Annotated in this window: 55 protein-coding genes and 1 tRNA gene (2 of these 56 running past the window's edge); 28 read left to right on the forward strand and 28 right to left on the reverse strand. The window is 60.5% G+C overall.

What is annotated here, in order from left to right; all coding sequences use genetic code 11:
- Positions 1-1551: the 3' portion of a M23 family metallopeptidase gene (locus KQ933_RS17605; protein ID WP_216756059.1), read on the forward strand. It extends 393 nt beyond the left edge of the window; 1551 of the gene's 1944 nt are visible here — the last part of the coding sequence; the start codon falls outside the window, past its left edge; its stop codon occupies positions 1549-1551.
- Between the two features lie 69 nt (positions 1552-1620).
- Here KQ933_RS17605 and clpB read toward each other — a convergent pair whose 3' ends face one another.
- The 6 genes from clpB to KQ933_RS17635 all read right to left on the reverse strand — a co-directional run bounded on the left by clpB (position 1621) and on the right by KQ933_RS17635 (position 11271).
- Positions 1621-4224 (reverse strand): ATP-dependent chaperone ClpB, encoded by a 2604-nt coding sequence (gene clpB / locus KQ933_RS17610; protein WP_216756060.1) that lies wholly within the window; start codon positions 4222-4224, stop codon positions 1621-1623.
- A gap of 398 nt (positions 4225-4622) precedes the next feature.
- Positions 4623-5318, reverse strand: a complete 696-nt coding sequence (locus KQ933_RS17615) for a DUF4167 domain-containing protein (RefSeq protein ID WP_216756061.1) — start codon at positions 5316-5318, stop codon at positions 4623-4625.
- A gap of 346 nt (positions 5319-5664) precedes the next feature.
- Positions 5665-6534 carry a peptide chain release factor N(5)-glutamine methyltransferase gene (prmC, locus tag KQ933_RS17620; RefSeq protein WP_216756062.1) on the reverse strand — a complete coding sequence of 290 codons (870 nt, stop codon included), beginning with the start codon at positions 6532-6534 and terminating at the stop codon, positions 5665-5667.
- On the reverse strand, positions 6531-7610 hold the full coding sequence (prfA, locus tag KQ933_RS17625) for a peptide chain release factor 1 (RefSeq protein WP_216756063.1): 1080 nt from the start codon (positions 7608-7610) through the stop codon (positions 6531-6533). Before prfA ends, prmC begins: the two co-directional genes overlap by 4 nt.
- 28 nt (positions 7611-7638) lie before the next feature.
- Positions 7639-9906, reverse strand: a complete 2268-nt coding sequence (gene ptsP, locus KQ933_RS17630) for a phosphoenolpyruvate--protein phosphotransferase (protein WP_216756064.1) — start codon at positions 9904-9906, stop codon at positions 7639-7641.
- Between the two features lie 90 nt (positions 9907-9996).
- Complete coding sequence (locus tag KQ933_RS17635; RefSeq protein WP_216756065.1) at positions 9997-11271, reverse strand: aspartate kinase; 1275 nt, start codon at positions 11269-11271, stop codon at positions 9997-9999.
- Between the two features lie 412 nt (positions 11272-11683).
- Between KQ933_RS17635 and KQ933_RS17640 the strand changes: the two genes are divergently transcribed.
- Together KQ933_RS17640 and ubiG are read left to right on the forward strand one after the other, a co-directional pair.
- Positions 11684-12172, forward strand: coding sequence for a BA14K family protein (locus KQ933_RS17640; RefSeq protein WP_216756066.1), 489 nt, complete (start codon positions 11684-11686; stop codon positions 12170-12172).
- Positions 12173-12336: 164 nt separating this feature from the next.
- Positions 12337-13083, forward strand: a complete 747-nt coding sequence (ubiG, locus tag KQ933_RS17645) for a bifunctional 2-polyprenyl-6-hydroxyphenol methylase/3-demethylubiquinol 3-O-methyltransferase UbiG (protein WP_216756067.1) — start codon at positions 12337-12339, stop codon at positions 13081-13083.
- 46 nt (positions 13084-13129) lie between these two features.
- On the opposite strand, the gene KQ933_RS17650 is transcribed toward ubiG, so the two are convergent.
- The 4 genes from KQ933_RS17650 to KQ933_RS17665 are packed head-to-tail and all read right to left on the reverse strand — an operon-like array spanning position 13130 to position 15489.
- Positions 13130-13558 carry a DUF1178 family protein gene (locus tag KQ933_RS17650; protein WP_216756068.1) on the reverse strand — a complete coding sequence of 143 codons (429 nt, stop codon included), beginning with the start codon at positions 13556-13558 and terminating at the stop codon, positions 13130-13132.
- The gene (locus KQ933_RS17655) at positions 13555-14412 is read right to left on the reverse strand and encodes a carbon-nitrogen hydrolase family protein (RefSeq protein ID WP_216756069.1); all 858 of its coding nucleotides are present in this window, start codon (positions 14410-14412) and stop codon (positions 13555-13557) included. Before KQ933_RS17655 ends, KQ933_RS17650 begins: the two co-directional genes overlap by 4 nt.
- 9 nt (positions 14413-14421) lie before the next feature.
- Positions 14422-14679, reverse strand: a complete 258-nt coding sequence (gene grxC / locus KQ933_RS17660) for a glutaredoxin 3 (RefSeq protein WP_216756070.1) — start codon at positions 14677-14679, stop codon at positions 14422-14424.
- A gap of 33 nt (positions 14680-14712) precedes the next feature.
- Positions 14713-15489 carry a ComF family protein gene (locus KQ933_RS17665; RefSeq protein ID WP_216756071.1) on the reverse strand — a complete coding sequence of 259 codons (777 nt, stop codon included), beginning with the start codon at positions 15487-15489 and terminating at the stop codon, positions 14713-14715.
- Positions 15490-15566: 77 nt separating this feature from the next.
- On the opposite strand from KQ933_RS17665, the gene KQ933_RS17670 reads away from it, so the two are divergent.
- Positions 15567-16451, forward strand: coding sequence for a methyltransferase domain-containing protein (locus tag KQ933_RS17670; RefSeq protein WP_216758942.1), 885 nt, complete (start codon positions 15567-15569; stop codon positions 16449-16451).
- 14 nt (positions 16452-16465) lie between these two features.
- Here the strand turns inward: KQ933_RS17670 and KQ933_RS17675 are convergent, their stop codons facing one another.
- From KQ933_RS17675 to KQ933_RS17700, 6 genes are all read right to left on the reverse strand, one after another.
- Positions 16466-16633 (reverse strand): Flp family type IVb pilin, encoded by a 168-nt coding sequence (locus KQ933_RS17675; RefSeq protein ID WP_183734245.1) that lies wholly within the window; start codon positions 16631-16633, stop codon positions 16466-16468.
- Positions 16634-16702: 69 nt separating this feature from the next.
- On the reverse strand, positions 16703-17041 hold the full coding sequence (locus tag KQ933_RS17680) for a hypothetical protein (RefSeq protein WP_007825505.1): 339 nt from the start codon (positions 17039-17041) through the stop codon (positions 16703-16705).
- A gap of 123 nt (positions 17042-17164) precedes the next feature.
- Complete coding sequence (gene mutT / locus KQ933_RS17685; RefSeq protein ID WP_183805984.1) at positions 17165-17578, reverse strand: 8-oxo-dGTP diphosphatase MutT; 414 nt, start codon at positions 17576-17578, stop codon at positions 17165-17167.
- Positions 17575-18381, reverse strand: coding sequence for an N-acetyltransferase (locus KQ933_RS17690; protein WP_183734250.1), 807 nt, complete (start codon positions 18379-18381; stop codon positions 17575-17577). Before KQ933_RS17690 ends, mutT begins: the two co-directional genes overlap by 4 nt.
- Positions 18362-19603, reverse strand: a complete 1242-nt coding sequence (argJ, locus tag KQ933_RS17695) for a bifunctional glutamate N-acetyltransferase/amino-acid acetyltransferase ArgJ (protein WP_216756072.1) — start codon at positions 19601-19603, stop codon at positions 18362-18364. Before argJ ends, KQ933_RS17690 begins: the two co-directional genes overlap by 20 nt.
- A 116-nt stretch (positions 19604-19719) precedes the next feature.
- The gene (locus KQ933_RS17700; protein ID WP_216756073.1) at positions 19720-20604 is read right to left on the reverse strand and encodes a peptidylprolyl isomerase; all 885 of its coding nucleotides are present in this window, start codon (positions 20602-20604) and stop codon (positions 19720-19722) included.
- Positions 20605-20852: 248 nt separating this feature from the next.
- Between KQ933_RS17700 and secA the strand changes: the two genes are divergently transcribed.
- The 3 genes from secA (at position 20853) to KQ933_RS17715 (ending at position 26420) form a co-directional block, all read left to right on the forward strand.
- Positions 20853-23570, forward strand: a complete 2718-nt coding sequence (gene secA / locus KQ933_RS17705) for a preprotein translocase subunit SecA (RefSeq protein WP_216756074.1) — start codon at positions 20853-20855, stop codon at positions 23568-23570.
- A gap of 156 nt (positions 23571-23726) precedes the next feature.
- Complete coding sequence (locus tag KQ933_RS17710; RefSeq protein ID WP_216756075.1) at positions 23727-25142, forward strand: oligosaccharide flippase family protein; 1416 nt, start codon at positions 23727-23729, stop codon at positions 25140-25142.
- Complete coding sequence (locus KQ933_RS17715; RefSeq protein WP_216756076.1) at positions 25143-26420, forward strand: GNAT family N-acetyltransferase; 1278 nt, start codon at positions 25143-25145, stop codon at positions 26418-26420.
- Here the strand turns inward: KQ933_RS17715 and KQ933_RS17720 are convergent.
- Positions 26417-28054, reverse strand: coding sequence for an AMP-binding protein (locus KQ933_RS17720; RefSeq protein ID WP_216756077.1), 1638 nt, complete (start codon positions 28052-28054; stop codon positions 26417-26419). The genes KQ933_RS17715 and KQ933_RS17720 overlap by 4 nt on opposite strands.
- Before the next feature lie 224 nt (positions 28055-28278).
- Between KQ933_RS17720 and KQ933_RS17725 the strand changes: the two genes are divergently transcribed.
- Entirely contained in the window at positions 28279-29259 is a 981-nt protein-coding gene (locus tag KQ933_RS17725) for an aldo/keto reductase (protein ID WP_216756078.1), read from the forward strand.
- A 117-nt stretch (positions 29260-29376) separates the two neighbouring features.
- Here KQ933_RS17725 and KQ933_RS17730 read toward each other — a convergent pair whose 3' ends face one another.
- Entirely contained in the window at positions 29377-29955 is a 579-nt protein-coding gene (locus tag KQ933_RS17730; RefSeq protein WP_216756079.1) for a TetR/AcrR family transcriptional regulator, read from the reverse strand.
- Between the two features lie 124 nt (positions 29956-30079).
- On the opposite strand from KQ933_RS17730, the gene KQ933_RS17735 reads away from it, so the two are divergent.
- Both KQ933_RS17735 and KQ933_RS17740 read left to right on the forward strand, forming a co-directional pair.
- Entirely contained in the window at positions 30080-31375 is a 1296-nt protein-coding gene (locus KQ933_RS17735; RefSeq protein ID WP_216756080.1) for an MFS transporter, read from the forward strand.
- An 85-nt stretch (positions 31376-31460) separates the two neighbouring features.
- Positions 31461-31545: transfer RNA gene (locus KQ933_RS17740), tRNA-Leu, on the forward strand.
- 115 nt (positions 31546-31660) lie between these two features.
- Here the strand turns inward: KQ933_RS17740 and KQ933_RS17745 are convergent.
- On the reverse strand, positions 31661-31957 hold the full coding sequence (locus tag KQ933_RS17745; protein ID WP_216756081.1) for a hypothetical protein: 297 nt from the start codon (positions 31955-31957) through the stop codon (positions 31661-31663).
- Between the two features lie 157 nt (positions 31958-32114).
- Here KQ933_RS17745 and KQ933_RS17750 point away from each other — a divergent pair, with 157 nt between their 5' ends.
- Complete coding sequence (locus KQ933_RS17750) at positions 32115-33860, forward strand: cation:proton antiporter (RefSeq protein ID WP_216756082.1); 1746 nt, start codon at positions 32115-32117, stop codon at positions 33858-33860.
- A gap of 130 nt (positions 33861-33990) precedes the next feature.
- Here KQ933_RS17750 and KQ933_RS17755 read toward each other — a convergent pair whose 3' ends face one another.
- Complete coding sequence (locus KQ933_RS17755) at positions 33991-34293, reverse strand: hypothetical protein (protein ID WP_216756083.1); 303 nt, start codon at positions 34291-34293, stop codon at positions 33991-33993.
- A 198-nt stretch (positions 34294-34491) separates the two neighbouring features.
- On the opposite strand from KQ933_RS17755, the gene KQ933_RS17760 reads away from it, so the two are divergent.
- Positions 34492-35082 (forward strand): YqaA family protein, encoded by a 591-nt coding sequence (locus KQ933_RS17760; RefSeq protein ID WP_216756084.1) that lies wholly within the window; start codon positions 34492-34494, stop codon positions 35080-35082.
- Between the two features lie 22 nt (positions 35083-35104).
- Positions 35105-35620, forward strand: a complete 516-nt coding sequence (locus KQ933_RS17765; RefSeq protein WP_216756085.1) for a disulfide bond formation protein B — start codon at positions 35105-35107, stop codon at positions 35618-35620.
- A 74-nt stretch (positions 35621-35694) separates the two neighbouring features.
- On the opposite strand, the gene KQ933_RS17770 is transcribed toward KQ933_RS17765, so the two are convergent.
- The 3 genes from KQ933_RS17770 to KQ933_RS17775 form a co-directional block, all read right to left on the reverse strand.
- Positions 35695-36252, reverse strand: a complete 558-nt coding sequence (locus KQ933_RS17770) for an HNH endonuclease (RefSeq protein WP_113299070.1) — start codon at positions 36250-36252, stop codon at positions 35695-35697.
- A gap of 127 nt (positions 36253-36379) precedes the next feature.
- Entirely contained in the window at positions 36380-36607 is a 228-nt protein-coding gene (locus KQ933_RS33830) for a hypothetical protein (RefSeq protein WP_367882482.1), read from the reverse strand.
- Positions 36608-36656: 49 nt separating this feature from the next.
- Positions 36657-37343, reverse strand: a complete 687-nt coding sequence (locus KQ933_RS17775; protein WP_216756086.1) for a DNA-3-methyladenine glycosylase — start codon at positions 37341-37343, stop codon at positions 36657-36659.
- Between KQ933_RS17775 and gluQRS the strand changes: the two genes are divergently transcribed.
- Positions 37342-38223 (forward strand): tRNA glutamyl-Q(34) synthetase GluQRS, encoded by an 882-nt coding sequence (gene gluQRS, locus KQ933_RS17780; protein WP_216756087.1) that lies wholly within the window; start codon positions 37342-37344, stop codon positions 38221-38223. The two genes, KQ933_RS17775 and gluQRS, sit on opposite strands and share 2 nt — an antisense overlap.
- On the opposite strand, the gene KQ933_RS17785 is transcribed toward gluQRS, so the two are convergent.
- Complete coding sequence (locus KQ933_RS17785; protein ID WP_216756088.1) at positions 38188-39159, reverse strand: YihY/virulence factor BrkB family protein; 972 nt, start codon at positions 39157-39159, stop codon at positions 38188-38190. The genes gluQRS and KQ933_RS17785 overlap by 36 nt on opposite strands.
- A 68-nt stretch (positions 39160-39227) precedes the next feature.
- On the opposite strand from KQ933_RS17785, the gene KQ933_RS17790 reads away from it, so the two are divergent.
- The 7 genes from KQ933_RS17790 to KQ933_RS17820 all read left to right on the forward strand — a co-directional run bounded on the left by KQ933_RS17790 (position 39228) and on the right by KQ933_RS17820 (position 44612).
- Positions 39228-40061 (forward strand): SDR family oxidoreductase, encoded by an 834-nt coding sequence (locus KQ933_RS17790; RefSeq protein ID WP_216756089.1) that lies wholly within the window; start codon positions 39228-39230, stop codon positions 40059-40061.
- Positions 40062-40079: 18 nt separating this feature from the next.
- A complete protein-coding gene (locus tag KQ933_RS17795) occupies positions 40080-40283 on the forward strand; it encodes a twin transmembrane helix small protein (protein WP_216756090.1) in 204 nt (67 codons plus the stop codon).
- 14 nt (positions 40284-40297) lie between these two features.
- Positions 40298-40876: a cob(I)yrinic acid a,c-diamide adenosyltransferase gene (locus KQ933_RS17800; protein ID WP_216756091.1), complete on the forward strand. Its 579-nt coding sequence runs from the start codon at positions 40298-40300 to the stop codon at positions 40874-40876.
- A 37-nt stretch (positions 40877-40913) separates the two neighbouring features.
- The gene (locus tag KQ933_RS17805) at positions 40914-41699 is read left to right on the forward strand and encodes a rhomboid family intramembrane serine protease (RefSeq protein ID WP_216756092.1); all 786 of its coding nucleotides are present in this window, start codon (positions 40914-40916) and stop codon (positions 41697-41699) included.
- Between the two features lie 183 nt (positions 41700-41882).
- Positions 41883-42632, forward strand: coding sequence for an electron transfer flavoprotein subunit beta/FixA family protein (locus KQ933_RS17810; protein WP_216756093.1), 750 nt, complete (start codon positions 41883-41885; stop codon positions 42630-42632).
- A 22-nt stretch (positions 42633-42654) separates the two neighbouring features.
- Positions 42655-43584 carry an electron transfer flavoprotein subunit alpha/FixB family protein gene (locus tag KQ933_RS17815; protein ID WP_216756094.1) on the forward strand — a complete coding sequence of 310 codons (930 nt, stop codon included), beginning with the start codon at positions 42655-42657 and terminating at the stop codon, positions 43582-43584.
- A gap of 146 nt (positions 43585-43730) precedes the next feature.
- Positions 43731-44612 carry a 3-hydroxybutyryl-CoA dehydrogenase gene (locus KQ933_RS17820; protein ID WP_216756095.1) on the forward strand — a complete coding sequence of 294 codons (882 nt, stop codon included), beginning with the start codon at positions 43731-43733 and terminating at the stop codon, positions 44610-44612.
- Between the two features lie 180 nt (positions 44613-44792).
- Here KQ933_RS17820 and KQ933_RS17825 read toward each other — a convergent pair whose 3' ends face one another.
- Complete coding sequence (locus KQ933_RS17825) at positions 44793-45455, reverse strand: TlpA disulfide reductase family protein (RefSeq protein WP_216756096.1); 663 nt, start codon at positions 45453-45455, stop codon at positions 44793-44795.
- A gap of 26 nt (positions 45456-45481) precedes the next feature.
- On the opposite strand from KQ933_RS17825, the gene argH reads away from it, so the two are divergent.
- The 4 genes from argH to KQ933_RS17845 all read left to right on the forward strand — a co-directional run bounded on the left by argH (position 45482) and on the right by KQ933_RS17845 (position 51294).
- Positions 45482-46885, forward strand: coding sequence for an argininosuccinate lyase (argH, locus tag KQ933_RS17830; RefSeq protein WP_216756097.1), 1404 nt, complete (start codon positions 45482-45484; stop codon positions 46883-46885).
- 134 nt (positions 46886-47019) lie between these two features.
- Positions 47020-47214, forward strand: a complete 195-nt coding sequence (locus KQ933_RS17835; RefSeq protein ID WP_216756098.1) for a lipoprotein — start codon at positions 47020-47022, stop codon at positions 47212-47214.
- Between the two features lie 12 nt (positions 47215-47226).
- Positions 47227-48495 (forward strand): diaminopimelate decarboxylase, encoded by a 1269-nt coding sequence (gene lysA / locus KQ933_RS17840; RefSeq protein ID WP_216756099.1) that lies wholly within the window; start codon positions 47227-47229, stop codon positions 48493-48495.
- Between the two features lie 168 nt (positions 48496-48663).
- Positions 48664-51294 (forward strand): TIGR02302 family protein, encoded by a 2631-nt coding sequence (locus tag KQ933_RS17845; RefSeq protein ID WP_216756100.1) that lies wholly within the window; start codon positions 48664-48666, stop codon positions 51292-51294.
- Between the two features lie 57 nt (positions 51295-51351).
- Here the strand turns inward: KQ933_RS17845 and KQ933_RS17850 are convergent, their stop codons facing one another.
- The 3 genes from KQ933_RS17850 to KQ933_RS17860 form a co-directional block, all read right to left on the reverse strand.
- On the reverse strand, positions 51352-51711 hold the full coding sequence (locus tag KQ933_RS17850) for a response regulator (RefSeq protein ID WP_216756101.1): 360 nt from the start codon (positions 51709-51711) through the stop codon (positions 51352-51354).
- Positions 51712-51830: 119 nt separating this feature from the next.
- The gene (hpt, locus tag KQ933_RS17855) at positions 51831-52373 is read right to left on the reverse strand and encodes a hypoxanthine phosphoribosyltransferase (RefSeq protein WP_007825075.1); all 543 of its coding nucleotides are present in this window, start codon (positions 52371-52373) and stop codon (positions 51831-51833) included.
- A gap of 111 nt (positions 52374-52484) precedes the next feature.
- Entirely contained in the window at positions 52485-53150 is a 666-nt protein-coding gene (locus KQ933_RS17860) for a hypothetical protein (protein ID WP_216756102.1), read from the reverse strand.
- Positions 53151-53355: 205 nt separating this feature from the next.
- Between KQ933_RS17860 and ftsE the strand changes: the two genes are divergently transcribed.
- The 3 genes from ftsE to KQ933_RS17875 form a co-directional block, all read left to right on the forward strand.
- Positions 53356-54015 carry a cell division ATP-binding protein FtsE gene (gene ftsE / locus KQ933_RS17865; RefSeq protein ID WP_007825071.1) on the forward strand — a complete coding sequence of 220 codons (660 nt, stop codon included), beginning with the start codon at positions 53356-53358 and terminating at the stop codon, positions 54013-54015.
- Entirely contained in the window at positions 54008-55027 is a 1020-nt protein-coding gene (locus KQ933_RS17870; protein ID WP_216756103.1) for an ABC transporter permease, read from the forward strand. The genes ftsE and KQ933_RS17870 overlap by 8 nt, the downstream gene beginning before the upstream one ends.
- Before the next feature lie 66 nt (positions 55028-55093).
- Positions 55094-55575, forward strand: partial view of a YdcF family protein gene (locus tag KQ933_RS17875; RefSeq protein ID WP_216756104.1) — the 5' portion only. The gene runs 232 nt beyond the window's last position; only the first 482 of its 714 coding nucleotides appear in the window; its start codon is at positions 55094-55096; the stop codon falls past the right edge of the window.

Below are 55575 nucleotides of genomic sequence, written 5' to 3' on the forward strand. Positions count from 1 at the left end.
GCCAATCACGTCGCGACCGAGGATTATCCGGACTTCGATCCGCTGGCGATCTTCTCAGCCGACGAACCCCAGCCGGCACCGCAAAGCCGCACCGGCGCAATTTACGGCTCCGATGTCGAATCCGAAGTGGCGCTGAAGACCGTTCCCTTCCCGACCAACAAGTCCGACCTGAACATGGCCCCCGGCCTGTCGCTTGACGAAGTCGAGGAAAATGTCCGCTCCAACGGCTCCGTTCTGACGGACGGAAATGCTCAGCTTGCCGCTCTCTATTATGTCGATCCGCGCCGCTTCTCTGCCGAGGACAACGACGTCGACCTGACCGCCGGCCTCGCGGCTCGCGTGCTTGAGCAGAATATGACGGTCTCGGCGCCTGAATCCATCACGCCACAGACCGAGGAATTCGCCGACGACATCCTGCCGGTGCGCCAGGATACGACGATCGCCAAGGCACTCGCCGATTCCGGCTATCCGCAGCCACAGGCAGACGGCATGTCCGGCTACATCGCCCCGCTGCTCGGAACCGATACGCTTTCGAAGGGCGACGTCCTGCGTATCGGCATCATTCAGAAGGGCGAACAGGCGAAGATCATCCGCGCCAGCGTCTATCGCAGCACCCGCCATCTCATCACCGTCGCGCTCGACGACAGGGGCCGTTTCGTTGCCGGCAGCGAGCCGCCGATGCTGGATGCGATAGCCACCGCCTTCGAAGATAATTCCTTCGCTCCTCCTGCTGGCCAAAATCTGCCGCGCGTCTATGACGGCATATACCGCGCATCCCTTTCCTATGGCATGACCAAGGACATGACGGCGCTGATCATCAAGCTGCTCGCCAGCAATGTCGACTTCCAGGCGCAATTGAAACCGTCGGATTACCTCGAAGCCTTCTTCTCCGTCGCCAACAGCAACGGCCAGGCGACCGAGGATTCCGAGCTTCTCTACGTCAACGCCCGCTTCGGCGATACGCTGACCCGTTTCTATCGCTTCCAGGACCCGGAAGACGGCACGATCGATTACTTCGATCAGGACGGAAAGAGCATCCGCCAGTTCCTGCTGCGCAACCCTGTTCCGAACGGCATCTTCAAGTCCGGTTTCGGTATGCGCCGTCACCCGATCCTCGGCTTCGCGCGCATGCACACCGGCGTCGATTGGGCAGCCCCGCGCGGCACGGCGATCATCGCCGCCGGTAACGGTACGGTCGAAAAGGCCGGCTGGGATTCCGGCGGTTACGGCAACCAGACGATCATCCGCCATGCCAACGGCTATGAATCCTCCTACAACCACCAGAGCGCCATCGCCAAGGGCATCGTGCCAGGCGCCAAGGTGCGACAGGGCCAGGTCATCGGCTGGGTAGGAACGACAGGCGAATCCACGGGCCCGCACCTTCACTACGAACTGATCGTCAACGGCACCAAGGTCGACCCCCTGCGTATCCGGCTGCCCGGTGGCAAATCACTGCAGGGTGATGCGCTCGCCAAGTTCGAGGACGAGCGCAAGCGCATCGACACGCTGCTGAACAACCAGCCGGCCTCAGACCAGGTCGCAAGCAAATAATTCTCGCTTACCGCGGAAACAAAAACGGCGGCCCGAGAGCCGCCATTTTCAATTCTCGTCTGTGCAGCCTTACGCTGCTTCACTGACCGGCTGTTTCGTCCGGAACAGCAACCGGTCCGAACCACTGGCGATCTTCACCAGTGATCCATCCGGCACCTGACCCGACAGGATCTGCTCGGCAAGCGGATCCTGGACGAATTTCTGGATCACCCGCTTCAGCGGACGGGCACCATAGACCGGATCATAGCCCTTGTTGGCCAGCCAGTCACGGGCGTCCTCGTCGAGATCGAGCGTGATCTTGCGTTCGGACAGCAGCGACAACAGCCGCTTCAGCTGGATATCGACGATCGCACCCATTTCCTCACGCTTCAGGCGGTGGAAGAGGATGATCTCATCGATACGGTTCAGGAATTCCGGCCGGAAATGACCGCGAACGACATCCATCACCTGTTCGCGAACCGTCTCGCTGTCCTCGCCCTCGCGCAATTGCGTGAGGTATTCGGCACCAAGGTTCGACGTCATGATGATCATCGTGTTGCGGAAGTCGACCGTCCTGCCCTGGCCGTCGGTCAGGCGACCGTCATCAAGCACCTGCAACAGGATGTTGAAGACATCGGGATGCGCCTTCTCGATCTCGTCGAACAGCACGACTTGATAGGGCCGGCGGCGAACAGCCTCCGTCAGCGCACCACCTTCATCGTAACCGACATAGCCGGGAGGGGCACCGATCATCCGGGCCACGGAGTGCTTCTCCATGTACTCTGACATGTCCATGCGCACCATCGCCGTCTCGTCATCGAAGAGGAAGCGGGCGAGCGCCTTGGTGAGCTCCGTCTTGCCGACACCGGTCGGGCCGAGGAAGATGAACGAGCCGATCGGCCTGTTCGGATCCTGAAGACCGGCACGCGCGCGGCGCACGGCGCGGGAGACGGCCTGAACCGCATCGCCCTGGCCGATCACCGATTTCGCCAGTTCGTCTTCCATCCGGAGCAGCTTATCGCGCTCTCCTTCCAGCATCTTGTCAACGGGAATGCCGGTCCAGCGGGAGACGACATGAGCGATATTGTCGGGTGTCACGACCTCCTGCACCATCGCATTGCGGCTGTTGTCTTCCTTGCTTTCGGCGTCGGCCAGCTGCTTTTCGAGACCCGGGATCACACCATAGGCGAGTTCGCCGGCGCGCTGGAATTCACCCTTGCGCTGGGCAATCGCCAGTTCGTTGCGGGCGTCGTCGAGCTGCTTCTTGAGGTCAGCGGCAAGGCCGAGCTTCTGCTTTTCCGCCTGCCAGCGGGCCGTCAGCGCATCAGCCTCTTCCTCGAAAGAAGCAAGCTCACCTTCCAACCGCTTCAGCCGGTCGGCGGATGCCACGTCGGTTTCCTTCTTCAGTGCCTCGCGTTCGATCTTCAGCTGGATGATGCGGCGGTCGAGCTCGTCGAGCTCTTCAGGCTTCGAGTCCACCTGCATGCGCAGGCGGGCAGCGGCCTCATCCATCAGGTCGATTGCCTTATCCGGCAGGAAGCGGTCGGTGATGTAACGGTTCGAAAGCGTCGCAGCGGCAACCAGCGCGGCATCGGCGATGCGCACCTTGTGATGCTGCTCGTACTTTTCCTTCAGACCGCGCAGGATCGAAATCGTATCCTCGACCGTCGGTTCCTCGACCATGACCGGCTGGAAACGGCGGGCAAGGGCTGGATCCTTTTCGACATGTTTGCGGTACTCGTCGAGCGTGGTCGCGCCGACGCAGTGCAGCTCGCCACGGGCAAGGGCAGGCTTCAGCAAGTTGGAGGCGTCCATCGCTCCATCCGCCTTGCCGGCACCGACCAGCGTATGCATTTCATCGATGAAGAGGATGATCTCGCCATTTTCGGACTGAACTTCGTTCAGCACGGCCTTCAGGCGCTCTTCGAATTCGCCACGGAACTTCGCGCCGGCAATCAAGGCACCCATGTCGAGCGCCATCAGCTTCTTGTCCTTCAGGCTTTCCGGCACGTCGCCATTGACGATGCGCAGCGCCAGACCTTCGACGATCGCCGTCTTGCCCACACCCGGCTCACCGATCAGAACGGGATTGTTCTTGGTGCGGCGGGAGAGAACCTGGATCGTCCGGCGGATTTCGTCGTCGCGACCGATGACCGGATCGAGCTTGCCTTCGCGGGCGTCACTCGTCAGGTCGCGCGCATATTTCTTCAGGCTGTCGAAGCCCTGCTCGGCACTTGCCGTATCGGCCGTGCGACCCTTGCGGATGTCGTTGATGACCTGATTGAGCGCCTGCGCGGTCACACCGGCGGTCTTCAACGACTGATAGGTCGAGGCAGAAGTTTCGATCGCCAGCGCCTGCAACAGACGCTCGACCGTCACGAAACTATCGCCAGCCTTCTTTGCAGCCTCTTCGGCAGTGGAGAACACCTTGGCGAGCGGCTGGGCGAGATAGATGTTGCCGTTACCGCCGGAAATCTTCGGCAGCTTGGCAAGAGCGGCATCATTGGCAAGCCGCGCGGCTTTGGCGTCACCGCCGGCGCGCTCGATCAGCGACGCAGCCATGCCCTGATCGTCGTCGAGCAGGACCTTAAGAACATGTTCTGCGGTGAACTGCTGGTGCCCCTGCGCCAGCGCATAGGTCTGGGCAGACTGAACGAAACCGCGCACCCGCTCGGAGTATTTTTCGATATTCATACGTTACCTCCATGAATCGCCCTGCCCTTCATAAGGCACAGACCGATGATTGAGATTGAGCTCCCTCAATAGGCAAGCCCTGTTTGTCGCCATTGAGATTTGCAGCAAACCAAACTGTGCAGGATATGGTGGAGAATCCCAGGACTTTAAAGGGGTGAGACACACGAAAACTGTCGCCCGCGGCTCATCCTTCGCAGCCGCTATTTGCCCATCAACGCAAGGTCCGGCAGCACTCACTTCTTGTCGAAAAATCCTTGGATCGGCTTCCTTGCCCCTGGGTGTTCTCGGTCCGAAATAGAGGTCGATGGAGCCGTCTCGCAGTCGGCCGACGGGACTTCACAAGCGAAAAAGGCCACCTTGTGAGGGCGGCCTTTCAAATTACGCATTCGAAGACGTAGTTATTCGGAAGCGGCTTCTGCCAAAACCGGCGCTTCAGCGGAAGCACCGTCCTCACCGGCTGCCTCACCCTCAGCACCGCGACGCGGACGGCGCGGGCGACTGCCGGCGTTGCGGCGGCGGGGCTGACGCTCGCGCTGTGGCGCAGCTGAGCCTTCCTCTTCCATCACAACTTCAGCCGGAATGCCTTCGATTTCCGGCTGCGGGCCGGTTCCGTCAATTGCTTCCGCCTGCTGCACGGGCGCTGCCGGAGCGGCCTGCTGCTGTTCGCGCTGCTGCTGGCGAGGCGGCTGAACGATGACGACGTCGTCATTATCTGTCGTATCCAGTTCGTCACCATCGCGGTCGGCATTGTCACGATCATTGTAATCGCTGCGGTCATCGCGCTGGAAGCGTTCCTGCATCTGAGCCTGTGCGGCCGCAATGATGCGGTTGTAGTGTTCGGCGTGCTGCAGATAATTCTCAGCTATAACGCGGTCACCGGAGCTCTGTGCGTCACGGGCGAGCTGCGCATATTTTTCAGCTATGTGCTGAGCAGTACCGCGGATTTTTACATCGGGGCCGGAACTGTCGTAGGTCCGGGTCAGCGGGTTTCCACCCTTGCGGTTGAAATTGTTGTTATTGTTGTTTCCACCGCCGCCATTGTTATTGTTATTGCCACGCCCTCGACCGCGCTTGTTCTGCTGTCCTGGCCTCATCGATCGTTCACCTGAATTCTTCTGTTTGTGATTGGATACATGGCACCAATCGCCAAGACCGGTTCATCCGGATCAGGGCCTTCGTGCCGCAAGCATAGTGCGCCTTCGCGCCGACCTGCCGCTTGTCTTCAAGTCAGTTTGACTGATTCACGCATTGGGTCGTGTTCAACCTTTGAAACTCTCGTCTAAAAGAGCAGACCCCCGAGGCTGAGCAAGTACCGAACGAATCTCGTTCATTCCTATGCGCCCAACGCGTAAGGGCAACCTATATTGCTTCCTCAGGAAATCCAAGCCTTTTCTTCGCAATAGCAATAATGTCCAGTTCGATGCTGCAATTTGTCGCCAGTCATGCCGGCGAGAACACGAGCACTCTGTCATTCTGACCATAATCTCTCACGGATTTGAGGCACTTGAAGCCTTGCGCTTCAAAGATCGCCGTCACATCGTGTCGCTGATCGTAGCCGATTTCCAGTCCGACGACTCCATTTGGCCGTACGAACCTCGCCGCATCCTTGGCTATCGCTTTGTAAGCGTCAAGCCCATCCGAGCCACCGTCCAGAGCTGCAGCCGGATCAAATTTCGTCACTTCGGCAGCGAGATCGTGAATGATACTGGAAGCAATATAGGGCGGATTTGAGACAATCGCATGAAACGTCCCGTGAATGTTCTCGAACCAGCTCGATCGAATGGTCGTGAATCGATCCTGCAATCCGTTTCTTTCTGCGTTTGATCTTGCCGTCTCAAGTGCATCGGTCGAAATGTCGCTGCCGATGCCTGATGCTTCCGGACATTCACTGAGGAGCGCAAGGCAAATCGCTCCGGTCCCAGTTCCTACATCGAGGATATGGAGATTGCTCTCCGTCTTTGCAAGATCGCGCAGATAAGGAATGATCGTATCGACGAGAATTTCCGTATCTGGCCGCGGCTCGAGCGTGCCGGCGGAAAGCCAAAGCGGCAGGCCGTAGAACTCCCGCTCTCCAAGAATGCGGTGTACCGGTTCGTGCTTCAATCGCCTTTCGATGGCCCGACCGATACTGCCTGCCTGCTCTTCTGACACCGGCTCGTGGCCGGCTGTCAGCATCTCGGTCGGCGAAAGCTTCAGCAGTCCCGAAATCAGCAGCCGCGCATCGGTCTGCGGATCGTCGATACCCGCTTCCGTGAAGCGGCGCCGGGCCTCGGCAAAGATCTCTGAAACCGTCCGCCCGGATACGATCATTGCTGTTCGCCAAGCTGCGCGAGCTGGCTCGCCTGATAGTCGGCAAGCAGTGCATCCACTACTTCGTCGATCTCGCCGACCATCATTCGGTCGAGCTTGTAGATTGTCAGGTTGATGCGGTGGTCGGTCACGCGCCCCTGCGGAAAGTTATAGGTGCGGATGCGCTCGGAGCGGTCGCCCGAGCCGACCTGGCTCTTGCGGTCGGCAGAACGTTCGCTATCGGCCCTCTGCCGCTCGGCATCGTAAAGTCGCGAACGCAGCACCTGCATGGCCTTGGCGCGGTTCTGGTGCTGCGACTTTTCCGAGCTGGTCACGACGATACCCGTCGGCAGGTGAGTGATGCGCACCGCCGAGTCCGTCGTATTGACGTGCTGGCCGCCCGCACCCGAGGAGCGCATCGTATCGATGCGGATATCCTCTGGCCGTATTTCGATATCGATCTCCTCGGCTTCCGGCAAAACGGCAACTGTCGCCGCCGAGGTATGGATACGTCCGCCCGCTTCCGTCTCCGGCACACGCTGCACGCGGTGCACGCCGGATTCGAACTTCAACTTGGCGAAGACGCCCTTGCCGGTGATCGTCGCGATGATTTCCTTATAGCCTCCGGCTTCCCCATCGCTCGCCGACAACACTTCGACCTTCCAGCCATGTGCGGCCGCGTAACGCTCATACATGCGGAAGAGATCGCCGGCGAAGAGGGCCGCCTCATTGCCGCCGGTGCCGGCGCGAATTTCCAGGATCGCACTTTTCTCGTCGGCCGCATCCTTCGGCAGCAGCAGGATCTGGATTTCGTTCTCCAGTGCCTCGATCCGTTCTTTCACGTCAGGCAGTTCGAGTTCGGCAAGGTCGCGCATTTCGCGATCGACGGACTTGTCCTCGAACAGGATCTCCAGATCGGCAAGCTCGTCCACAGCCTTTTGATAGGCGCGAATCTTGGTCACCACCGGCTGCAGTTCGGAATATTCGGATGCGAGCTTTACATAGACATCGGCCGAGGGGCCGGCCGACATGCGGGCTTCGATCTCGCCGAAGCGGCGCTCAAGCTCGCGCATCTTTTCAATGGGAAGCTTCGCCACCCCTTGCTCCAGTTCTTCTAATATATGTCTAAAGGGGAATATTGTGGCTCTCGGCGAAGCGGGCAAGCACTTCGCGCATCGGCGTCGTTGCATGCCGGTCGTCCAGCGCCTCATTGACCGCCGCCGCCAGCGCCCCGACATCAAGCCCAAGAAGCATCGCCTTGACCGGTCCGATCGAGGCCGGCGACATGGAGATGGAGCGGAAACCGACGCCGAGCAACGCCATAGCCGAGAGCGGCTTGCCGGCCAGCTCACCGCATAGCGTCACCGGCGTCTTGTTGCGGTCCGCACCACGCACGATGTCACGCAGGATGCGCAGGAACGGCCGCTCCAGCGGATCGAAGCGCTCGGAAACCCTCGCATTGCCGCGGTCGACCGCCATCGCGAACTGGAAGAGGTCGTTGGATCCGACAGAGACGAAGTCGACCGCATCCATCAGCTCGTCGAGCTGCCAGAGCAGGGCCGGGACTTCCAGCATCGCGCCGAATTGCAACTTGCGCGGAAGGCCGTGGCCGAAGCGCGACAAATGCTGCACTTCCTTTTGCAGCAGTTCACGCACTTGCCGGAGTTCGGAAACCTCAGTCACCATCGGTACCATCAGCTTCAGCTCAGCGCCGGCAGCGGCCTTCAGCAAAGCGCGCAACTGCGTGCGCAAGAGGCCCGGCCGGTCGAGCGAAAGGCGGATCGCCCGCCAGCCGAGCGCCGGGTTTTCCTCCTCGTGACCGCGGAAATAAGGCACCACCTTGTCGCCGCCGATATCGAGCGTACGGAAAGTTACGACACGACCGCCGGCCTGCTTCAGCACATTGCGGTAGAACATTTCCTGCTCTTCCGCCTTCGGCATGGTGGAAGCGATCATGAACTGCAACTCGGTGCGGAAAAGCCCGATGCCCTCGGCTCCCGATTCTGCCAGCTGCGGCAGGTCGACCAGCAGACCTGCATTCATCTGAAGCTGTATGCGTTGCCCGTCCCGGGTGACCGGTTCGACGGACCGCAAAGCGCGGAACTGCTCCTGCCGCCTTGCACGGAAGCGAACCTTTTCTTCGTAGGAGCGCTGATGCTCCGGCATCGGCCGGATATGCACATGGCCCTCGTCGCCATCGATGATGACGGCATCGCCGTTTTCCGCCAGCGCCACGACACCCGCTGCCTGGCCGATGACCGGAATGCCCATAGCGCGCGCGACGATCACCACATGGCTCGTCACCGCCCCCTCTTCCAGCACCAGACCGCGAACATTGGCACGCGGGTAGTCGAGGAGCTCTGCCGCACCCATGGCGCGCGCCAGGATGATTGCATCGTTCGGGAAGCCCTCGGCGGTCGTGCGGCCGGTATAGCCGGTCAGCACGCGCAGCAGCCGGTTCGCCAGATCCTCGAAATCATGCATCCGCTCGCGCAGATAAGGGTCCGTCAGGCGCATCATGCGCGCCTTGGTGTCGCTCTGGACCTTCTCGACCGCCGCTTCCGCCGTCAGGCCGTTGCGGATCGCCTCTTCCAGCTTGCGCACCCAGCCCTGATCGTGGGCGAACATGCGGTAGGTTTCCAGCACCTCGCGATGTTCGCCTTCCATGGAAACGTCACGCCGCGACAGCATGTCGTCGATGGAGATCCTGAGCGAACCCATGGCTTCCGCCAGCCGCCGGATTTCCTTCTCCGCATCCTCGTTCAACAGATTGGTAACGACGATACGCGGCTCGTGCAGCACGACGTAGCCGAGGCCGATCCCGTCATTATAGGTATCGCCGTCGACCGTGACTGAACGGGTGAGGTCGAGTTCGAGGCCCGGCTTGGCGATCTTCTTGAGTTCGCCGGTGGCGATCATCTCGGCGAGAACCATCGCCGTCGTCTCGAGCGCTTCCAGCTCCTCCTCGCGATAATTGCGGCTCGCCTTGTTCTGCACGACGAGAACGCCGAGCGAGCGGCCCGTGCGCAGGATCGGCACGCCGAGGAAGGAATGATAGATCTCTTCGCCCGTTTCCGGCAGGTAACGGAAGGCTGGGTGCGACTGCGCATCGGAAAGATTGAGCGGCTGGGCCGATGCGGCGATCGTTCCGACGAGGCCCTGTCCCATCTTCAGCTGCGAGAGGTGGACGGCTTCCTTATTGAGACCTTCGGTAGCATAAAGCTCAAGAACGCCATCGGCGCGCAGCACGTAAACGGAGCAGACCTCCGCCACCATGTTGCTGGCGATCTGGCGCACGATCCGGTCGAGTCGCTCCTGCGGCTCCAGCGGCTCCGCCATCAATTCGCGCAGCCGCTTGAGCAGCACGCGCGGACCGCCGGAAAGGTCTCTCATTGCGTCTCAAGCTCCCCGAAATAAACGCTTAATGCGGCCAGAAGGACCAGCCGCATCTTCAACCTGAAGGGGCAGACCGCCCGCTGGGAATCAATTCTTATCCAGACCGTAGCAGGAATGCAAAGTTCTGACAGCGAGTTCTGCATAAGGACCATCGATCAAGATTGAAATCTTGATCTCTGAGGTTGTAATTGCCTTGATGTTGATGCCTTTTTCGGCAAGTGCCCGGAAGGCAGTCGCTGCAACGCCCGCATGACTGCGCATGCCGATGCCGATGACGGAAACCTTCACCAGCCCCGATTCGCTCTGCGCGACATCATAGCCGATCTTCTCCTTATTATCGGAAAGAACCTTGATGGCTTTCTCGACATCACCAGAGGGAACGGTAAAGGTCATATCCGTCTTCGAACCATCCTCAGAGATGTTCTGGACGATCATGTCGACGTTGATGTGGCTTTCAGCGAGCGGACCGAAGATCGCGGCGGAAACGCCCGGCCGGTCAGCAAGACGGCGAAGCGAGATCTGAGCCTCATCCTTGGCGTAGGCGATGCCGGTGACTACTTCCTGTTCCACGATTTCATCCTCGTCACAAATCAGCGTTCCGGGTGGGTTCAAGAGGTCGCCCATGCCCGGAGCATCGGGATCCTCGAAAGACGAACGCACGAAGGTGCGTACCTTGTGCACCATGGCAAGCTCGACGGAGCGCACCTGAAGAACCTTTGCGCCGAGCGACGCCATTTCCAGCATTTCTTCGAAAGCGATCTTCTTGAGGCGCCGTGCCTTGGGTTCGATACGCGGATCAGTCGTATAGACGCCGTCGACATCGGTATAGATATCGCAGCGATCAGCCTTCACAGCAGCCGCAATCGCCACGGCAGACGTATCAGACCCGCCGCGTCCGAGCGTCGAGATGCGGTTGTCAGGGCCGAGACCCTGGAAGCCGGCAACGACGGCGACCTGTCCCTCGCCCATACGCTTGATGATATCGACGCCATCGATTTCCATGATGCGGGCTGCGCCATGTGCATTGTCGGTGCGGATCGGGATCTGCCAGCCCTGCCATGAGCGGGCATTGATGCCCATGCTCTGCAGCGCGATCGCCAAAAGACCTGATGTAACCTGCTCGCCGGAGGCGACAATGGCATCATATTCGCGCGCATCGTAGAAAGGAGAGTTCGCGCCGATCACCTTCGGCGTGTTCTGAACCCAGCCAACCAGCTCGTTGGTCTTGCCGGACATAGCGGAAACGACGACCGCCACTTCATGGCCGGCATCGACTTCGCGTTTTACGTGGCGGGCAACGTTCTTGATGCGGTCCAGATCAGCGACGGAGGTCCCGCCGAATTTCATAACGATGCGTGCCATAAGCCTCTACCACGACCCGAGCGTGATTGCCGGAAAACGGGATTTGCTTCCCCGGCACGCCACGCGCCATTCACAAACCGCCGGGAGTCGCATTGCCGCCCTCCCGGGCATCAGAAAACCCCGGCTGTCAAATGGCCGAAGAGCCCGGAAATACTGGTTTCTGGAACGCCTCTAAAGCCCCGCCAACCAAGGACGAAAGTTGGCGCGTCTCTTAGCGAGTTTGACGGAGGGTGGCAAGGGTGGGGAAAGGGTGAAGTGGAGGCGGCAGGATTTCGTCAGAAGTGATCCCTGCGAGCTGCGGTTAAGCACCCGTTCTCCGTATCCGTCAAACCGGAACATGAAGGCGACTGAACTTAGTGGTCTCAAATGCGTTTAAATCGCATTGGATGCGTCAAGGAAGCTGGTGAACAGAATGAGAAGATTAGCGATAATTGCACTGTCGATAGCGACCGCATTCTCCGGAATGCCCGCCTGGGCAGGGCCAGCCTATACGGCAAACTCGATTCACACGGCAGTGCAGCGGCAGACCACAGGCGGCCAAGCCACCCCCCTTCTTCAGATTGGCTGCAACAACTTCACGAACTGCCCTCGTTATAACCAAGGTTGGGGCAGCAATTACCGCTATTCGAACCGTTATCGCTATGACCGCAGGTGGGACAGGGACCGCCGCTATTATGGCGACCGCCACTACCGCGACCGCTATTATCGCCGCCATGACAATACTGGCGCCATTATCGGTGGCCTGGCCGCCGGCGCGATCATCGGTGGCATCATAGCCTCGCAGCCGCGCGTGAGTGCAGGCAGTTCGCACGCCGAATACTGCTACAGCCGTTATCGCTCGTACCGCGCATATGATAACACATACCAGCCCACGTACGGCCCGCGCCGTCAGTGCCGCTAAATCGGCATCACCTAGGATCCGAAACCCCGCGAAGACGCGGGGTTTTTTACTGCCTTCAGACTTGCTCTTTTTATGGTCCTGCCAAGCCTCCGGTGCGACCTGAGCGCCCTTGACTTATCGCCTCGATCGTCCGACTTCACTGACAGGACATCAAGGAGCGGCAGATGAACGAACCGGCAAAGACTACCATCGACCAGAGCGAAGTCGATCGCTTTTCCGCCATGGCGGCCGAGTGGTGGAGCCCAACGGGCAAGTTTAAGCCGCTGCACAAATTCAATCCTGTTCGCCTGACCTATATCCGCGACAAGGCAGCGGAGAATTTTTCACGCAATCCGAAGACTGCCAAGCCACTTGAAGGCCTGCGTGTGCTCGATATCGGCTGCGGCGGCGGCCTCTTGTCGGAGCCGGTCGCCCGGATGGGCGCTGAAGTCGTCGGCGCCGATCCCTCGGAAAAGAACATCGGCATCGCCTCCACCCACGCCAAGGCATCGGGTGTTGCCGTCGACTATCGCGCCGTCACCGCCGAGCAGCTTGCCGAGGCAGGCGAGACCTTCGATATCGTGCTCAACATGGAAGTGGTGGAGCATGTGGCCGATGTCGAGCTTTTCATGAATACCTGCGCCAGCATGGTCCGACCAGGCGGCCTGATGTTCGTCGCCACGATCAACCGCACGATGAAGGCGGCCGCACTTGCCATTTTCGCTGCCGAAAACGTCCTGCGCTGGCTGCCGCGCGGCACGCATCAATATGAGAAGCTGGTACGCCCGGAAGAACTGGAAAAGCCGCTTGCGGCAAGCGGTCTCGAGATTGTCGACCGCACGGGCGTCTTCTTCAATCCGCTGGCAAACCAGTGGAACCTGTCAAACGATATGGATGTGAATTACATGCTGCTGGCAAAACGTCCAGCCTGATCGCGCCGCATGCAGGCAAAATTATAAAAGACCAGCCGGCCGCATATCAGTTCACGTCTTCGGGCAAGACGGGCAAGGCAGCGATATCAATGCCCTCATCCACCAGCGACTGCGCTTCATCGGGTGTCGCCTGGCCAATAATGCCGCGGGCTTCCGCCTCGCCGTAATGGATCTTGCGTGCCTCCTCGGGAAAGCGGGTTCCGACATCTTCGGAATTCGCCTTGATCGCGGCAACGGCTTCCTTCAGCTTCACAAAGGCTTCGCGGCGGGCCGTATCCATGGCGACGACCTGCATCTCATCCTTCTTGCGTGCGGTCGAAACGGAAGGCGCCATGAGCGACTTGGAGATGGAGCCGGAATTGCAGACAGGACAGGTCAGAAAACCACTCGCGACCTGGCGATCGAAATCGGCACTTTCGGAAAACCAGCCTTCGAACTCGTGGGCATTCTCACAAATAAGGGAATAGCGGATCAAGCTGCTACGCCTCCTGAAACATCCCCCGCAATCTTCTCGATGGAAAACTCCCGGCCGTTCTTAAGGTTCGGAATCTTGTCATGTGCAGCCTTCACAGCGGCCGGATCGATCTCCGTCAGAATGACCGCCTCGCCGAGCGGGCCGGCCGAAGCGAGCACCTTGCCCCAGGGATCGACGATCATCGAATGACCGAATGTCTCACGGCCATCCTCATGCAGGCCGGCCTGTGCTGCGGCGATGATGAAGACGCCGTTTTCGATGGCGCGCGCGCGCAGCAGAATTTCCCAATGTGCCTCGCCGGTCTGCTTCGTGAAAGCGGCCGGAACGGTCATCACTTCTGCGCCGGCAACCGCCTGCGCACGGAAAAGCTGCGGAAAACGCACGTCATAGCAGATGGTGAAACCCATCTCGGCGAAAGGCAGCGACAGCACGCGTGCCTCAGACCCCGGTCGGTAGGCGGCGCTTTCGCGCCAGCTTTCACCATTGTCGAGATCGACATCGAACATGTGGATCTTGTCGTAGCGGTTCCGGATCTTGCCGTCAGGTCCGAAGAGGAAACCGCGATTGGCCATCTTGCCGTCATCGAGTGCAATCGCCGTCGAGCCGACATGCATGTAAATGCCGAGTTCGGCAGCGAGCGCCGAACCGGTCCTGACGATGATGTCATTGCTCTCGTCGCGCAGCACTTCCTTTGCCGCTGCGCGGTTGCGCTGCAGCATGCCGGTCATTTCCGGCGTCTGCACGTAAATCGCACCCTTTGCGGCGGCTTCCCGGACGAGGCGCACCATCGAAGCGGCATTCCGCTCCGGATCGACACCTGAGCACATCTGGATGGCGGCGGCCGTGAAACTCATCGCTTTTCCTCAGGCGGCCAGCAGCGGATCGAGCTTGCCGGCACGATCGAGCGCGTAGAGATCGTCGCACCCCCCGACATGCGTGGCGCCGACGAAAATCTGCGGAAAGGTGGTGCGGCCATTCGACTTGCCGAGCATTTCCTGGCGAAGCTCAGGCGAGAAGGTCGCGTCATGCTCGACATAGTCCACGCCTTTCTCTTCAAGCAGAGATTTGGCGCGTGTACAAAAGCCGCAGAATTGCCGTGTATAGATGGTAACGGGTACCATGAATGGTCTCCAGACGGTGCTGTTTTCTTATTGTCATATAGTTTCTGCAAAGGCCCTTGCAAAGGTCAAAACCGTTATATCGGCAGCACCTGCCTTGCGCAGCACCCGCGTTGCCGCATCGACTGTAGCACCCGTCGTATAGACATCGTCGACGAGGACGATGCGCTTGCCGAAGACATCATTTTCTTTGTCCCTGGCAATCGCAAAGGCGCCTCGAACATTGTCTTCTCGCGCCCGCACACCAAGACCGACCTGCTGGTTGGTGCGCTTGACGCGCAGAAGGGTCGCCGGCAGCAGCGGCTTGTCCGCAAGCCGCGCCAGATGCCGGGCAAGCTCCGCCGCCTGGTTGAACTTGCGCGAGATCATACGCGTGCGATGCAAAGGGATCGGAACGACGGCGTCACAGCACTCGACCATGCAGTCCGAGGCACGCAGCATCCAGCCCGCCATCATCGGCGCGAGATCCGTGCGATCCCGGTATTTGAGGCCATGCACGAGACTGCGCACGGCAGTGTCATGGACGGCTGCCGAACGCAGACGGTCGAAAGGCGGTGGATTGGCGATCGCCTCGGCGCTCAGGATGCCGGCCCCGAGATCATGTGAAAAGGGAATGCCGAGCACCTCGCAATAAGGCCGCTCGATGAAGCGGACGTCGGACCAGCACTTTGGACAGAGCCCACGATGGCCGCCCGTCGAAATACCACAGGCCGCGCAGGCCGGCGGATAGACAAGATCGGCAAGCATGGAGAGAGGCCGCAGAAGCTGCGCCCATATCCGTCCCTTCGCTCTTTCCGTCTCGATCATCCCCATATGAGGGAGACTAGCGTGTCACGAGCCAAAGGAAAATCGCCTTGCCGCCTGTCGGACAGGGGAATATGGACATCGCCATGGATATCATCTTCGACAAGGCGCAGATCGCCGCAAATCGTCACCGCGCGCTCGCAAATAATGATCTGAAGGCAGGTTTCCTGCTCGATATCGCCGCCGAGGAACTGGCAGACCGCCTGGCCGTCGTCGAGCGCACCTTTGAACATGCGGTGGAACTGCATGGCGCAACGGGCGCAGCTGCCCGTGCGGCGATGGCGACCGGCAAGGTAGGCAGCCTCACCCGCGTGGAAAGTGACATCAGCTATGTCACTTCGGGCGAACTCTTTCTCGAAGCGCCGCTCGAAGACGTGCCGCTCGCCCCCCAATCGGCCAATCTGGTAATTGCACCGCTCAACCTGCACCTGACCAACGACACGCCCGGCGTCTTCATCCAGATCCGCCGCGCGTTGAAGCCGGACGGCCTGTTCCTGGCTGCCATTCCGGGCGCCGGTACGCTGCAGGAACTGCGCGAGGTGCTGCTGGCGACTGAGATCGAGATGACCGGCGGCGCAAGTCCGCGCGTCATCCCCTTCGTCGATGTCCGCGATGTCGGCGGTCTGCTTCAGCGCGCGGGCTTTGCCCTGCCCGTCATTGATGCAGAGAATTATATTGTCCGCTATGATTCAATTTTTCCGCTGATGCGTGATCTGAGGGCGATGGGCATGGCCAATCCCCTGGTAGCCCGCAGCCGCAAGCCGCTGACGCGCGCCTTCTTCCTGCGCGCCGCCGAAATCTACGCAGAGCGCTATTCGGACCCCGACGGCCGTATCCGCGCGACATTCTCGTTGATCTACGTGTCGGGCTGGGCACCGCACGAAAGCCAGCAGCAGCCGCTGAGGCCGGGATCGGCCAAGGCACGACTTGCTGACGCTCTCAAAGTGGAAGAGCAGAAGCTCAAGCAGTGAATCCAGTGGACTGCTCAGTTGATCGTCAGGTTATTCTCGACGGTGTTGAATACGCCTAGCAGGCCATTGGTGAACACGCCCAGCCCCCCAATGAGGGCAGCCGCCATCAGCGCTGCGATCAATCCATATTCGATCGCCGTTGCACCACGTCCGTCTGCCAGAAATTTCTTCAGCAAATTCATCAACCCAACCCTTCTGTGCGCAAGACGGCAATGAAATTCACGGCTCCCCGGAACGGGAGCTTCATTTCCTCAGCAGCCGGCGCCGACGCCGTAGCCCTGAACGACACAGACCGACCCAGGCGTATCCTGGAGGACGCTGCGGCGGATCGTATAGCGCTTGCCGTTCTCGCTTTTCGGGCCATTCTCGGTTTTCGGGATGGAGCCGGTGGTGATCGTGTCGAAATCAGCCGGCGCGCTGGCGAGCACGCTCTTCTTGGAAGAATCCGCCAGCATCGGCGTCAGGATGAGGGTGAGCGCCACCACGGCCGTGCCGAAGAGAAGGGCAATATTGAGCGCCCCCGTCCTGCGCGAAGCAGACGAAGAAGCGCGTTCCTTCTCGCGCACAGCTTTCCAGAAATCGTCGTCCATGACGTCAAGCCCTTAAATACACACGCCAGTTGCTTGAGTGAGGCCGATCATTGCCAGAAGGTGCTAAATGATCGATTAATATCCACAGGCGAAATCGACGTTTCGCATTAATAATCAGAAAAGCTAAAGTAAATCCTGCAGCACCGGGATGAGCGGCTCGTCGGCCGGCGGCATCGGGTAATCGCGCAGCGCCTGCGGGCGCACCCATTTGATCGCCTGTCCCTCACGACCGTGTGGAATGCCTTCATAACGGCGGCAGACGTAAAGTGGCATCAGCAGATGGAATGTATCGTAGCTGTGACTGGCGAAGGTCAGCGGCGCAAGACATGGTACCTTGGTCGTGATGCCGAGCTCTTCGTTCAACTCGCGTACCAGCGTCTCCTCCGGTGTCTCGCCGGATTCCACCTTGCCGCCGGGAAACTCCCACAGGCCGGCAAGCGACTTGCCTTCCGGCCGCTGTGCCAGAAGAATACGCCCGTCCGTGTCGATCAGCGCGCAGGCGGCGACCAGAAGCAACCTCTTTCCGGCTTCGCTCATTCGCAGCGCTCCTGCCAGTAGCAGTAATGATAGGCATCACGGAAACCAAGGCGCTCATAGAGTGCAATCGCCGGCGCGTTGGAAAGCTTCACCTGCAGCCAGGCAGTACGGGCGCTGCGCATCCGCGCCCAGCGTAAGGCCGAAGTCAGGATTTCTACGCCGAGACCCCTGCGGCGATGCCCATCGGCAACCGAAAGCGACATGATGCCGGCAAGATCGTTGTCCTGCACGCAGAGAACCGTTGCCAGCGAGCCAAGGATGGCATCCTCGATCATGAAAAGGCCTGATGGCGGCTTGATTGCCGAGATGATCTCGGCAAGCGCCGGCTTCAGCGATACTGGCGCCTGATCGACCGCAAGATTGGCATCGACGAACCGGCCGACATCGTGGGTCGGGAGATGATCGAGCGTATCGGGCAGATCGGCCTGCGAGAGATCGCAGACCATGACCGCCGTCTCATCGAAACGCTCCCATCCCTGCTCCTTGAGCAGGCCGATCAGAACAGGCGAGGCAAGAGGCGTCTCGCGTACGATAGCGGGACGGCCATAGGCCTCGAACTTGCGGCTTGCCTTCTCCAGCCTGATCTCGACATCACGATGGTCGGAAGGATCGAGCGGCACGATGGAGTTCAGGCGGTTGGAAGGATGGCCCGCGGTCAGGCGGACCTGCCAGCTTCCGTCATATTGCACGGATGCAGCCGGCCAGGCACGAAAGCCCACGGCCTCCAGCCGCCGGACCAACGGCAGGTTCTGCTTCGGAAGAGATGCCTGCATCAACGAACGGTCAGCTCCGGTAGTCGCCATTGATCGCAACATATTCCTTGGTGAGGTCGCAGGTCCAGACCGTAGCCTTGCCCGAGCCAAGGCCAATGTCGACTTTGACAGGAATATCCTGCTTCTTCATCACCGCGGAGGCGGCATCTTCGGAGTAGGCAGGATCGCGCTCGCCGTTGACGGCGACGCGCACATCACCGAACCAGATGGCGAGCCGATCGCGGTCGGCCATTTCGCCGGCCTTGCCGACGGCCATGACGATACGGCCCCAATTGGCGTCTTCACCGGCAGCCGCAGTCTTGACCAACGGCGAATTGGCGATGGAGAGAGCGATCGTCTTGGCGGCGGCATCGCTCTCCGCACCGGTCACGGTGATCTCGAGCATCTTCGTGGCGCCCTCGCCGTCGCGGGCGACCTGGATCGCCAGATCCTTGAGGAGTTCGTTGAGGGCTGCGCGGAAAGCGCCGAGCTGCGGATCGTCCGCGCTCACGATGCGCGCCTGTCCGTCAGCTGCCGCTGCACCCGTCGCAAAAAGCATCAGCGTGTCCGAGGTCGAGGTGTCGCTGTCGACGGTCATCGAGTTGAAGCTCGGCTCGACGCCGGCAGACAGCAGCGACTGCAGGGCAGAGGAAGCGATATCGGCATCCGTGACGACGAAAGAAAGCATGGTCGCCATGTCGGGCGCGATCATGCCGGCACCCTTGGCAATGCCGTTGATCGTCACTTTGACGCCGTTGATTTCGGCAGTGCGGGTCGAAACCTTCGGATAGGTGTCGGTGGTCATGATGGCCTTGGCGGCCTCGAACCAGAAGTCACCGGCGGCATCGGCATGCATCTTGTCGAGCACGCCGGTAAATTTGGTGGCGTCGAGCGGTTCGCCGATGACGCCGGTCGACGCGAGAAAGATCTCATTTTCGCTGCAGCCGACGGCTGCAGCGGCCGACTTTGCCGTCAGCTCGGTCGCAGCGCGGCCCTTCATGCCGGTAAAGGCATTGGCATTGCCTGAATTGACGACGACGGCACGCGCCGTGCCATGCGGCAGGTTGGTCCGGCAGAAATCGACCGGTGCGGAGGGGCACTTCGACTTCGTGAAGACGCCGGCAACGGCAGCCGGAGCGTCGAAGACCATCATCAGCACGTCCGTCCGGTTCTTATACTTGATGCCGGCTGAAGCGGTCGCCATGCGCACACCGCGAAGTGCTGGCAGCGAGGCAAAGGTTTTCGGGGCAAGCGGAGAAACGGTAGCGGACATGGGATGTGACCTGCCAATGAGCATTTCCAAGTGAAATAAAACCGGTGCGCCATCCGGAAATGCGACAACAACAATGATAGTGAAGGGTCCGGAAGAACCGGACCCAAATCTAATGATTACTGCTGCGGTGCCGGTGCCGGCGCGGGTTCTGCACCCGGCTCAGGCTGCTTGTTTGCGTCTTCGTAACCCTTGCGGAGCGTTTCGTCCGTGATATCGACCTTGGCCGAAGCTTTCGCCTGGTTCAGGAGCGCAAGATACTTGTCGCGCATGACGAGCTGACGAACCTGATCCTTTACCTGTTCGAACGGCGGCGGCGGAGCGTCGCGCTTATCTTCTACCTTGATGACATGGTAGCCGAAATCGGTCTTCACAGGGGTCTTGGAATAGGTGCCCTTCTCAAGCGCGAAGGCTGCGTCCTCGAATTCCTTGACCATGCGGCCGCGGCTGAAATAACCGAGGTCGCCGCCGTCATCCTTGTTCGGATCGGTGGACTTTTCCTTGGCGAGTTCGGCAAAATCCTTACCGGCGTCGAGCTGCTTGATGACGTCCTTGGCCTCATCCTCGGTCTTGACGAGGATGTGGCGGGCGTGAACTTCTTCCTGCTTCGGCAGCGCGGCGACTTCCTTGTCGTAGCGTGCCTTCACCTCGGCATCGGTCACGGTGTCGACGACATGCTTCTTGAAGTAGGCGTTGTGAAGTTCGCGGTCGGTAAGATACTGCATGCGCTTCTTGAAATCATCAGTCTGGTCGAGCTTCTCGGCAGTAGCGTCGGCAGCAAGCAGCTTCACGTCGATGGCGGCAGAGAGGGCGGCGACCTTCTTCTGGTCGTCGGGGAGCTGCGCGAGCTGCGGATCGAGATTGGCCACAGCCAGATCGAGTTCCGACTGGTGGATTTCCAGATTGCCGACCTTGGCGACGACGGCATCATCGGCATAGGCCGGAGCCTGGAAGGCGACGAAGGCCGTAAACGCCAGCGCAGCAAGTTTGTTGGTGCTCAACATCAAATAACCCTTCACAATTATACCCGCCGGCTTCAGCTTTCGTGAATCCAGCCCGAAAACAGCCTTCAACACCGGAATGTGGCCTTTCTATATCAGCCAAATCCGTTGACATCATTTGCCCCCCCTCTTATCTGTCACGCAACCTCGCGTCCAGAACAGTTTCCGGGCGTTTTCAAGCGTGCGCCTGTTTTTCGGCTGGGTAGCGAATAAGAAACGTCGGGGAAGAATATTCAGAAAGGACCAGTCATATGGTCAGCTTTGGCGGTATTGCCCGCAAGTTATTTGGCTCTGCCAACGATCGTCGCGTGCGGTCCTTCCAGCCGAACGTCGCCGCAATCAACTCTATCGAAGAGAAGACCAAGGCGCTGACGGATGAGCAGCTCGCCGCAAAGACGCTGGAGTTCCGCGCACTCCTCGCAGAAGGCAAGACCTTGGACGACATCCTGATCCCGGCCTTCGCGGTCGTGCGCGAGGCCTCCCGCCGCGTCCTTGGCCTGCGACCTTTTGACGTACAGCTCGTCGGTGGCATGATCCTGCATTCCAATGCCATTGCCGAAATGAAGACCGGCGAAGGCAAGACGCTGGTCGCCACCCTGCCGGTCTATCTGAACGCGCTTGCCGGCAAGGGCGTGCATGTCGTCACTGTCAACGACTACCTGGCTCAGCGTGACGCGGCGACCATGGGCCGTCTCTACGGCTTCCTCGGCCTGACCACCGGCGTCATCGTCCACGGCCTTTCCGATGAAGAACGCCGTGACGCTTACAACTGCGACATCACCTACGCGACAAACAACGAACTCGGCTTCGATTATCTGCGCGATAACATGAAGTACGAGACGAACCAGATGGTCCAGCGCGGCCACAATTTCGCGATCGTCGACGAAGTGGACTCGATCCTCGTCGATGAAGCCCGCACGCCGCTGATCATCTCCGGCCCGCTCGATGACCGTTCCGACCTCTACAACACCATCGACACCTTCATTCCGCTGCTGTCGCCGGAGGATTACGAAATCGATGAAAAGCAGCGCTCGGCGAACTTCTCCGAAGTCGGCACCGAGAAGCTGGAAAACCTGCTGAAGCAGGCCGGCCTCCTGAAGGGCGCTTCGCTCTATGACATCGAGAACGTCGCGATCGTCCATCACGTCAACAATGCGCTGAAGGCCCACAAGCTGTTCCAGCGCGACAAGGATTACATCGTCCGCAACGGCGAAATCGTCATCATCGACGAATTCACCGGCCGCATGATGCCGGGCCGTCGTTATTCGGAAGGCCAGCACCAGGCGCTCGAAGCCAAGGAAAAGGTGCAGATCCAGCCGGAAAACCAGACGCTGGCTTCGATCACTTTCCAGAACTATTTCCGCATGTACGACAAGCTTGCCGGCATGACCGGTACTGCTCAGACGGAAGCGGAAGAATTCGGCAACATCTACAATCTCGATGTTCTCGAGGTGCCGACCAACCTGCCGATCAAGCGCATTGATGAAGACGACGAGGTCTACCGGACCGTCGAGGAAAAATACAAGGCGATCATCGCCGAGATCCTGGACGCTCACAAGCGCGGCCAACCGGTGCTCGTCGGCACGACCTCGATCGAGAAATCGGAGTTTCTGGCAGAGCTGATGCGCAAGCAGGGCTTCTCGAACTTCCAGGTTCTGAATGCCCGCTACCACGAGCAGGAAGCCTATATCGTCGCCCAGGCCGGTGTGCCGGGTGCCGTGACGATCGCCACCAACATGGCCGGCCGCGGTACCGACATCCAGCTCGGCGGCAACCTCGACATGCGTATCGAGCATGAGCTTGGTGAGGTCGAACAGGGTCCCGAGCGCGACGCCAAGGTCGAGGCAATCCGCGAAGAGATCAAGCAGCTCAAGGAAAAGGCGCTTGCCGCCGGCGGTCTTTACGTCATCGCCACCGAGCGTCACGAAAGCCGCCGTATCGACAACCAGTTCCGCGGCCGTTCCGGCCGTCAGGGCGACCCCGGCCGTTCCAAGTTCTACCTGTCGCTGCAGGACGACCTGATGCGCATCTTCGGCTCCGACCGTATGGATAGCATGCTGCAGAAGTTGGGCCTCAAGGAGGGCGAGGCGATCGTCCATCCCTGGATCAACAAGGCTCTGGAGCGTGCGCAGAAGAAGGTCGAAGCCCGCAACTTCGACATCCGCAAGAACCTTCTGAAGTACGACGACGTCCTGAACGACCAACGCAAGGTCATCTTCGAGCAGCGCGTCGAGATGATGGAAGCTCCGAATATTTCCGAGACCGTTTCCGACATGCGTCGCGAAGTGGTCGACGACCTGGTCACGACCCATATCCCGGAACGCGCTTACGCCGAACAGTGGGATGCCGCCGGCCTGAAGACGCAGGCCGCCAACATCCTCAATCTCGACCTTCCGATCGAGGACTGGGTGAAGGAAGAAGGCATCGGCGAGGACGACATCCGCGAACGCCTGATGGAAGCCACGAACGCTGCCTTCAATGAGAAGGTCGAGCGTTTCGGTCCTGACATCATGCACTATGTCGAGCGCCAGGTCGTCATGCAGACGCTCGACCATCTGTGGCGCGAGCATATCGTCAATCTCGACCACCTGCGTTCCGTCATCGGTTTCCGTGGATATGCCCAGCGCGATCCGCTGCAGGAATACAAGTCGGAAGCCTTCGAGCTCTTCCAGTCGCTGCTCAACAATCTGCGCCAGGCTGTTACCGCGCAGCTGATGCGCGTCGAGTTGGTGCAGCAGGCTCCGCCGCAGCCAGAGCCGCCCGTCATGCAGGCGCATCATCTGGACCCGACGACCGGCGAGGACGAATTCACGAATACGACCTATCAGGCGCTTGAGGTCACGGTCCCGCCGGAAAACCGCAACCCCGACGATCCCGCGACCTGGGGCAAGGTCGGCCGCAACGAAGCCTGCCCCTGCGGCTCGGGCAAGAAATACAAGCACTGCCACGGTGCTTTCGAACAGGTCTGAGAATGGCGCCTTCGGGCGCCATTTTCTTTTGCCTTTCTCCCATTTTTGGACATCAGCCGCAGGTAGCCCGGTATCCCTGACAATACCGTTTCTTAACCCTGCTCTGGCAAGACTTGTCGGTGCGAATGCCCTGCCCTTAGAGTTTTGCGTGTTAAAATGGCGGTCATAGAAACAGCGGAAAAGATGCTGCCCGCAGGGCTGCGGCCGATCGCCGGCCGTGCGTTGCGCACGCTTGCCGCGGTGCTGACCGGACGGGGCGATAAGGCGACCGCGCAGCGCATGGCGTTGACCGCCTTCTCGATCCGCATCCTCAGCGCCGCACTCGCGTTCCTGTCGCAGATCGTGCTCGCCCGACTGATGGGTGAATATGAATACGGCATCTTCGTTTTCGTCTGGGTGCTGGTCGTCCTCTGCGGCGATCTTTCCTGCCTTGGTTTCCACACCGCGATCGTGCGCTTCCTACCGCAATATCGCGCGGCCGGCGCCTTTGCCGAAATCCGCGGCCTGACGGGCACTGCCCGCATCTTTTCAATGCTCTCGGGCACCACCGTTCTCATCGCCGGCATGCTCGGCCTGCATTTCTTCGGCGACAGGATCGAAAGCTATTACCTTGTGCCGATCCTCCTCGGCCTTATGGCCATGCCGATGATCGCGCTCGGCGATGTCCTCGAAGGTACGTCACGGGCCAACCATTGGCCGGTCATGGCGCTCAGCCCGGTCTATATTGTCAGGCCGGTCCTCATCATCCTCTTCATGCTGGCTGCCATCCTTTTCGGCGCGCCGCACACGGCGGTTACCGCCATGCAGGCAGCACTTGCGGCAACCTTCGTCACCGCTCTCGGCCAATACGCTGCCACGCTCTACCGGATGCGCAAGCATTATGATGCCGGCCCTCGCAAAGTGGATTTTCTGGAATGGCTCGGTGTCGCCTTCCCAATCTTCCTGATCGAAGGCGTGAGCTTTCTGCTGACCAATTCCGATGTCGTGATCGTTGGCATCTTCCTGGAACCGCATGACGTCGCGATCTATTTCGCGGCCGCCAAGACCATGGCGCTGGTGCATTTCATCAATTTCTCGGTGAAGGCTGCCTCCGGCCCCCGCTTCTCCTCCATCATCGCCGAAGGCAACCAGACCGATCTTGCGGTCGCCGCTGTCGATGCCGCCCGCTGGACGTTCTGGCCGGCTCTCGGCGTCGGTCTCGCGGTCTTGGCGGCCGGGCATCTGCTGCTGTCGCTTTTCGGCGGTGCCTTCACGGCTGGTTACATGCTGATGGCGATCCTGCTTGCCGGCATCCTCGCCAAGGCGCTGGTCGGTCCCGCCGAGACGCTTTTGATGATGGCGGGCAAACAGAACCTCTGTGTCGCTCTCTATGCCGGAGCGCTCGCCGCCAATGTCGGCCTCAATATCCTGCTGATCCCACACTACGGCATCGTTGGCACGGCGATCGCCACCGCCTCCGCCATGGCCGTAGAAGCGATCCTGCTGCATGTCTTCGTGCGCCGCACGCTCGGCTTCACGCTTTTCGCCTTCGCAACCCCTTCCGCCGCAACGCCAGAAATGAGAGCCCGATAGATGGTACGCGTACCACCCATCACCGAGAGCACCGACAGCATCGCGAACCGCATGGTTCACGATCTTGCCGCGCTCAAGTTCGAAGCGCCACAGGCCGAAGCGCGGATCGAAATCGGCCGGCCGGGCCGTGAACTCTGCCTTTACCCCGGCAAGCTCGGCTACGATCTGCAGGAGGAGCTGGACTTCCTCTCCAACCGCGCAATGGAGCCGAACGTCTTCTTCAGCGGCCGCTTCCTGGCACCTGCCATGCCTCGTTTGGAAGACCGGCAGGTCAATTTCGCCATTATCAGAGATCAGAACGAACATCGCAGCCGCATGCGCCTGCTCATGCCCTTCTCCGTCGACAAGCCCGGTTTCGCCGTCGGTCCATCAATCATCCGCGGCTGGGCAAACAGCTTTGGCCCGCTCGGCACCCCCTTGGTTGATGCCGAGGACGCGGCCGAGACGCTGGACAATCTCTTCGAAGGCCTGATCACGCCGGACCTCGGCCTGCCGGGCACGCTGGTGCTGCCGGACGTACGCCTGAACGGCATCTTCGTGCGCATGGCAAAGGCGGTGGCGCTCAGCCGCAACCTGCCATTGACCATCGCCAATCCGTATCAGCGGCCGATGCTGCAGAGCGATGACGACGCCATGGTCTATCTCGGCCGCACCGTATCCTCCTCTCATTTGCGCGAGATGCGCCGCCAGTGGCGGCTGCTCGAGGAACTCGGCACGGTCGTCCACACCGTTGCCCGCCAGCCGCGCGAGATCCACATGCGCTTCGAGGAATTCCTGGCGCTGGAGGCCGGCGGCTGGAAGGGTAAGCGCCGCAGTGCGCTGGTTACCGACCGCTATCATACCGCCTTCGCCCGCGAGGCCGTCTCCAACCTGGCGGAAGTCGACGCCGTGCGCATCCACACGATCGACCTCAAAGGCAAGGCGATTGCCTCGGTCGTCGTGCTGATGATGGGCGGCGAGGCCTATACCTGGAAGACAGCCTATGACGAAAGCTATTCCCGCTATTCCCCGGGCAAGCTGTTGATGAGCGAACTGACGGAATGGCATCTCGACGACGCCAACGTCGTGCGCTCGGATTCATGCGCCGTCTCCGATCATCCGATCATGAGCCGCTTCTGGCAGGAGCGCGAGGAGATGGGCACGCTGGTGATCGGCCTGACGCAAAATGGCGACCGCGACATGCGCCAGGTCGCCGCCCAGCTTCACATGTACCGCAGCACCCGCAACATGGCGAAGATGCTGCGCGAGAAGATCATGTCGCTTGCCGGCCGCGGCTAAGTTTCAGCCTCCGCTGCAGCCTTTTCGCGCAACAGTCGACGGATCACCTTGCCCGTTGTCGTCAGCGGCAAAGCATCGACGAATTCGACCTCGCGCGGATATTCGTGCATTGAAAGCCGCGTTTTCACCCAATCTCGTATTTCCGCTGCCAATTCCACGCCGGGACTATAACCAGGTGAAAGCACGACGTAGGCCTTGACGATTTCGGTTCGCAGCGGATCAGGCTTGCCCACGGCAGCGGCAAGCTGCACGGCCGGATGGCCGATGAGACAGTCCTCGATCTCCGCCGGTCCGATGCGATACCCTGACGACGTGATCACATCGTCGTCGCGACCGGCGAAGGTGACATAACCTTCCTTGTCCTGCAGGCCGATATCGCCGGTCAGCAACCAACCTTTGGCATATTTCCTCTCCGTCGCGTCAGGATCGTTCCAGTAGCCGAGGAACATCACCGGGTCGGGACTGGCAATGGCGATCTGCCCCTGCTCGCCGACCGGCAACTCATCACCCTCATCGCTGACAACAGCCACTTTGTGGCCGGGTGAAGCGCGCCCGATCGCTCCGGCCTTCGTCACGCCGAAGGCAGCGCTCGAGGACAGCACGAAATTGCATTCCGTCTGCCCGTAAAATTCGTTGACGATGATGCCCAGCGTGCGCCGCGCCCATTCATAGGTTTCACGTCCCAAGGACTCGCCCGCCGAGCCGATGGTGCGCAGCACGAGATCATATTTCAAGCGCGGTTCCTCGACGGATTTCAGGAGGCGCAGCGCCGTCGGCGGAATGAAGGCGTTGCGCACCTTCATCTCGGCCATGATGCGATAGGCCATGTGGGCATCGAACTTCTGAGCCGGCGAGGAGACGACAGGCACGCCGAGCAGCAGGCTCGGCAACAGCGCATTGAGCAAGCCGCCGGCCCAGGCCCAGTCGGACGGCGTCCAGACCTTGTCTCCGGCCTGCGGGAAACCTTCATGGACGAATTGCATGCCGGGAATATGGCCGGCGAGAACCCGGTGACCGTGCAGCGCGCCCTTCGGCGGCCCAGTCGTCCCCGACGTGAAAATCATCAGCGCCGGCTCATCCGGTCCCGATTGCGCGATGTCGAAGACAGGCGGATAGGCCGAAACCAGATCGGCAAAGCCGAACGTACCAGCCGAGGCTCCCTCGATGCTGACGACATGTTGGATGTCAGGCAGACGATCGCGGATCTGGTTGATGCGTGTAAGCCCGAAGCCGTTGGTGACGACAGCTTTCGCACCCGCAGCCTTCAGCCGGTATTCCAGCGCCTCGACCCCAAAGAGCAGCGCAAGCGGCAACGCGATCGCGCCCATCTTGTAGATCGCCACATGCGAAATGACCGTCTCGAAGGATTGCGGCAGGAGCAGCGCCACACGATCTCGCCTGCCGATGCCAAGTGCTGCGAGCGCGTTGGCGAGGGACGAGGAGTGAGCGGCAAGTTCGCCGTAGGTCAACGACAGATGATGGCCGTCGGCACTGAAATGCTCGAGGCAGACGCGATACGGATCGTACGCGGCCCAGTCGTCGCTGACGGCGCGGCCGATATTGAAATCCTCTGATATCTGCCAGGAGAAATCGCGGTAGAGCGTGTCGTATCGATCGCCGGGCGGCAGTTTCATATGCATGATCCAGTAGAATGCTGCACCAGCTAACACCTCACTGCGCAGATGCGCAAGCGATGTAATCCGCAAGGATGAGACGACATTCCGCCGACTCATCACGTATTATTGCGCTAACTGCAGAACACCTTCTCCGCTGCGCTTGCAGAGACTTCGACGATTTCTGCTCTACATCATGCGTATGCGTCTGGGGAGTCGCTGAAGTTCACTACGGAGCACCTTTCATGGAATATGTAAAACTCGGGAAGACCGGTCTCGAAGTCTCGAAGATCTGCCTCGGCTGCATGACCTATGGCGATCCCAACCGTGGAAACCATGCCTGGAGCCTGCCGGAAGAAGAAAGCCGCGCATTGCTCAAGCAGGCGATCGATCTCGGCATCAATTTCCTCGATACGGCAAACACCTATTCCAACGGCTCCTCCGAGGAGATCGTCGGCCGCGCCATAAAGGATTTCTCCAAGCGCGAGGACATCGTGCTCGCCACCAAAGTGTTCAACCGCATGCGCCCCGGCCCGAATGGCGCCGGCCTGTCGCGCAAGGCGATCTTCAACGAAATCGACAACAGCCTGCGCCGCCTCGGCACAGACTATGTCGACCTCTACCAGATCCACCGCTGGGACTACACGACACCGATCGAGGAAACGCTGGAAGCCCTCCATGATGTCGTAAAGGCCGGTAAGGCACGTTATATCGGCGCCTCCTCCATGTATTCCTGGCAATTTGCCAAGGCGCTCTACACTTCCCGCCTCAACGGCTGGACGGAATTCGTCAGCATGCAGGACCACCTGAACCTGCTCTACCGCGAGGAAGAACGGGAAATGCTGCCCTTCTGCGAGGATCAGAAGATCGCCGTCATTCCCTGGAGTCCGCTTGCCCGCGGTCGTCTGACCCGTGACTGGGACGAGACGACCAACCGCAGCGAGACCGACGAATTCGGCAAGACGCTTTATAAGCAGGCCGAAGATGCCGACCGCAAGATTGTCGAGAAGGTCGCCGAGATCGCCAAGGCCCATGGCATTTCGCGCGCGCAGGTCGCCACAGCCTGGATCCTGCAGAAGAGCGCCGTTACAGCACCGATCATCGGCGCATCCAAGCCGAACCACCTGAGAGATGCCGTCGGTGCGCTGACGGTAAAACTGAGTGCTGAGGATATCGCCGCACTCGAAGCGCCCTACATTCCGCACAATGTCGCCGGCTTCAAATAAGCCGCCGTCCCGCCTCTTGAAGGATGGTTGAGGCACGCAGGCGGCGATCCGATCACACCCGCCAAACACCGGAGATCATAAGACAAGTAGTTTCAAGTCTGATAGATCGCACACGGTTCAAGGTTGCTGCTCCGGGTCGAGCTTGCGGCGCATCGTGACCAGAAACTGTTCAGCAAGTGCCCGGTCCTCGACCGCCCGGGCAAGGATAACGGCTCCCATCATCGAGGAAAGCGTTGTCGTCGCATTGGCGCGGCGCGCCTCCCTGGTTTCGCCAGACATAATATCCTCCAGCACATCGACCAGCGTGGACAGTCCCTCGCTGAAAGTCGCGCGCACCGCGTCTTCGCTGCGGCTGACTTCCTGGATCAGCGAGGCGAACACGCAGCTTCCGCCGGGATCGTCGACCGTACGCCAGTGGATGTAGTGATCGAGCAGCGCCTGCAGTGGCCGGTCGGGGTGGTCGGCAATCTGCTCGCGCCAGCGCTCTTCCACGCGCTCGATCAGCTTGCGGCTGACCTCCAGCGCAAGGTCGTCCTTCGATTCGAAATGGCCGTAAAACCCGCCATGCGTCAGGCCCGCGGCCTTCATGATGTCGGCAACGCCAACGCCGTCGAAACCGTTTTCGCGGAAGAGCACGCTGGCAGCCGTCAGGATCTTCTCGCGGTTTTCTGCAAATTTCTCGCGGCTGACCCGCATTTTTCGTCTCCGGAAATGGTCGCTTGACAATTTATATGATGTCCATCATCAATACGCAACAAATATGATGGCCGTCATCTAAAACACTCTTGTATGGTCCCCACCTCACAAACGGAATTTGCCCATGGTCTCTGCAGTCCTTGCATCATCCCTTGCCCGACGAAACATTCACTATGGATGGGTCGTCGTCGCTGCCACGTTCCTGACCATGCTGGTAACCGCCGGCGCAATGGGCGCGCCGGGCGTGCTCATCAAGCCGCTGCAGGATGAATTCGGCTGGGAAACCTCGCAGATCTCGTCTGCCCTTGCCATCCGCCTCATCCTCTTCGGCCTGATGGGTCCGTTTGCGGCAGCCTTCATGAACTATTTCGGCGTCCGCAAGGTCATCGTCTTTGCGCTCGCGCTGATCGGTGCAGGCTTCATCGGCTCGTTGTTCATGACCGAGCTTTGGCATCTGCTGGCGCTCTGGGGCATCGTCGTCGGCTTCGGCACCGGGCTGACGGCCATGGTACTGGCGGCCACGGTTTCCACACGCTGGTTTGTCAAGCATCGCGGCCTCGTCGTCGGTATGCTCTCGGCAAGTTCGGCAACCGGCCAGCTCGTTTTCCTGCCGCTGATGGCAGAATTGACCGAACGCTATGGCTGGCGCGCCACGGTCTTCTTCGTCTGCGCCATGATCATGGTCGCCGCCCTTCTCGTACTGCTCTTCATGCGCGACCGTCCCTCGGACGTGAATCTGCCGTCGGTCGGCGAAACCGAGGTTGCGCCGGCCCCGGCCCGAGGCACGCTCGGCGCAGCACTTGCAACGCCGATAACGGTTCTCAGAGACATTTCGACGACCTCGACCTTCTGGATCCTATTCGCCACCTTTTTCATCTGCGGTCTCAGCACCAACGGCCTTATCCAAACGCATTTCGTCACACTCTGCGGCGATTTCGGTATCATGCCGGTCGCAGCCGCCAGCGTTCTCGCTGTCATGGGCATTTTCGATTTCTTCGGGACGATCGGTTCCGGCTGGCTCTCCGACCGCTTCGACAATCGCTGGCTGCTCTTCTGGTATTACGGCCTGCGCGGTCTCTCGCTGCTTTTCCTCCCCTTCAGCGATTTCAGCTTCTACGGCCTGTCGATCTTCGCCGTCTTCTATGGCCTCGACTGGATCGCCACCGTGCCGCCGACCGTCAAGATCGCTGCCGACCGTTTCGGCCGCGAAAAAGCCGGCCTCGTCTTCGGCTGGGTCTTTGCCGGCCACCAGCTCGGCGCTGCAACCGCCGCCTATGGCGCCGGGCTGTCGCGCACCGCCCTGGAAAGCTACCTGCCCGCTTTCTTCATCGCCGGCGCCTTCTGCCTGCTGGCCTCGGTCCTGGCGATCACGCTGAAGAAATCCGGCCTTACCGGACCGGGCGCAACGGTCGCCCACTAAATACCGAATTCGAAAGAGCTAAACTTCGCCCGCCGTCTTGCACGCGCGGGCGAACGCATGTTAGACAGCCGCCTCGTATTTCGCTGCCCCATTGGCGGAATTGGTAGACGCGCTCGACTCAAAATCGAGTTTCGAAAGAAGTGCTGGTTCGACCCCGGCATGGGGCACCAAATATCTCTTAAATGGCTTTATGTTTCGCCCGCACCCCGAAGGGCGAGGGCATAAGCCTTGGTGATCGATGTTGAGCTCCCAGCGAAGTGGAATGCCGAGCCCTCAGTTCAGTCTTTAGTCACAACGGCGCACCGTTTTTGTGACAGTGCCTTCGTCGGTCTGACGGGTGATGCTACGCGTGTAACAGCGGTCACGGTCCCGATCGCGCCAGCGATCCCGTTCACGCACCGCGCCGAACGTAATGCCGCGATCGCTGATGGTAACGCCGGGACGAGCCCGGTCACGGTCATAATGGTCATATCCGTCATAGGAGCGCTCGCGGGTGACGGTCACGCTATCCGCCATTGCGGGCGCTGCAGCCGAGCCCAGGGCAAGGGCAGCGATTGCGCAGTTGATGATGATCTTTCGCATCTCTCTTCTCCTTGTCTTCATGTTAGAGGCAACGACACAGGACCTTAGTGGTTCCGACCAAAAGCCGGCCATTTAGGCCTAATCTATCCAAATCAACTCTTTAACTTTGACGGCGCTTCATCCTAAAGTGCCGGCCGCGGGCATTTTGAGAGGGCGGATGCATCAGGAAGCGGGACTCATTGCGACGGTAGCCATAAGCTTCGTCTTTGCGGCGGTTCTTGGCTATTGCGCCGACAGGCTGCGACTGCCGCCACTGGTCGGCTATCTCTTCGCCGGCATTCTCATGGGACCATTCACACCGGGCTTTGTCGCCGACACGGAGCTTGCGAGCCAGCTCGCCGAAATGGGTGTGATCCTGCTGATGTTCGGCGTCGGCCTGCACTTCTCCGCATCCGATCTTTTGGCCGTGCGCGGCATCGCCGTACCGGGCGCCATCGGCCAGATCCTGCTTGCCACCCTACTCGGCGTCGGCCTCGGCGAACTCTGGGGCTGGAGCCTCGGCGCCGGCATCGTCTTCGGCCTCAGCCTTTCGGTTGCCAGCACGGTCGTGCTCCTGAAAGCGCTGGAGGAGCGCAATCTCGTCAATACCGCCGGCGGGCGCGTGGCTGTCGGCTGGTTGATCGTCGAGGATCTCGCCATGGTACTGGCGCTCGTGCTGTTGCCGGCCCTCGCCGAACTTCTGGGCGGGCATGCGAGCGACGCCGCCTCGCATGGCCTTGACCTGCCGCTTTCTGCCACCATCGCACTCACCTTGCTGAAAGTCGCATCCTTTGCCGCCATGGCGATCTTCCTTGGGCCGCGCATCGTGCCTTGGCTTTTGACGCTGATTGCCCGTACCGGCTCGCGCGAACTCTTCACGCTCACCGTGCTCGCCATCGCGCTCGGCATTGCTTTCGGTTCGGCGGCAATCTTCGGCGTTTCCTTTGCACTCGGCGCCTTCTTCGCCGGCGTGGTCATGAGCGAATCCCATCTCAGCCATCGCGCCGCCGCCGATTCCCTGCCGCTGCAGAATGCCTTCTCGGTGCTGTTTTTCGTTTCCGTCGGCATGCTCTTCGATCCGTCGATCATTGTGCAGCACCCTCTGGCTGTGATCAGTGCTCTGGCACTGATCATCGTCGGCAAGGCAATCATCTCCTTCGGCATTGTAGCTCTGCTGCGCTATCCGATCGGCATGGGCCTGACGGCAGCCGGCGGCCTTGCCCAGATCGGCGAATTCTCCTTCATCCTCGCCGGCCTCGGCGTTTCGCTCGGGCTCCTGCCGCATGAAGGACAGGATCTGATCCTCGCCGCCGCGATTCTCTCCATCACACTGAACCCGATCGTCATCTTCGTAGCGGAGAAGCTGAACCGCAACATCAAGGTGAAGTGGCCACGTCTCTACGAAAGCTACGGGCGAAAGAACCAGGATGCCCTGGCGCGGGAACTGGAAAAGATCCGGGCGCTCGGCGAGGAGCGCGCGCGCCAGCATCATCTGCGGATACAGCAGCTGGTCGAGACCTTCCCGCTCTTTTCCGAAGCCGGCGAGGATGCGCTCGAGGAACTGCTCCTGCTGTTCAACCCCAAACTCGCCTCGCCCGGCGAACGCGTCATCCGCCGCGGGGATCGCGGCGACAGCATGTATTTCATCTCCTCTGGCGCGGTCGAAGTACGGCTGGCAAGCGGAGCAGTGCGGCTGGAGCCCGGCGCCTTCTTCGGCGAAATGGCGCTGCTCAGCGGCGGACGCCGCACGGCCGATGTCATCGCCGTGGATTTCTGCCAGTTCGAAGTGCTGGAGCGGCGTGACTTCAACATGTTCATGTCACGCCATCCGCATCTGCGTGCGATCGTCAGCGAAATGGCACAGAAGCGCACCGAAATGAACGTGATGCGCCAGCAGTGGGAAAAATCCATGGATCTGTCGTAAAAAGCGCCGCGGCACGCAGGCCGTAGCGCTCTCAAGCGGGTTTTATCAAGGTAGGATTACTTGTTGTCCGGGCGAGCGTCGCTCATCGGCCGCTGTTCCCGCATATCTCACGATCGGCAGACAGACCTGATCACGCTGTCGCGATGTCGTCCATCTTCGGCCAGTAGAGATCCGAACGGTAATCGGTAGGGATCGGATCGAGCCTGGAAATCGCCTCGGCGGCAAAATCGATCTGCATGGCAAGATATTTGAGCACGGCCGGCATCGGCACACCGGCGGCAAATTCCATGACCCGTGAGCGGCTATAGCCGCTGGCACCAAGGCGCCGCACCGCCTCGCGGCGAACATCCTCACGATCCGGCCTCCGGCTCTCGGCTTCACGATCCTGCTGTTCGGCCACGCCGAGCCCGCCCTCTATTACCCTCAATCGCATGGCATGCCACCCAATATTTCAACTCGCATAAGCTTGCCGCAGATTCGCCGGATTGCCATCTCGCGAAATCTTGGGAGACATGCCCACGGCAGATCACAAAAATTTTTCAACGAGAACGCCTCGAAGCCGCAGGCCGAGCATTTACAGCGTCATGATCGCCCCCTAATGCTTTGTGCGTCGCAACAAGGAAGGAAACGGATGCTCCGCAGACTTTACGACTGGACCATGTCTCTGGCCTCGAAAAAATCGGCCGAAGTCTGGCTCGCCGTCATCGCCTTCGTCGAAAGCTCCGTCTTTCTGGTCCCCGCTGACGTGCTCTTCCTGCCGATGGCGCTCGCCAAGCCCGAGCGCTCCTATCGCTACGCGATCGTCGCCACCATCGCCTCGGTACTCGGCGGTATCGCCGGTTGGGCACTCGGCTATTATGCCTATGAAACCGTGGCGAAGCCGGTTCTGGAATTCTACGGAAAGCTCGATCAGTTCGAGCAGATGAAATCCTACGTCACCTACGAGACCATCCTGCTGCTCCTCGTCACCTCGGGTCTGGCGCATTTGCCGCCGATCAAGATCGTGACGATCCTGTCCGGCGTCATCCATGTCAGCCTGCCGCTCTTCATCGTTTCGGCGATCATCGCCCGCGGCGCCCGCTTCCTGTTCCTTGCATGGCTGCTGCGCCGTTACGGTGAGCCGATCCGCCATTTCATCGAGAAGCGTCTCGGCCAGATCGTCGGCATCGGCGCGGCGGTCGTGATCGTGCTATATCTAGCGTACCGATATTTTGCCCACTGAGCCAACTTCGCGGAGTTCCGCCATGAATGCCCCCACCTCGCCGCTTGCCCGCCCGGGCTTCGCTCTCTCGCTGCTGCTTGCCATCGGCATGACCGTGGTGGCCGGAACGGCCCTCGGCTTTCAGTATATCGGCGGTTACATTCCCTGCGCACTCTGCCTGCTGCAGCGTCAGCCGTATTACTACGGCATTCCGATCGCGATCGTCGGCGCAGTGGCCGCTCTCGTCGGTCTGCCCAACTGGATGACGCGCGCCATCATTCTTGCCGTCGGCATCCTGATGCTCGTCGGCGCGGGCATGGGCGTCTATCACGCCGGCGTGGAATGGCATTTCTGGCCCGGCCCTGCCACCTGCTCGACCACGGCCAGCAGCCTGACCACCAATGCCGGCGATCTCCTAAGCGAGCTGAACACGATCAAAGGCCCGTCCTGCACGGATGCAGCACTGCGGGTTCTCGGCCTGTCCTTTGCGGGCTGGAATGTGATCGCGAGCCTGATCCTCGCAGCCTTCGCCTTCTGGAGCGTGAAGAAGACAGCGTAAGACGCTTAAAAGCAGGTCGCGCAAAAGTGCGCAGCGGCTTTGCGACAACGACTGCATAAACCAAGGACTTTGAATCAGGGCTGCAGCTCGGTATCCCAGTAGAGGTAGTCGAGCCAGCTATCATGCAGATAGTTCGGCGGGAAGAGCCGGCCGTTATTGTGCAGGTCCTGCACAGTCGGCTGGTACGGCTTTTGCGCCGGGAACATGCCTGCCTGCTTCGGAAGCTTGCTGCCCTTGCGCAGATTGCAGGGCGAACAGGCCGCCACGACATTCTCCCAGGTCGTCTCGCCGCCATGAGCGCGCGGAGTGACGTGGTCGAAAGTCAGATCGTCATGAGCGCCGCAATACTGGCACTCGAACCTGTCGCGCAGGAAAACGTTGAAGCGGGTGAAGGCGGGATTGCGGGATGGCTGAACGTAAGTCTTGAGGCACACCACACTCGGCAGCCGCATCGAAAAGCTCGGTGAGGAAACCTCGTGCTCATATTCCGCGATGATATTCACACGGTCGAGAAATACCGCCTTGATCGCGTCCTGCCAGGACCAGAGCGACAAGGGATAATAACTCAGCGGCCGGTAGTCAGCGTTCAGGACGAGCGCCGGCAGGGCCTGTGGGGAGACTGCAATCGTCAAGGAGCCCTCCTGGATCGATTCGGCATCTGCACCTGTATATTAGGCCGGTTGTTACAGGATTGTGAAGTCCAATAAATTCAGGGAATAAAGGCGAATCGAGGGACAGTGCCGTTAGAGCCTTTCCTGGTTAGATTGCAGCATTCTGCCGGAGCAGGTTTTCGTCAGGGCAAAGGCGATTGGCGACGGGCATACCCCAAGGTACGTCCGAGCCGATCGCCTTTGATCCTGGCGCAAAGATGCCCGGCCCTAGCTGGTTTGCAAGCAAACCACCGGGGTTGGCTGAAACGGGCCGTCTGATCGACCGGCCGGCTTGGCCGTAGATCTGGGCTACGACGCGCGCCGGCCGGTCGACCATCCGACTCCGTTTGAGCCAACAGAATGCTGCAATCTAATCAGGAAAGGCTCTAACCGATCGGCAGCACGTCGCGATGCATTTTTGCGGCGTAATAAGCCCAGAAAAGCCGGGCTGCGACGGAGCGCCAAGGCGACCAGATTTCTGCAAGCCCTGCAAGCACTTTGGCCTGCGGGCGCTCCGCGAGACCGAATGCCGCAGCAACCGCTGCCTGGAGAGCCACATCGCCCGCCGGAAAAACATCCACATGCCCGCCGCAGAACATCAAATAGACCTCTGCGGTCCATGGCCCGATTCCCTTCTGGGCCGTCAGTTCCGCGAGCGCCTCGGCGGGCGGTTTTTGGACCAGGGCCTGCAGATTGATTCGCCCGGAAGCGACGGCTTGCGCAATCCGTGTCAGCGTGTCGGCCTTGGCACGGGAAAGCCCGAATTCGCGCCAGGCTTCGGGATGAAGCAGTATGTATGTCTCCGCGCTCAGCGATCCGCTCTCGGGCTGCATCCGCCGCCAGATCGCCTCCGCGCTGGCACGCGAGACCATCTGCGAAACGATGATATGGGCAAGGCCGGCAAAACCCGGCTCGCGCAGCCTGAGCGGCACAGGCCCCGCTTCCTTGGCAACCGAAACGAGCCGTGGGTCGAGAACAAGAAGAGCGGCGAGCCCCTCTTCGATATCCTTTTCGTTGCTGATGACCTGCACCTTGCCTCGCGATCGCTTCAAATCCGTGTCAGAAGAAAGCATGATCACGACTCCGCGTCAAAAACCCGTCTTCCGTTTCGCGCCGAGCCCCAATGGGCCTTTGCATCTCGGTCACGCGCTGTCAGCTTTCCTCAACGACGACATGGCAAGAGCGATAGAAGGCCGGCTGCTGCTGCGCATCGAAGACATCGATCTGACGCGCTGTACACCCGAATTCGAAGCCGGCATCTACGCCGATCTCCAATGGCTTGAGATCGAATGGGAGCAGCCGGTGCGCCGCCAGTCGGAACATTTTTCCGAATATCAGGCAGCCCTTCATTCGCTGGTCGAACGCGGATTGGTCTACCCTTCCTTCCTGACGCGCGGAGAGGTCAAAACCCGCGTTGCGGCTTACGAGGGGGTAAACCGCCCCTGGCCACGCGATCCCGACGGCACGCCGCATTATCCGGCTGATGACCGCGACCGCAGCGAGGACGAGCGCAGCACAATGCTGGCCTCCGGCTTGAAACATGCTTGGCGTCTGGACATGCACCGGGCAATGAATCTGGTCGGCGAACCGCTGTTCTGGACGGAAACCGGCGACGAAAGAAAAGGTGAAATCCTGGCCGAGCCCGCCGCCTGGGGCGATGTCGTTCTCTCGCGCTCGGATGCGCCCTCCAGCTACCATCTGTCTGTTGTCGTCGATGATGCGCTGCAGGGCGTGACCCATGTCGTGCGCGGGCTCGACCTTTTCCACGCCACCTCGGTGCACAGGCTGCTGCAGAGGTTGCTCGACCTGCCGCAACCAGCCTATCACCATCATCGCCTCGTCGTGGACGCAGATGGCCGGAAGCTTTCCAAAAGCCAGGGCGATACTGGCCTTGCGGAGCTGCGTGCGAAGGGGCTGTCAGTTGCCGGTATTCGCCGCCTTGTCGGACTTTGAATCGGCAGCGCGGTCACGCCCAACCACCGAGAAGGTTCGCGAAAAATTGCGCAGCACCCGGAACTTCATCAGCGCTGCATTGATCTCGGCGCCGACGATGAAGATGACGCCCACCATGTAGAGGAAGATGAGTGCGATCATGACGGACGCCAGACCGGCATAGGTAGCAGTGTAATTGGCGAAGGTCGCCAGATAATAGGCGAAGATCAGCGCACCGAAGAGCCAGGACAGCAAGGTCAGAAACACGCCGGGAATGACATCGAAGACACGGCGCTTGCCGGCGGGCAGCCAGAGATGGACGACGAGCAGGGCGATGGTGAGCATGACGAGCGTGCCATAGATGCGCCAGCCGAAAACGATTTCGAGTGTGTCGACGATGACGGGCAGCCATTGACGGATCGTCGCAGGAAGCCATTCGAGACTGTCGTTATGCAGCAGCCAGTCGCGCGCATAATCGAGGCCGACTGGAACCGCCACGAGCAGAATGCTGATGGCCGCGACGATAATGACTGCGACAAGGACATAGCCGAGGCTGAAAAGGCGTGTCAGGTACCATGGCCTGGTTTCCTGTACTCGATAAGCACGGTTGAGCGAGATGCGTAGCGCCTCAACGCCGTTCGAAGCAAAATAGGCGGCCGCCAGCACAGAGATCGTGAGAAGCCCTCCGCGCGGGATTGTCAGAACTTCGACGAGTTGATCCGAAAGCGGTTTGGCGATGGCCGCTGGCCAAGTGTCGAAGATGAAATGGATCGCGTAATTCGAAAACTGGTCCGCACCAAGAAAATTGGCAAGCGCCGTCCCGAAGATCAGAAAGGGGAAAACCGCAAGCAGGCTGGAAAGCGCCACATGACTTGCCATGGCAAAGCCGTCATCGTCGATGAGGTGGCAGATGGCGTCGTATACCACGTCATAGAGCGTGCGCAGGGCTTTCGGCATTCGGCTTCCCAATTGTATCCTTCGGGCGAATATGGGAAATGAGTCCCATTTTGTACAGGAATCATTGAATGGCCGACCAGCGCACCATCGTCGTGACCGGATGCTCTTCCGGCATCGGCGCTTATTGCGCGCGCGCCCTGAAGACGGATGGCTGGCGGGTCTTTGCGACCGTGCGCAAGACCGATGACCTGGCAGCGCTGGAAGCCGACGGCGTCGAAGCCTTTCTGATGGACTACACGCAGCCCAACACAATCTCGGCTCTGGTGGACGCCGTGGCTGAACGCAGCAACGGCCGGATCGATGCGCTGTTCAACAACGGTGCCTATGGGCAGCCGGGAGCGGTAGAGGATCTCTCGACGCAGGCGCTACGCGACCAATTCGAAACCAACGTCTTCGGCTGGCACGAACTGGCCAGGCAGGTCATTCCTTTCATGCGCCGGCGCGGCCAGGGCCGTATCGTGCAGTGTTCCTCGATCCTCGGCCTTGTGCCCTATCGCTATCGCGGCGCCTACACAGCCTCGAAATTCGCGATCGAAGGCCTGAGCATCACCCTGCGCATGGAACTCCAGGGAAGCGGCATTCACGTCAGCCTGATCGAACCGGGGCCGATCACCAGCCGCTTCACGGCAAACGCGTTGGCGAAGATCAAAGAGCATATAGACCTGGAAAACTCGCCCCATGCCGTCGAGTACCGCCGGCAGCTTGCCCGCCTCGAAGGCTCAGGTCCGGTCAACCGCCACAAACTTGGCCCCGAGACGGTCTATGCAGTATTGACGCGTGCATTGAACTCGAAAAATCCGAAGCCACATTATCCCGTAACGACTCCGGCCAAGCAGGGCATATTGCTGAAGAGGCTGCTTCCGGCCGATCTCTTCTACCGCCTGATGCGCTGGACGGACTGAAAAAGAAAAGAGATTGCCATGTCCACGGTCACCTACGTCATCGCGATCATCGTCATGGGCCTCGTTGCCCTGGTGCTGATCCGCGGCCTGTTCAACATGATGAAGGGTGGCGATGCGAACCTTTCCAACAAGCTGATGCAGCTTCGCGTGCTGCTGCAGGCGATTGCCGTCATCCTGATCATGCTGACGCTCTGGCTGACCGGCGGCGAACGCCCGAGCTGATCCGAGAACAGGCAATGGTCAAGCTCAACAAGATCTACACCAGAACCGGCGATGACGGCACGACCGCGCTGGTCTCCGGCCCACGCCGCACCAAGCACGATCTTCGTGTCGAAGCCTACGGCACGATAGACGAAACCAGTTCGGCGATCGGCGTCGCGAGATTGCATACGACGGAGCTAGCCGAACTCGACGCCATGCTCGCGCTGATCCAGAATGATCTCTTCGATCTCGGCGCAGATCTGGCCACGCCTGAAACGGGTGAGCCGCCAGCCTACGAGGCGCTGCGTATCGTAGAAAGCCAGGTCACCCGCCTGGAGCAGGATATCGACAAGCTGAACGCCGATCTTGAACCGCTGAAATCCTTCGTTCTTCCGGGCGGCAGCGCCGCGGCTGCCCATCTGCACCTTGCCCGCACGATTGCGCGCCGCGCCGAACGGCTGATGGTGGCACTTGCCCGCAGCGAAGGAGAAACGGTCAGTGCCGCAGCGCTGAAATATGCCAACCGCCTCTCCGATTTCCTGTTCGTTGCCGCCCGTCATGTAAATGATGGCGGGAAGGCGGATGTGCTTTGGGTTCCCGGAAAAAACAGGTAGGTTCGCAGCCATCAGGATCGCCCGGGGGCAGGCTTTCATGTTCATACCGTTGCACGATGCCAATACGCTGAAGCACATCAGGGTTCAGTGGGTCACACTCGGCCTGATGGCGGCAAATATCGCCGCCTGGATCTTCACCACTGTTGAAAGCGAGCAAGTTGCGCAGGCCGCGACCATCGGTCTCGGTTATATCCCGGCCATCGTCTTTGGCCATACGTCGCTGGCGCCAGGTCTGGAAATAGTGCCGGAAACGGCCACCTACATCACCTACTCCTTCATCCATACGAGCTTCTGGCATCTTGCCGGCAACATGATCTTCCTCTGGGTCTTCGGCGACAATGTCGAGGATGCGATGGGGCATCTGCGCTTCCTCGTCTTCTACCTCGCCTGCGCTGCGGCCGGCGCCCTCTGCCATGGCCTGCTGATGACGACGTCGGAAGCACCGCTCGTCGGCGCATCGGGTGCGATTTCAGGCGTGGTCGCTGCCTATCTCATGCTGCATCCGCGCGTGCGGGTCTGGGTCCTCGTCTTCTTCCGTGTGCCGTTGCCGCTGCCGGCCTTCATTCCGCTCCTGCTCTGGGTCGGCCAGCAGTTCTTCATGCTGCTGATCGATCCCAACGGCAACGTCTCCTGGGGTGCGCATGTCGGCGGCATCATCGCCGGCGCCCTGCTCGTGCTTGTGCTGCGCCGGCCCGGCGTTCCGCTATTCGACCGTCAGATCGTCACGCCACGTGCCGTCCGCGACCAGCCGATCCCTGTCCGCGTCACCGCCTCAGGCATGCCCGTGCCGCCGCGCCTGCCTTGGGGGCGGGACAAGCTTTAATATTGACGTGAACGTAAACGTTAATATATTGCCATTCAAATCGACCGGCCGCGTCACGGAAGCGTTGTATTTGGAGGAAAAACGCGTATCCATGTCGCCATTCGACAATCGGAGCGGCGTCCAAGCGCGCATTTTCCCAGACGTCTCTGTTGAAGGCCCATCTCTGTTCGAAGGAAGGACCCCATGAAAATTCTCGTCCCAGTCAAGCGCGTTGTCGATTACAACGTGAAGATCCGCGTCAAGCCGGATGGATCGGGCGTCGACCTTGCCAACGTCAAGATGTCGATGAACCCGTTCGACGAGATTTCCGTCGAGGAGGCCCTTCGCCTGAAGGAAGCTGGCAAGGCCGAGGAAGTGATCGTCGTCTCGATCGGCCCCGCCAAGGCAGAAGAAACCCTGCGTACTGCGCTCGCCATGGGCGCCGATCGCGCCATCCTCGTCGAGACCGATGACGCCGTCGAGCCGCTCGCAGTAGCAAAGATCCTCAAGGGTGTTGCAGACGCTGAAAAGCCGGGCCTGATCATCGTCGGCAAGCAGGCGATCGACGATGATTCCAACCAGACCGGCCAGATGCTCGCGGCCCTCCTCGGCTCCGCCCAGGCGACTTTTGCATCCAAGGTCGAAATTGATGGCGACAGCGCCACCGTCACCCGCGAAATCGACGGCGGCCTGCAGACGATTAAGGTCAAGCTTCCGGCCGTCGTAACGACCGACCTGCGTTTGAACGAGCCGCGCTACGCAACGCTGCCGAATATCATGAAGGCGAAGAAGAAGCCGCTGGACAAGAAAAGCCCGGCCGATTTCGATGTTTCCACCGCGCCGCGCCTCAAGGTTTTGAAGACGGAAGAGCCCTCCGGCCGCAAGGCAGGCGTGAAGGTGAAGTCGGTCGCCGAGCTTGTCGACAAGCTCAAGAATGAAGCCGGCGTCCTCTAAGGTTCGAGAAAGGAATACGACTATGGCCATTCTTCTTCTGGCTGACCACGACAACAACAGCCTTTCCGACCAGACCGCCAAGACCCTCGCGGCCGCAACGCAGATTGGTGGCGATGTGCACATTCTCGTCGCCGGCAAAGGCGCGAAGGCAGCGGCCGATGCGGCTGCGAAGCTCTCCGGCGTCTCCAAGGTGCTGCTCGCCGAAAGCGACGAGCTTGCCAATAACCTTGCCGAACCACTTGGCGACCTGATCATCTCGCTGGCCGGCAGCTATGACACGATCGTCGCCGCTGCCACCTCCACCGGCAAGAATGTCATGCCGCGTGTTGCGGCTCTGCTCGATATCGCCCAGGTCTCCGAAATCATCGAAGTGGTTTCGCCCGACACCTTCAAGCGCCCGATCTATGCCGGCAATGCCATCCAGACGGTGCAGGCGACCGACGCCAAGAAGGTCATCACCGTGCGCACTGCCTCTTTCGCCTCTGTTGGCGAGGGCGGCTCGGCTGCCGTCGACGCAATCCCGGCCGTCTCTGACCCGGGCCTTTCGAACTTCGTGTCCGACGCGCTGTCGGCCTCCGAGCGTCCGGAACTGACCTCCGCCAAGATCATCATTTCCGGCGGTCGTGCGCTCGGTTCGGCGGAAAAGTTCAAGGAAGTCATTCTGCCGGTCGCCGACAAGCTCGGTGCAGCCGTCGGCGCCTCGCGCGCCGCAGTCGACGCCGGTTACGCCCCGAACGACTGGCAGGTCGGCCAGACCGGCAAGGTCGTCGCCCCGCAGCTCTACATCGCCTGCGGCATCTCCGGCGCCATCCAGCATCTGGCCGGCATGAAGGACTCGAAAGTCATCGTCGCCATCAACAAGGACGAGGAAGCCCCGATCTTCCAGATTGCCGACTATGGACTTGTGGCCGATCTCTTCGACGTCCTGCCGGAGCTCGAAAAAGCCCTCTGATCGGGCACATTGCCTTCTTTTCGCACTTGCGAATGACTGGAAAATTGTCTTCTATCGGTCTACTACTTTTGCCGGGCGATCTTTCGTCCGGCAATTTCATATAAAAATACCGGCAGCGCAGGGGTGGTGCCGGGCGGGGGTTGGAGATGAGTGCGGTGTTGAAGAATATTGGTATCATCGGTGCGGGTCAGATGGGCTGCGGCATCGCGCATGTTTCGGCCGCCGCAGGATACAAGGTTCACATCTACGATCTCTCTCAGGACCGCATTGAATCCGGCCTTGCCACCATCAACGGCAATTTTGCGCGCCAGGTGACGAATGGAAAGATGACCGATGAAGAGCGCAGTGCAGCGCTTTCGCGCATCACCGGCTCCGCGGATGTCAACGACCTCGCCCCCTCCGATCTCGTCATCGAAGCGGCGACCGAGGATGAAAGCGTCAAGCGCAAGATCTACACGCAGGTCTGTCCGGTGCTGAAGCCGGAAGCGATCCTTGCCACCAACACATCTTCACTGTCGATCACCCGGCTCGCGGCGGCGACCGATCGCCCCGAGCGCTTCATGGGCATCCATTTCATGAACCCGGTGCCGGTCATGAAGCTGGTGGAACTGGTGCGCGGCATTGCAACGGAAGAGACGACCTTTTCCGCCGCCCGGGAATTCGTCGCGTCGCTGGAAAAGACCGTCACGGTCGCCGAGGATTTCCCGGCCTTTATCGTCAATCGTATCCTGCTGCCGATGATCAATGAAGCGATCTATACGCTTTACGAGGGCGTCGGCACTGTCGATGCTATCGATACCGCCATGAAGCTCGGGGCCAACCATCCGATGGGTCCGCTGCAGCTTGCCGATTTCATCGGCCTCGATACCTGCCTGTCGATCATGCAGGTCTTGCATGACGGCCTCGCCGACAGCAAGTATCGTCCCTGCCCGCTGCTGGTGAAGTATGTCGAGGCTGGCTGGCTCGGCCGCAAGTCCGGCCGCGGCTTCTACGATTATCGTGGCGAAACACCGGTTCCAACCCGCTGACCGGATCAGCGCCTGAAAAGGCGAATGGAACAAACGCGCGAGACATGCTTTCCTTGCGATGAACGGAAGGAAAATGACATGTCGAGCGAATTGCCGATGTTCCTGCTGCAATGCTGCGTCCTGATCGGACTTGCAGGTGTCTTCCTCATTCGCGGCGCCGGCGACTCCTGACCAGCATTCTTACGACCCTACGGCACCCTTGATCAGCGCCTTGGCGTCCTCGCTGTCCCAGGCAGCTGGGCCGTTCATAGCCGAGATCAGGCAACCCTTGTCATCGAGCAGCAGCGTGACCGGAAGACCGAAGGCAAGCCCTTCTTTTTTCAGGCTATTGAAGACGCCGATCGTATTGTCACGGTAGAGCTGCAGGGCTTCCACACCTATTTCGCTGAGAAATGCCTTCGGCTTCTCATCGTCGCCAGTATCGATATTGATAGGCACGACCTGGAACTTGTCACTGCCCATCTCCTTTTCCAGCGCATTCAGCGCCGGCATCTCCTCGCGGCAGGGCACGCACCATGTAGCCCAAAGATTGAGAAGCACCGTCTTGCCGGCGAAATGATCGAGCGTCATCGGCTTGCCGTCGGGACCGTTGAAGGCGACGGTCTCAAGCTTCTTCGGCTGGTTGGCAGCGACCATCGCGGCGACCTGACCCTTCATGAGCGACGTCAGGTTGGCGGCGCGCTCTTTCGTCAGCGGGCATTCGGCCGAAGCCGTATCACCGATACCATTGCCAATGCCCGTCTCCTTCACGTATACCGCTGCCGCACCGGCAACAACGCCTGCAACGGCGGCGATTGCGATCAGTTTCACGGACGGCAGGCCGAAGGGTTTTTTCGTCGTCATTACATTCTCCAGGACGGGCATCTTCCATGGCCGAGGACAACACGGACACCAAATCCTCCAACCAGATGTGGGGCGGACGTTTCGCCTCCGGCCCCGATGCGATCATGGAGGAGATAAATGCCTCGATCGGTTTCGACAAGAAGCTGTTTGCCCAGGATATCCGCGGATCGATCGCCCACGCCACGATGCTCGCCCATCAGGGCATCATTTCATCAGACGATAAGGACAAGATCGTTCACGGGCTAAACACGATCCTGTCAGAGATCGAAAGCGGCAATTTCGAATTCTCCCGCCAACTCGAAGACATTCACATGAACGTCGAGGCCCGGCTTGCGACCCTCATCGGCCCGGCCGCCGGCCGCCTGCACACGGCCCGCTCGCGCAACGACCAGGTGGCGCTCGATTTCCGTCTCTGGGTGAAGGAAGAACTGCAGAAGACGGAGGCTATGCTGACGAACCTGATCGCAGCCTTCCTCGATCGTGCCGAGGAACATGCAGACAGCGTCATGCCCGGCTTCACCCATCTCCAGACCGCTCAGCCGGTCACCTTCGGCCATCACTGCATGGCCTATGTGGAAATGTTCGGCCGTGATCGTTCACGCGTGCGCCATGCGATTGAACACCTCGATGAAAGTCCGATCGGCGCGGCAGCGCTTGCCGGCACTGGCTATCCGATCGACCGCCACATGACGGCCAAGACTCTCGGCTTCCGCGAGCCGACCCGCAACTCGATCGACACTGTCTCCGATCGTGACTTCGCCATCGAATTCCTCGCGATTGCCGCGATCTGCGCCGTGCATCTCTCGCGCCTCGCCGAAGAGATCGTCATCTGGTCGACGCCGCAATTCGGTTTCGTGCGCCTCTCCGACGCCTTCTCGACCGGTTCCTCCATCATGCCGCAGAAGAAAAACCCGGATGCGGCCGAGCTCGTGCGCGCCAAGACCGGCCGCATCAACGGTTCGCTGATCGCCCTGCTGACGATCATGAAGGGCCTGCCGCTCGCCTATTCCAAGGACATGCAGGAAGACAAGGAACAGGTCTTCGACGCCGCCGAAAGCCTGGAACTGGCGATTGCCGCCATGGCCGGCATGGTGCGTGACATGACGATCAACACGATCAGAATGAAGGCGGCAGCCGGCTCCGGTTACTCGACGGCGACCGACCTCGCCGACTGGCTGGTGCGCGAGGCAGGCCTTCCGTTCCGCGACGCCCATCATGTCACCGGCCGCGCCGTGGCGCTCGCCGAAAGCAAGAGCTGCGCTCTCTCGGAACTTCCGCTCGCCGATCTGCAGGCAATCAATCACGCCATCACCGACAAGGTCTATGACGTTCTGACGGTCGAAGCTTCGGTCGCCAGCCGCAAGAGCTTCGGCGGCACAGCACCTTCGGAAGTCAGGAAGCAGATCGCCTATTGGCGCGACCGCAACTGACGCATATCCCGGCGGACCGGAAACTGCCTCATCGTTCGGAAATGCGCACAGGACGAAGCTTCAATAATCAGGGTGCACAAGGCAGATAAACTTCGCTATGAAGGTGCCAGCCAGTGCCCGATATGAGGATATCCATGCAGACGAGCTTGCCGCATTTCATCCGCCTCACGGTGGTTCTTACCGTCATCGGCCTTGCCGTTGCCGGATGCGGCCGCAAGGGCGACCTCGATCCGCCGAGCGCCAATGCAACGAAGGGCGGCGATATCTCCAAGCCGACGAAACAACCAGGCTCCGTCGACAAGCCCTTTATTCTCGATCCCCTTCTCTAAGGCCCTGCTACCGTGAACCATTTCGAGTATCGCGACGGCATTCTCCACGCCGAGAACGTTTCCGTTCCTGAGATCGCCAAGGCGGTCGGCACGCCTTTCTACGTCTATTCAACGGCAACGCTCGAGCGCCATTACCGGGTCTTCACTGAGGCCTTCGGCGATGTCGATTCCATGGTCTGTTATGCGATGAAGGCCAATTCGAACCAGGCCGTGCTGAAAACGCTCGGCCGGCTCGGCGCCGGTATCGACGTCGTGTCCGAAGGCGAATTGCGCCGCGCACTGGCCGCCGGCATTCCCGCCGACCGCATCATGTTCTCCGGCGTCGGCAAGACACCGAACGAGATGGATTACGCACTCGAAGCCGGCATCTACTGCTTCAATGTCGAATCCGAACCGGAACTCGAAGTCCTCAACCAGCGTGCCACGCGTGCCGGCAAGAAAGCCCCTGTTTCCTTCCGCATCAATCCCGATGTCGATGCCCGTACCCATGCCAAGATTTCGACCGGCAAGAAGGAAAACAAGTTCGGCATATCCTGGGAGCGCGCCCGGACGATCTATGCCCGCGCCGCCAGCCTGCCCGGCATCGAAGTGACCGGCATCGACATGCATATCGGCAGCCAGATCACCGAGCTGCGGCCCTTCGACGATGCCTTCAAGCTGCTGCATGATCTGGTCAACACGCTGCGTGCCGATGGTCATGACATCCACCATGTCGATATCGGCGGCGGTCTCGGCATTCCCTACAAGGACGACAACAATCCGCCTCCCCTGCCGGACGCCTATGCCTCTGTTGTCAAGAACCAGCTTCGCGCCCTGAACTGCAAGATCGTTACCGAGCCCGGCCGTCTGATCGTCGGCAATGCCGGCATCCTCGTCACTGAAGTCATCTATGTGAAGGACGGCGGCGAAAAGACCTTCGTGATCGTCGATGGCGCGATGAACGACCTCATCCGCCCGACCCTCTACGAGGCTTATCACGAGATCAAGCCGGTGGTGATTTCGGCTGCCAACGCTCCGCGCATCCGTGCCGATGTCGTCGGCCCCGTCTGCGAAACTGGCGACTACCTCGCGCTCGACCGCGAGATGGCGACCCCGAAACCGGGCGACCTCTTGGCCGTCGGCACGGCTGGCGCCTATGGCGCGGTCCAGGCCGGCACCTATAACAGCCGCCTCCTCGTGCCTGAAGTGCTGGTCAAGGGCGACGAATTCCATGTGATTCGCCCGCGCCGCACCTATTCGGAACTGATCGGTCTCGATTCCGTTCCGGCCTGGCTGGACTAAAAGTCGCAATCACTTTTTGGCGACCGCATACGAAAAACCGGCATTCACAGGCCATCGCCCTCGCCTTCGCCATAAAGAGTGTTATCCTCTTCCTTCGCGAGCGTATTGCCCAGCAATCGCCGGAAGCGCCCTCTGTTTCCTGAACGCCAGATCGCGGAGACCGGATTGATGACAAGCCCCGCAAGGCAGAAGAAGAAAGGCGCATTCGCGCTTCAACCCTCTCTGGCGCGGCTGGTGGCGGCAAAACGTTTCCTGGCCAGGATCGTGCTTTTCGCCGAGCAGGTCCTTCCGCTGCTGATGCCGGCTGTCTGCGTCATCGCGGTCTATCTCTCCGTCTCCTGGTTCGGCTTTTTCCGCATTGTGCCGGACTGGCTGCGCATCCTTCTCCTGACTGCTTCTGCTGCTGGTTTCCTCGCTTCGCTGCTGCCGTTGCGTTTTCTTCGCTGGCCACGGGTGAGCGAGGCCGACCGCATGCTGGAAGAGCGCAACGGCCTGCCGCATCAGCCCGTCATGGTGCAGGAGGATGAGCCGGCTTTCGATACACCCTTCTCACGCGCGTTGTGGCGCGAACACCAGACACGCATGGCGCGGAAGATCGCAACGCTGGACGCCGGCCTGCCGCGGCCCGATATCGCCCGGTACGACCGCTTTGCGCTGCGGGCCATTCCGGCGTTACTCGTCGTCACGGCCTTCGGCTACTCGCTGTCGATCAACGGCGGCTCCGTAGCCGACGCATTTCAGCCTGCGCCCGCGCAGGTAACGAGCAACCCGGCCGTGCGTATCGACGCGTGGGTGACCCCGCCCGCCTATACCGGCCGACCGCCGATCTATCTGACAGCAGATGGCAGCGAGCAGGCGCCGATCGGCATTCCGCAGTTTTCCAACCTGACGGTGCGTGTCAGCGGCGGCCAGTCGACCGAGAAGGTCATCTTTAGGAAGGCCAACGGCGAAAGCCAGGAAATCGCCGTTCAGGAAGACACCCGGCCACAGCAGCCGACTGGGCGCGTCAATGCAGAACAGGCTTCAGGTGCAGCCACAGCACCCCAGCAGATGGCGCAGACGCATATTATGAAGCTTGAGGAGAATGGCGCGCTGCAGGCGAACGGCCGCACCTGGAGTTTCGACGTGCTGCCCGACAAGGCGCCGGAAATCGCCTTTGACGGCATGCCACGCCGCGCCGTCAACGGTGCGCTGGAAATCGGCTTCACGGTGAAGGACGATTACGGCGTGCAGGAAGCCCGTGCCGAGATCGTGCCGGTCGAATCCGATCCGGCCGCAACGCTACTCTATCCGCTGCCGGAATTCCGGCTGGACATTCCCCGCCGCAATGCGCGGGACGGCAAAGGCCTGACAAGCAAGAACCTGACCGAACATCCGCTCGCCGGCAAACGCGTGCGTATCACCCTCGTCGCCAAGGATGCCGCCGGGCAGACGGGTCGCAGCCCGCCCTATGAGATGGTCATGCCCTCGCGGCCCTTCAGCGAGCCGCTCGCTGCCGCCGTTGCCGAAGAACGCCAGACCTTTGCCCTCGACACCCGCAAGATGCCGGAAGCGATCGCGTTGAACGAAGCTCTGACGATCCGGCCCGAGGAGACAATCCCGAACACGACCCACTATCTGCTGATCGAATCAGCACTTGCGCGCATGAAGCTCGCCAAGGGTGACGAGCAGCTCAAGGATACGGCCCAGTATCTCTGGGACATCGCGCTGGGCATCGAGGAAGGTGACCTTTCGCTTGCCGAACGGCGGCTGCGCGACGCCCAGCAGAACCTCGCCGATGCACTGAACCGCAATGCGCCTGACGCGGAGATCAAGAAGCTGATGGACGAGCTCCGCAAGGCGATGCAGGACTATATGAATGAGCTCGCCGAGCGTCTGCAGAACATGCCGATGCAGCCCAACCAGAATGCCCAGAATTTCCTGCGCCAGCAGGATCTGCAGCGCATGATGGACCAGATCGAAAACCTGGCCCGGTCAGGCAATCGAGATGCTGCCCAGCAGATGCTCTCCGACCTGCAGCGACTGATGAACAACCTGCAGACGGCCCGCCCGCAGCGCGGCCAGCAGCAAGAAAACAGCCAGCTGACGCAGCAGATGGACAAACTCGGCCAGATCCTGCGCGACCAGCAGAAGCTGATGGAGCAAACTTTTCGCCTCGACCAGCAGCTCCGCGACCGCATGCAGCGTGGCGATCCCAACATGGACGACATGATACCGGGCGAGGAAGACCAGCAGCAGCAGGGCCAACAGGGCCAACAGGAACAGCAGCCCGGGGACCAGATGACGGCGGAGCAACTGCGCGAAGCGTTAAAGCAGCTCCGCGCACAGCAGGATGCGCTCGGTAAACGGTTGCAGGAACTGCAGAAGAGCCTTGGCGATATGGGCATGAAGCCGGGCGAAGGTTTCGGTCAGGCACAGCGCGAGATGGAAGGTGCCGGCCGCGACCTCGGCCAGGGCAATGGCAGCAGCGCCCTGGAAGGGCAGGGCCGGGCTCTCGAAGCCTTGCGCAAGGGCGCTCGTGACATGATGAGCCAGATGATGCAGGCACAACAGGGCCAGCAAGGACAGCAGGGTCCGAACGGTCAGCTCGGCCAGGGCAACCAGAACGGCCGCGATCCGCTTGGCCGCCCACGTCAAACCGATCTTGGGCCGGATATGAACAATGATGTGAAGATACCCGATGAGATCGATGTTCAGCGCGCCCGTGAGATTCTGGACGCTATCCGCGAAAAACTCGGCAACAATCCAACCCAGGCGATCGAGCGACAGTATCTCGAGCGGCTGCTGGATATTCAGTGATGTTGGGAAAATGCGTGGCTATTGGCGTGCCCTAAGGCACGCCCGCGTCACAAAATGTCAGGCCACAAGCGCCCGCGCCACGGCCTTGCGGATGTCCGGCAGGGCGAAGGGTTTCGGCACGACATCGATGATCTTTTCGGCGAGGTCGTCGGCCCGTTCACGCTGTTCGGCATAGCCGGTCATCAGCAGGATTTTCAATGCCGGAAAGGCGTCCTTCGCCTGATGCGCAAGTTCGATGCCGTCCATGACCGGCATACGGATGTCGGAGAGCAGCAAGTCGTAGCTGCCGCCCCTCAGCTTTTCCAGCCCTTCCGCGCCATCGGCGGCTTCATCGGTCTCATGACCGTCAAGGCGTAGTGCCCGGGCTACGAAAGTACGAAGGGAATCCTCGTCTTCCGTGATCAGAATTTTTGCCATCTGTGCATTGCTCCGTCGTCATGCCCCGCAACGGAGATCGCATGCGGTTCCCTAGCGATCGGTAAACACGCCAGGCCGATCTGCGGAATGGTTAACAACCCGTCTTGAAGCAGGACGCCTTAAGCGTCACCGGTAACCACGCCGACGAAGGGCAGTTCGCGGAAGGCGTAGGCGACATCCATGCCGTAGCCGACGACGAAATAGTCTGGGCACTCGAAGCCCACATAATCTGCCTCCAACTCCTCCTTGCGCTTGACCCGCTTGTCGAGCAGTACGGCGATGGTGACGTTGCGTGCCCCGCGCTCGTAGAGCAGTTCCTTGGCAAACCGCAGCGTGCGGCCGGATTCGAGGATGTCGTCGATGAGCAGGACGTCGCGGTCCTTAACGTCGCTGTCGATGTCCTTGACGATACGCACGCCCTGCGAAACCGTACCCGCGCCGTAGCTTGAGAGCGTGATGAATTCGACCTCGGGAGCAAGGCCCGTATCGTGCAGGGCACGCAGCAGATCGGCCGCGAAGATGAACGAGCCCTTGAGCACAGCGATGACCAGGAGGTCCTTCGTCGGGCCGGCGGCGATATCCTGCGCCATGGAATGATTGCGCTCGGCGATCTGCTCGGCGGTGAAGAGCGGCTCGATGTTTTTTCCGCGCACGACAGGCATAAAGGCTTGCTCCACAAAAAAGAAGGGTAAGCCGTTAGCACATTAATTCCGGCGAAACACCCCGGAAGGACATGTTTTCCCGCCTGCCAACCCAAAAACGCCTCTCGGCGCTCAAGGCATGAAGGAAAGCCGGACCTCAGGCACCTTGCCCCCGGCATGCTGCACGCGAGCGGAAAAGCCGCGGCTTTGGCCGGCATAGATGGCATCCGTCGGCGGCGTAATGACGATACTCGCCGTCAGCCGCTCGTCGGCGACGAGATCGGCGCGGATCGGCTGCACCGATTGCGTGACGCCGCTGTCATTCTCGATGATGCCGTTGATGAGCAGGATGCGCATACCATTGGCATCGCGCGGCGTGATCGTGACATGCGAGAAATGAAGAGCGGTGGCGGCGGAAGCCTCGTCCCGCGAAAGGCCGGAGAACCCGCCGGCAAGACCGAATACCAGAACGAAGAGTGCAATCACCAGCGCCGCAAAACCGCGCGCCGACGCGCGCTGCAGCCAGATCTCCATCCCACGCAGGATCGCGGCGGCAGTAGCAAGCAGGACTGGCGGTTCGGTGTTGAGCGGAGCGCTGCGACGGCGATTGTCGTTACGGGTCGTATCGCGGGCACCGGCAGACGCGCCTTGCGGCTGTGCCTTACCGACGACAACGAATTCGGCATCGGCAACGTCATCCCTGCGCGGCATGCGGCGGGGCCGCCGGATAGCCGGTTCCGGCGGCAGAAAATCATAGGCTCGGCCGGCGGCCTGTCCTGTGAAGGAGGATGCTTCCATGGTGGCGACCTCTCGGATGTCCACATGGTTTCACTGCCCAAGACAATCTTGGCATTGAAACGAATCCAGCCCAGTCGTAAATTTCAATGGTTAATGCTTCGCAAAGATCGCCATCAAACGGGCGTCTTTCCGGCAAAATTTACCCGCTGTTAACGGTGTTGGTTAACAAGTCATGCGGTGAAACCACGAAAGACTGAGCTGCCCGTTGATCCACTTCGAGAATGTCGGTTTGCGATATGGTATGGGACCGGAAATCCTCCGGGACCTGACCTTCGACATCCCGAAAAAGTCCTTCCAGTTTCTGACCGGCCCGTCCGGTGCCGGCAAGACCACGCTGCTGCGCCTGCTCTTCATGTCGCTGCAGCCGACCCGCGGCCTGATCCGCATGTTCGGGCGCGACATATCCGAGATTCCCCGCCCGGAGCTGCCGCTGCTGCGCCGCCGTGTCGGCATCGTCTTTCAGGATTTTCGTCTTCTCGACCATCTGACGACCTATGAGAACGTCGCCCTGCCGCTACGCGTGCGCGGCAAGGATGAAAGCACCTACAAGACCGACGTGCTGGAACTTTTGAAATGGGTCGGGCTCGGCGAACGCATCAATGTACTGCCGCCCGTACTCTCAGGCGGCGAGAAGCAGCGCGCTGCAATCGCCCGCGCATTAATGGACCGGCCGGAAGTGCTGCTTGCCGACGAGCCAACCGGCAATGTCGATCCGCCGATGGCCAAGCGCCTGCTGAACCTCTTCATGGAACTCAACCGCCTGGGTACCGCTGTGGTTATCGCCACCCACGATCTCTCGCTGATGGACCAGGTGGAAGCCCGCCGCATGATCCTTTCGGAAGGGCATCTCGACATTTATGACTAAGACGCCCACCAGGACCCGCGCAAAGACGCCCGCCGCTGCCCCCGTCCAGCCCAAGCGGCCGGAGATGCGCGTGCGCCCGACAGCACCGATCCTGCCTCCGTCAAACATTCAGGGCAATGCGCTGACGGTGGTGATCGCCATCATGGCCTTCCTCGCCTGCCTGACGCTCGGCGGCGTCAGCATGGTCCGCTCGACCGCGGCAAGCTGGGAAAGCCAGATCTCCAGGGAGATCACCATCCAGATCAAACCTGACGACAACCTGGACATGGAAAAGGCTCTTGTTCAGGCCCGCGATATCGCGCTGACCTTCGTCGGCACCAAGAGCGGCCAGATCGTTGACGAGGCCGCCACCGCACGCCTTCTCGAGCCCTGGCTCGGCAGCGGGCTGGATATCAAGGAACTACCCGTACCGCGCCTCGTCATCATCACCATCGACGAGAGCCATCCGCCGGATTTCGCGGCAATGCGCGACCTGCTGAACGAGAGCATTCCGCAGGCTTTTCTCGACGACCACCGCACCTGGGTCGACAGGTTGGTTGCGATGGCCCGCACCACGGTCATGATCGGTACCGGCGTCCTGCTGCTGGTTTTCACCGCCATGGTACTGACTGTGGTCTTCGCCACGCGCGGCGTACTCTCGGGCAACCGTCACATCGTCGAAGTGCTGCATTTCGTCGGCGCCGAGAGCTCGTTCGTCGCGACGGAATTCCAGAAACATTTTCTGAAGATCAGCCTCAAGGGCTCGGCGATCGGCAGCGCCCTGGCCGCCCTCTTTTTCGCAGGCGCCGGCGTCCTGCAGAGCAGGACGATCGCCACACCCGAGACAGATCAGGCAACGGCCCTTTTCGGTACCTTTTCGGTCGGGGCGCTCGGCTATCTCGGCATCTTCGCGACGATGATCGTGATCGCACTGCTGACAACCGTGACCGCACGGCTCACCGTCATGCGCACGATCTATGAAATCGATACATTGCGCTCCGACCCGACGCGCGCGGACGGTATAGCGAATTAGTGTCGCCATGCCGTTTTGCCACGAAAGCGTCTGTTCCGCGCCGCAATCAGCGTATAATCACGACTCATGACGATGGGCCATACGACACGCAATCCGATTCGCCCGGACCCGGAGCTTGAAGGCCCCGCAAGTGTCCCGCCACGGCGTGGCCCAATCCGCCGTATCTTGCGCTGGATGGGCTTTTCCTGCGTGTTGATTGCTGCGCTGATCTTCGGCGGCTTTTTGCGCTTTGCAGATTCGGTGACGACCCTGAAGCCACCTGCCGAGCCGCGGGCGGACGCGATCATCGTGCTGACCGGCGGCTACCAGCGCATCGATCAGGCCGTCGAACTCCTGCAGAAGGGCGCCGGCAAGCGGCTGCTGATATCGGGCGCGCATCCTTCCACCACGCCAACGCAGATCCGCAGGATGACTCAAGGCTCTGCTGATCTCTTCTCCTGCTGCGTCGATATCGGTTACGACGCGCTCGATACGATCGGCAATGCCGAGGAGGCATCGAACTGGATTCACGCCATGGGCTACAGGAGCATTTTGGTCGTCACCAATAA

The organism is Rhizobium sp. WYJ-E13, from assembly GCF_018987265.1.
In the GTDB taxonomy this organism is placed as follows: domain Bacteria; phylum Pseudomonadota; class Alphaproteobacteria; order Rhizobiales; family Rhizobiaceae; genus Rhizobium.

What these genes read in the sequence shown, in the direction of transcription:
- KQ933_RS17655 (WP_216756069.1), bottom strand. Translation starts at nt 14,412, where the DNA reads ATGAGTTTCACGGCCGCCGCCATCCAGATGTGCTCAGGTGTCGATCCG.
- hpt (WP_007825075.1), bottom strand. Translation starts at nt 52,373, where the DNA reads ATGCCTGTCGTGCGCGGAAAAAACATCGAGCCGCTCTTCACCGCCGAG.
- KQ933_RS17870 (WP_216756103.1), top strand. Translation starts at nt 54,008, where the DNA reads ATGACTAAGACGCCCACCAGGACCCGCGCAAAGACGCCCGCCGCTGCC.
- KQ933_RS17820 (WP_216756095.1), top strand. Translation starts at nt 43,731, where the DNA reads ATGAGTGCGGTGTTGAAGAATATTGGTATCATCGGTGCGGGTCAGATG.
- KQ933_RS17670 (WP_216758942.1), top strand. Translation starts at nt 15,567, where the DNA reads ATGGATATCATCTTCGACAAGGCGCAGATCGCCGCAAATCGTCACCGC.
- KQ933_RS17615 (WP_216756061.1), bottom strand. Translation starts at nt 5,318, where the DNA reads ATGAGGCCAGGACAGCAGAACAAGCGCGGTCGAGGGCGTGGCAATAAC.
- KQ933_RS17635 (WP_216756065.1), bottom strand. Translation starts at nt 11,271, where the DNA reads ATGGCACGCATCGTTATGAAATTCGGCGGGACCTCCGTCGCTGATCTG.
- KQ933_RS33830 (WP_367882482.1), bottom strand. Translation starts at nt 36,607, where the DNA reads ATGGTCGACCGGCCGGCGCGCGTCGTAGCCCAGATCTACGGCCAAGCC.
- KQ933_RS17680 (WP_007825505.1), bottom strand. Translation starts at nt 17,041, where the DNA reads ATGGACGACGATTTCTGGAAAGCTGTGCGCGAGAAGGAACGCGCTTCT.
- clpB (WP_216756060.1), bottom strand. Translation starts at nt 4,224, where the DNA reads ATGAATATCGAAAAATACTCCGAGCGGGTGCGCGGTTTCGTTCAGTCT.
- gluQRS (WP_216756087.1), top strand. Translation starts at nt 37,342, where the DNA reads ATGATCACGACTCCGCGTCAAAAACCCGTCTTCCGTTTCGCGCCGAGC.
- KQ933_RS17720 (WP_216756077.1), bottom strand. Translation starts at nt 28,054, where the DNA reads ATGAAACTGCCGCCCGGCGATCGATACGACACGCTCTACCGCGATTTC.
- KQ933_RS17795 (WP_216756090.1), top strand. Translation starts at nt 40,080, where the DNA reads ATGTCCACGGTCACCTACGTCATCGCGATCATCGTCATGGGCCTCGTT.
- KQ933_RS17790 (WP_216756089.1), top strand. Translation starts at nt 39,228, where the DNA reads ATGGCCGACCAGCGCACCATCGTCGTGACCGGATGCTCTTCCGGCATC.
- KQ933_RS17765 (WP_216756085.1), top strand. Translation starts at nt 35,105, where the DNA reads ATGAATGCCCCCACCTCGCCGCTTGCCCGCCCGGGCTTCGCTCTCTCG.
- KQ933_RS17810 (WP_216756093.1), top strand. Translation starts at nt 41,883, where the DNA reads ATGAAAATTCTCGTCCCAGTCAAGCGCGTTGTCGATTACAACGTGAAG.
- KQ933_RS17725 (WP_216756078.1), top strand. Translation starts at nt 28,279, where the DNA reads ATGGAATATGTAAAACTCGGGAAGACCGGTCTCGAAGTCTCGAAGATC.
- grxC (WP_216756070.1), bottom strand. Translation starts at nt 14,679, where the DNA reads ATGGTACCCGTTACCATCTATACACGGCAATTCTGCGGCTTTTGTACA.
- KQ933_RS17715 (WP_216756076.1), top strand. Translation starts at nt 25,143, where the DNA reads ATGGTACGCGTACCACCCATCACCGAGAGCACCGACAGCATCGCGAAC.
- KQ933_RS17805 (WP_216756092.1), top strand. Translation starts at nt 40,914, where the DNA reads ATGTTCATACCGTTGCACGATGCCAATACGCTGAAGCACATCAGGGTT.
- KQ933_RS17710 (WP_216756075.1), top strand. Translation starts at nt 23,727, where the DNA reads ATGGCGGTCATAGAAACAGCGGAAAAGATGCTGCCCGCAGGGCTGCGG.
- KQ933_RS17815 (WP_216756094.1), top strand. Translation starts at nt 42,655, where the DNA reads ATGGCCATTCTTCTTCTGGCTGACCACGACAACAACAGCCTTTCCGAC.
- argH (WP_216756097.1), top strand. Translation starts at nt 45,482, where the DNA reads ATGGCCGAGGACAACACGGACACCAAATCCTCCAACCAGATGTGGGGC.
- ptsP (WP_216756064.1), bottom strand. Translation starts at nt 9,906, where the DNA reads ATGAGAGACCTTTCCGGCGGTCCGCGCGTGCTGCTCAAGCGGCTGCGC.
- KQ933_RS17665 (WP_216756071.1), bottom strand. Translation starts at nt 15,489, where the DNA reads ATGGGGATGATCGAGACGGAAAGAGCGAAGGGACGGATATGGGCGCAG.
- KQ933_RS17845 (WP_216756100.1), top strand. Translation starts at nt 48,664, where the DNA reads ATGACAAGCCCCGCAAGGCAGAAGAAGAAAGGCGCATTCGCGCTTCAA.
- KQ933_RS17775 (WP_216756086.1), bottom strand. Translation starts at nt 37,343, where the DNA reads ATGCTTTCTTCTGACACGGATTTGAAGCGATCGCGAGGCAAGGTGCAG.
- KQ933_RS17675 (WP_183734245.1), bottom strand. Translation starts at nt 16,633, where the DNA reads ATGAATTTGCTGAAGAAATTTCTGGCAGACGGACGTGGTGCAACGGCG.
- mutT (WP_183805984.1), bottom strand. Translation starts at nt 17,578, where the DNA reads ATGAGCGAAGCCGGAAAGAGGTTGCTTCTGGTCGCCGCCTGCGCGCTG.
- KQ933_RS17750 (WP_216756082.1), top strand. Translation starts at nt 32,115, where the DNA reads ATGCATCAGGAAGCGGGACTCATTGCGACGGTAGCCATAAGCTTCGTC.
- KQ933_RS17700 (WP_216756073.1), bottom strand. Translation starts at nt 20,604, where the DNA reads ATGTTGAGCACCAACAAACTTGCTGCGCTGGCGTTTACGGCCTTCGTC.
- ubiG (WP_216756067.1), top strand. Translation starts at nt 12,337, where the DNA reads ATGAACGAACCGGCAAAGACTACCATCGACCAGAGCGAAGTCGATCGC.
- KQ933_RS17760 (WP_216756084.1), top strand. Translation starts at nt 34,492, where the DNA reads ATGCTCCGCAGACTTTACGACTGGACCATGTCTCTGGCCTCGAAAAAA.
- KQ933_RS17785 (WP_216756088.1), bottom strand. Translation starts at nt 39,159, where the DNA reads ATGCCGAAAGCCCTGCGCACGCTCTATGACGTGGTATACGACGCCATC.
- KQ933_RS17835 (WP_216756098.1), top strand. Translation starts at nt 47,020, where the DNA reads ATGCAGACGAGCTTGCCGCATTTCATCCGCCTCACGGTGGTTCTTACC.
- KQ933_RS17850 (WP_216756101.1), bottom strand. Translation starts at nt 51,711, where the DNA reads ATGGCAAAAATTCTGATCACGGAAGACGAGGATTCCCTTCGTACTTTC.
- KQ933_RS17640 (WP_216756066.1), top strand. Translation starts at nt 11,684, where the DNA reads ATGAGAAGATTAGCGATAATTGCACTGTCGATAGCGACCGCATTCTCC.
- argJ (WP_216756072.1), bottom strand. Translation starts at nt 19,603, where the DNA reads ATGTCCGCTACCGTTTCTCCGCTTGCCCCGAAAACCTTTGCCTCGCTG.
- KQ933_RS17860 (WP_216756102.1), bottom strand. Translation starts at nt 53,150, where the DNA reads ATGGAAGCATCCTCCTTCACAGGACAGGCCGCCGGCCGAGCCTATGAT.
- KQ933_RS17825 (WP_216756096.1), bottom strand. Translation starts at nt 45,455, where the DNA reads ATGACGACGAAAAAACCCTTCGGCCTGCCGTCCGTGAAACTGATCGCA.
- KQ933_RS17745 (WP_216756081.1), bottom strand. Translation starts at nt 31,957, where the DNA reads ATGCGAAAGATCATCATCAACTGCGCAATCGCTGCCCTTGCCCTGGGC.
- KQ933_RS17690 (WP_183734250.1), bottom strand. Translation starts at nt 18,381, where the DNA reads ATGGCGACTACCGGAGCTGACCGTTCGTTGATGCAGGCATCTCTTCCG.
- KQ933_RS17735 (WP_216756080.1), top strand. Translation starts at nt 30,080, where the DNA reads ATGGTCTCTGCAGTCCTTGCATCATCCCTTGCCCGACGAAACATTCAC.
- prmC (WP_216756062.1), bottom strand. Translation starts at nt 6,534, where the DNA reads ATGATCGTATCCGGGCGGACGGTTTCAGAGATCTTTGCCGAGGCCCGG.
- KQ933_RS17800 (WP_216756091.1), top strand. Translation starts at nt 40,298, where the DNA reads ATGGTCAAGCTCAACAAGATCTACACCAGAACCGGCGATGACGGCACG.
- KQ933_RS17730 (WP_216756079.1), bottom strand. Translation starts at nt 29,955, where the DNA reads ATGCGGGTCAGCCGCGAGAAATTTGCAGAAAACCGCGAGAAGATCCTG.
- secA (WP_216756074.1), top strand. Translation starts at nt 20,853, where the DNA reads ATGGTCAGCTTTGGCGGTATTGCCCGCAAGTTATTTGGCTCTGCCAAC.
- KQ933_RS17755 (WP_216756083.1), bottom strand. Translation starts at nt 34,293, where the DNA reads ATGCGATTGAGGGTAATAGAGGGCGGGCTCGGCGTGGCCGAACAGCAG.